47 protein-coding genes, 1 tRNA gene and 2 pseudogenes (1 of these 50 running past the window's edge) are annotated in these 57,671 nt (G+C 73.4%); 34 read left to right on the forward strand and 16 right to left on the reverse strand.

All coding sequences use genetic code 11. The annotated features are described in order from the left end of the window. Positions 1-246: 246 nt before the first annotated feature. Positions 247-1,158, forward strand: a complete 912-nt coding sequence (locus AB0C76_RS17420) for a tetratricopeptide repeat protein (RefSeq protein ID WP_359965678.1) — start codon at positions 247-249, stop codon at positions 1,156-1,158. A gap of 84 nt (positions 1,159-1,242) precedes the next feature. Here AB0C76_RS17420 and AB0C76_RS17425 read toward each other — a convergent pair whose 3' ends face one another. Then, positions 1,243-2,613, reverse strand: a complete 1,371-nt coding sequence (locus tag AB0C76_RS17425; RefSeq protein WP_359965423.1) for a DUF1015 domain-containing protein — start codon at positions 2,611-2,613, stop codon at positions 1,243-1,245. A 103-nt stretch (positions 2,614-2,716) separates the two neighbouring features. On the opposite strand from AB0C76_RS17425, the gene AB0C76_RS17430 reads away from it, so the two are divergent. Both AB0C76_RS17430 and AB0C76_RS17435 read left to right on the forward strand, forming a co-directional pair. Next, the gene (locus AB0C76_RS17430; RefSeq protein ID WP_359965426.1) at positions 2,717-3,328 is read left to right on the forward strand and encodes a tetratricopeptide repeat protein; all 612 of its coding nucleotides are present in this window, start codon (positions 2,717-2,719) and stop codon (positions 3,326-3,328) included. A 93-nt stretch (positions 3,329-3,421) separates the two neighbouring features. Then, positions 3,422-4,462, forward strand: a complete 1,041-nt coding sequence (locus tag AB0C76_RS17435; protein WP_359965429.1) for an HAD-IIA family hydrolase — start codon at positions 3,422-3,424, stop codon at positions 4,460-4,462. A 39-nt stretch (positions 4,463-4,501) separates the two neighbouring features. Here the strand turns inward: AB0C76_RS17435 and AB0C76_RS17440 are convergent, their stop codons facing one another. Then, on the reverse strand, positions 4,502-4,849 hold the full coding sequence (locus AB0C76_RS17440; RefSeq protein ID WP_359965432.1) for an SCP2 sterol-binding domain-containing protein: 348 nt from the start codon (positions 4,847-4,849) through the stop codon (positions 4,502-4,504). Positions 4,850-5,024: 175 nt separating this feature from the next. On the opposite strand from AB0C76_RS17440, the gene AB0C76_RS17445 reads away from it, so the two are divergent. From AB0C76_RS17445 to AB0C76_RS17460, 4 genes are all read left to right on the forward strand, one after another. After that, positions 5,025-5,894, forward strand: a complete 870-nt coding sequence (locus AB0C76_RS17445) for a hypothetical protein (protein ID WP_359965435.1) — start codon at positions 5,025-5,027, stop codon at positions 5,892-5,894. After that, positions 5,887-6,084 carry a hypothetical protein gene (locus AB0C76_RS17450; RefSeq protein WP_359965438.1) on the forward strand — a complete coding sequence of 66 codons (198 nt, stop codon included), beginning with the start codon at positions 5,887-5,889 and terminating at the stop codon, positions 6,082-6,084. The genes AB0C76_RS17445 and AB0C76_RS17450 overlap by 8 nt, the downstream gene beginning before the upstream one ends. Before the next feature lie 67 nt (positions 6,085-6,151). Further along, positions 6,152-6,958, forward strand: coding sequence for a TlyA family RNA methyltransferase (locus AB0C76_RS17455; protein WP_359965681.1), 807 nt, complete (start codon positions 6,152-6,154; stop codon positions 6,956-6,958). A 103-nt stretch (positions 6,959-7,061) separates the two neighbouring features. Continuing rightward, positions 7,062-7,970 carry an NAD kinase gene (locus tag AB0C76_RS17460; RefSeq protein WP_359965441.1) on the forward strand — a complete coding sequence of 303 codons (909 nt, stop codon included), beginning with the start codon at positions 7,062-7,064 and terminating at the stop codon, positions 7,968-7,970. A gap of 24 nt (positions 7,971-7,994) precedes the next feature. On the opposite strand, the gene AB0C76_RS17465 is transcribed toward AB0C76_RS17460, so the two are convergent. Further along, positions 7,995-9,506 carry a PLP-dependent aminotransferase family protein gene (locus AB0C76_RS17465; RefSeq protein WP_359965444.1) on the reverse strand — a complete coding sequence of 504 codons (1,512 nt, stop codon included), beginning with the start codon at positions 9,504-9,506 and terminating at the stop codon, positions 7,995-7,997. Between the two features lie 193 nt (positions 9,507-9,699). Here AB0C76_RS17465 and AB0C76_RS17470 point away from each other — a divergent pair, with 193 nt between their 5' ends. The 3 genes from AB0C76_RS17470 to AB0C76_RS17480 all read left to right on the forward strand — a co-directional run bounded on the left by AB0C76_RS17470 (position 9,700) and on the right by AB0C76_RS17480 (position 13,497). Continuing rightward, positions 9,700-10,320: a hypothetical protein gene (locus tag AB0C76_RS17470; RefSeq protein ID WP_359965684.1), complete on the forward strand. Its 621-nt coding sequence runs from the start codon at positions 9,700-9,702 to the stop codon at positions 10,318-10,320. 88 nt (positions 10,321-10,408) lie between these two features. Next, complete coding sequence (recN, locus tag AB0C76_RS17475; protein WP_359965687.1) at positions 10,409-12,142, forward strand: DNA repair protein RecN; 1,734 nt, start codon at positions 10,409-10,411, stop codon at positions 12,140-12,142. 188 nt (positions 12,143-12,330) lie between these two features. Next, complete coding sequence (locus tag AB0C76_RS17480; RefSeq protein WP_359965447.1) at positions 12,331-13,497, forward strand: glycosyltransferase family 4 protein; 1,167 nt, start codon at positions 12,331-12,333, stop codon at positions 13,495-13,497. A 10-nt stretch (positions 13,498-13,507) separates the two neighbouring features. On the opposite strand, the gene AB0C76_RS17485 is transcribed toward AB0C76_RS17480, so the two are convergent. Continuing rightward, complete coding sequence (locus AB0C76_RS17485) at positions 13,508-15,505, reverse strand: glycoside hydrolase family 15 protein (protein WP_359965450.1); 1,998 nt, start codon at positions 15,503-15,505, stop codon at positions 13,508-13,510. A gap of 768 nt (positions 15,506-16,273) precedes the next feature. On the opposite strand from AB0C76_RS17485, the gene AB0C76_RS17490 reads away from it, so the two are divergent. The 10 genes from AB0C76_RS17490 to AB0C76_RS17535 all read left to right on the forward strand — a co-directional run bounded on the left by AB0C76_RS17490 (position 16,274) and on the right by AB0C76_RS17535 (position 28,864). Continuing rightward, positions 16,274-17,911 (forward strand): CTP synthase, encoded by a 1,638-nt coding sequence (locus AB0C76_RS17490; RefSeq protein WP_359965689.1) that lies wholly within the window; start codon positions 16,274-16,276, stop codon positions 17,909-17,911. A 106-nt stretch (positions 17,912-18,017) separates the two neighbouring features. After that, entirely contained in the window at positions 18,018-18,665 is a 648-nt protein-coding gene (locus AB0C76_RS17495) for an NUDIX hydrolase (RefSeq protein WP_359965453.1), read from the forward strand. 175 nt (positions 18,666-18,840) lie between these two features. Then, positions 18,841-21,006 (forward strand): tetratricopeptide repeat protein, encoded by a 2,166-nt coding sequence (locus AB0C76_RS17500; RefSeq protein WP_359965455.1) that lies wholly within the window; start codon positions 18,841-18,843, stop codon positions 21,004-21,006. A 262-nt stretch (positions 21,007-21,268) separates the two neighbouring features. Beyond that, a complete protein-coding gene (gene ald / locus AB0C76_RS17505) occupies positions 21,269-22,384 on the forward strand; it encodes an alanine dehydrogenase (RefSeq protein ID WP_329924486.1) in 1,116 nt (371 codons plus the stop codon). 335 nt (positions 22,385-22,719) lie between these two features. Next, the gene (locus AB0C76_RS17510; RefSeq protein ID WP_350883705.1) at positions 22,720-23,886 is read left to right on the forward strand and encodes a ParA family protein; all 1,167 of its coding nucleotides are present in this window, start codon (positions 22,720-22,722) and stop codon (positions 23,884-23,886) included. Continuing rightward, on the forward strand, positions 23,883-24,488 hold the full coding sequence (locus tag AB0C76_RS17515; RefSeq protein WP_359965459.1) for a hypothetical protein: 606 nt from the start codon (positions 23,883-23,885) through the stop codon (positions 24,486-24,488). Before AB0C76_RS17510 ends, AB0C76_RS17515 begins: the two co-directional genes overlap by 4 nt. Positions 24,489-24,600: 112 nt before the next feature. Beyond that, entirely contained in the window at positions 24,601-25,464 is an 864-nt protein-coding gene (locus AB0C76_RS17520) for a segregation/condensation protein A (RefSeq protein WP_359965462.1), read from the forward strand. 215 nt (positions 25,465-25,679) lie between these two features. Then, a complete protein-coding gene (gene scpB, locus AB0C76_RS17525; protein ID WP_359965692.1) occupies positions 25,680-26,414 on the forward strand; it encodes an SMC-Scp complex subunit ScpB in 735 nt (244 codons plus the stop codon). Next, positions 26,414-27,667 carry a pseudouridine synthase gene (locus tag AB0C76_RS17530; RefSeq protein WP_359965465.1) on the forward strand — a complete coding sequence of 418 codons (1,254 nt, stop codon included), beginning with the start codon at positions 26,414-26,416 and terminating at the stop codon, positions 27,665-27,667. The genes scpB and AB0C76_RS17530 overlap by 1 nt, the downstream gene beginning before the upstream one ends. 213 nt (positions 27,668-27,880) lie before the next feature. Beyond that, positions 27,881-28,864, forward strand: coding sequence for a helix-turn-helix domain-containing protein (locus AB0C76_RS17535; RefSeq protein WP_359965468.1), 984 nt, complete (start codon positions 27,881-27,883; stop codon positions 28,862-28,864). Positions 28,865-28,912: 48 nt separating this feature from the next. On the opposite strand, the gene AB0C76_RS17540 is transcribed toward AB0C76_RS17535, so the two are convergent. The 3 genes from AB0C76_RS17540 to AB0C76_RS17550 all read right to left on the reverse strand — a co-directional run bounded on the left by AB0C76_RS17540 (position 28,913) and on the right by AB0C76_RS17550 (position 33,208). Then, complete coding sequence (locus tag AB0C76_RS17540; RefSeq protein ID WP_359965471.1) at positions 28,913-29,275, reverse strand: DUF952 domain-containing protein; 363 nt, start codon at positions 29,273-29,275, stop codon at positions 28,913-28,915. Positions 29,276-29,381: 106 nt separating this feature from the next. Next, complete coding sequence (locus AB0C76_RS17545; RefSeq protein WP_359965474.1) at positions 29,382-30,926, reverse strand: mucoidy inhibitor MuiA family protein; 1,545 nt, start codon at positions 30,924-30,926, stop codon at positions 29,382-29,384. Positions 30,927-30,928: 2 nt separating this feature from the next. Further along, positions 30,929-33,208, reverse strand: coding sequence for a DUF4139 domain-containing protein (locus tag AB0C76_RS17550; protein ID WP_359965477.1), 2,280 nt, complete (start codon positions 33,206-33,208; stop codon positions 30,929-30,931). Positions 33,209-33,486: 278 nt separating this feature from the next. Here AB0C76_RS17550 and AB0C76_RS17555 point away from each other — a divergent pair, with 278 nt between their 5' ends. The 4 genes from AB0C76_RS17555 (at position 33,487) to der (ending at position 38,167) form a co-directional block, all read left to right on the forward strand. After that, a complete protein-coding gene (locus tag AB0C76_RS17555; RefSeq protein WP_359965480.1) occupies positions 33,487-34,572 on the forward strand; it encodes a prephenate dehydrogenase in 1,086 nt (361 codons plus the stop codon). Positions 34,573-34,592: 20 nt separating this feature from the next. Then, the gene (locus tag AB0C76_RS17560; protein ID WP_359965483.1) at positions 34,593-35,651 is read left to right on the forward strand and encodes a DUF4419 domain-containing protein; all 1,059 of its coding nucleotides are present in this window, start codon (positions 34,593-34,595) and stop codon (positions 35,649-35,651) included. A 125-nt stretch (positions 35,652-35,776) separates the two neighbouring features. Next, entirely contained in the window at positions 35,777-36,514 is a 738-nt protein-coding gene (gene cmk / locus AB0C76_RS17565) for a (d)CMP kinase (protein WP_359965486.1), read from the forward strand. Between the two features lie 201 nt (positions 36,515-36,715). Continuing rightward, positions 36,716-38,167, forward strand: a complete 1,452-nt coding sequence (gene der, locus AB0C76_RS17570; protein WP_359965489.1) for a ribosome biogenesis GTPase Der — start codon at positions 36,716-36,718, stop codon at positions 38,165-38,167. A 112-nt stretch (positions 38,168-38,279) separates the two neighbouring features. Here the strand turns inward: der and AB0C76_RS17575 are convergent, their stop codons facing one another. Together AB0C76_RS17575 and AB0C76_RS17580 are read right to left on the reverse strand one after the other, a co-directional pair. Then, positions 38,280-38,999: a hypothetical protein gene (locus tag AB0C76_RS17575; protein ID WP_359965706.1), complete on the reverse strand. Its 720-nt coding sequence runs from the start codon at positions 38,997-38,999 to the stop codon at positions 38,280-38,282. Between the two features lie 242 nt (positions 39,000-39,241). Next, positions 39,242-40,126, reverse strand: coding sequence for a hypothetical protein (locus AB0C76_RS17580; protein WP_359965492.1), 885 nt, complete (start codon positions 40,124-40,126; stop codon positions 39,242-39,244). Positions 40,127-40,707: 581 nt separating this feature from the next. Between AB0C76_RS17580 and AB0C76_RS17585 the strand changes: the two genes are divergently transcribed. From AB0C76_RS17585 to AB0C76_RS17615, 7 genes and pseudogenes are all read left to right on the forward strand, one after another. Continuing rightward, positions 40,708-41,481 carry a transglycosylase family protein gene (locus AB0C76_RS17585; protein WP_359965493.1) on the forward strand — a complete coding sequence of 258 codons (774 nt, stop codon included), beginning with the start codon at positions 40,708-40,710 and terminating at the stop codon, positions 41,479-41,481. A gap of 315 nt (positions 41,482-41,796) precedes the next feature. Further along, a pseudogene (locus AB0C76_RS17590) lies at positions 41,797-42,018 on the forward strand (transglycosylase family protein); the annotation flags it as partial. Positions 42,019-42,258: 240 nt separating this feature from the next. Further along, positions 42,259-42,948, forward strand: a complete 690-nt coding sequence (locus tag AB0C76_RS17595) for an alpha-ketoglutarate-dependent dioxygenase AlkB (protein WP_359965695.1) — start codon at positions 42,259-42,261, stop codon at positions 42,946-42,948. A gap of 264 nt (positions 42,949-43,212) precedes the next feature. Beyond that, on the forward strand, positions 43,213-44,073 hold the full coding sequence (locus tag AB0C76_RS17600; protein WP_359965495.1) for an acyl-CoA thioesterase II: 861 nt from the start codon (positions 43,213-43,215) through the stop codon (positions 44,071-44,073). A 203-nt stretch (positions 44,074-44,276) separates the two neighbouring features. After that, entirely contained in the window at positions 44,277-45,068 is a 792-nt protein-coding gene (locus AB0C76_RS17605) for a DUF1684 domain-containing protein (RefSeq protein WP_359965498.1), read from the forward strand. A gap of 266 nt (positions 45,069-45,334) precedes the next feature. Further along, positions 45,335-46,531, forward strand: coding sequence for an MFS transporter (locus AB0C76_RS17610; RefSeq protein ID WP_359965697.1), 1,197 nt, complete (start codon positions 45,335-45,337; stop codon positions 46,529-46,531). A gap of 150 nt (positions 46,532-46,681) precedes the next feature. Then, positions 46,682-46,755: transfer RNA gene (locus AB0C76_RS17615), tRNA-Pro, on the forward strand. A gap of 208 nt (positions 46,756-46,963) precedes the next feature. On the opposite strand, the gene AB0C76_RS17620 is transcribed toward AB0C76_RS17615, so the two are convergent. Further along, entirely contained in the window at positions 46,964-47,494 is a 531-nt protein-coding gene (locus AB0C76_RS17620; RefSeq protein ID WP_359965700.1) for a tyrosine-type recombinase/integrase, read from the reverse strand. 267 nt (positions 47,495-47,761) lie between these two features. On the opposite strand from AB0C76_RS17620, the gene AB0C76_RS17625 reads away from it, so the two are divergent. The 3 genes from AB0C76_RS17625 (at position 47,762) to AB0C76_RS17635 (ending at position 51,215) form a co-directional block, all read left to right on the forward strand. Next, positions 47,762-48,778, forward strand: coding sequence for a DNA cytosine methyltransferase (locus AB0C76_RS17625; protein WP_359965501.1), 1,017 nt, complete (start codon positions 47,762-47,764; stop codon positions 48,776-48,778). Positions 48,779-49,541: 763 nt separating this feature from the next. Next, positions 49,542-50,819, forward strand: a complete 1,278-nt coding sequence (locus AB0C76_RS17630; protein WP_359965504.1) for a DNA cytosine methyltransferase — start codon at positions 49,542-49,544, stop codon at positions 50,817-50,819. Positions 50,820-51,026: 207 nt separating this feature from the next. Further along, positions 51,027-51,215 carry an AbrB/MazE/SpoVT family DNA-binding domain-containing protein gene (locus tag AB0C76_RS17635; protein WP_359965507.1) on the forward strand — a complete coding sequence of 63 codons (189 nt, stop codon included), beginning with the start codon at positions 51,027-51,029 and terminating at the stop codon, positions 51,213-51,215. A gap of 64 nt (positions 51,216-51,279) precedes the next feature. Here the strand turns inward: AB0C76_RS17635 and AB0C76_RS17640 are convergent. The 6 genes and pseudogenes from AB0C76_RS17640 to AB0C76_RS17665 all read right to left on the reverse strand — a co-directional run. Then, a pseudogene (locus AB0C76_RS17640) lies at positions 51,280-51,717 on the reverse strand (very short patch repair endonuclease); the annotation flags it as partial. 26 nt (positions 51,718-51,743) lie between these two features. After that, positions 51,744-52,703, reverse strand: a complete 960-nt coding sequence (locus AB0C76_RS17645) for a NaeI family type II restriction endonuclease (RefSeq protein ID WP_359965510.1) — start codon at positions 52,701-52,703, stop codon at positions 51,744-51,746. A gap of 67 nt (positions 52,704-52,770) precedes the next feature. Beyond that, on the reverse strand, positions 52,771-53,628 hold the full coding sequence (locus AB0C76_RS17650) for an HNH endonuclease signature motif containing protein (protein ID WP_359965513.1): 858 nt from the start codon (positions 53,626-53,628) through the stop codon (positions 52,771-52,773). Between the two features lie 102 nt (positions 53,629-53,730). Then, positions 53,731-55,539 (reverse strand): DEAD/DEAH box helicase, encoded by a 1,809-nt coding sequence (locus AB0C76_RS17655; RefSeq protein WP_359965516.1) that lies wholly within the window; start codon positions 55,537-55,539, stop codon positions 53,731-53,733. Positions 55,540-55,580: 41 nt separating this feature from the next. Continuing rightward, positions 55,581-56,996 (reverse strand): transcriptional regulator, encoded by a 1,416-nt coding sequence (locus AB0C76_RS17660; protein WP_359965519.1) that lies wholly within the window; start codon positions 56,994-56,996, stop codon positions 55,581-55,583. Positions 56,997-57,091: 95 nt separating this feature from the next. Beyond that, positions 57,092-57,671 carry the 3' portion of a hypothetical protein gene (locus tag AB0C76_RS17665; RefSeq protein ID WP_359965522.1) on the reverse strand. It continues 104 nt past the right edge of the window, so 580 of the gene's 684 nt are visible here — the last part of the coding sequence; the start codon falls outside the window, past its right edge; its stop codon occupies positions 57,092-57,094.

The raw sequence follows: 57,671 nt of genomic DNA on the forward strand, positions 1-57,671 counted from the left end.
TACCGCCGCGACGACCGCCCGTCGGGTGGTTTCAACCGTGACCGTGACGACCGTCAGGGCGGCGGTTTCCGCCGCGACGACCGTCCCTCCGGTGGCGGCTACCGCCGCGACGACCGCCCGGGTGGCGGCGGCTACCGCCGCGATGACCGCGGTGGCCGCTTCGAGGGCCGTCGTGACGACCGCCGCGACGACCGTGGCGGCCGCGACTACGACGACCGCCGTGGCAACTACGAGCCCGTCAAGCGCCTGCCGATCCCGGAGGACGTCACCGGCTTCGAGCTGGACGCGGACGTGCGCCAGGAGCTGAAGAGCCTGCCCAAGACGCTCGCCGACGACGTCGCCCGCAACCTGGTGATGGTCGCCCGCCTGCTCGACGGCGAGCCGGAGGAGGCGTACCAGTACTCGCGCGTCGCGCTCCGTCTGGCCTCGCGCGTCGCGGCCGTCCGCGAGGCGGCCGGCTTCGCCTCGTACATGACCCAGCGTTACTCCGAGGCGCTGACCGAGTTCCGCGCCGCCCGCCGGATGACCGGTCGTGCGGACCTGTGGCCGGTCATGGCCGACTGCGAGCGCGGTCTTGGCCGTCCGGAGCGGGCGCTGGCGATGGCCGGCGAGCCCGAGGTGAAGCAGCTGGACAAGGCCGGCCAGGTCGAGATGCGCCTGGTCGCGGCCGGTGCGCGCACCGACATGGAGCAGTTCGACGCCGCCGTGGTGACCCTGCAGAGCCCGGAGCTGGCCTCCAGCGCCGTGCACCCGTGGACCGCGCGCCTGCGGTACGCCTACGCCGAGGCCCTGATCGCGGCCGGCCGGGCGGACGAGGCCCGCGAGTGGTTCGTGAAGGCGGTCGAGGCCGACACCGACGGTTCGACCAACGCCTCCGAGCGGCTGGCCGAGATTGACGGCGTGGAGTTCGTGGACGCGCTCGACCCCGAGCTGGAGGACGAGGCCGAGGAGGCCGAGGCCCCGGCGAAGAAGCGCGGCGGCGACGTGTCCGACGACCGCGTGATCTTCGAGGACGAGGAGGACGTCGAGGAGTACTACGACGAGGACGACCTCGAGATCGACGAGGACTTCGACGGCGTGGTGCCCGAGCGTTCGAACGACGCCGAGGCCGAGGAGAAGACCGAGGCCGACGCGGCCGAGGCCGACGCCAAGAGCTGACGCGCGACCGACGAGTGAGGCCCTGCCGCACCCCGGGAGATTCCGGGGCGCGGCAGGGCCTCACTGCGTCAGGGTCCGGGCGCGTCAGCCCAGTTCGAGGTTGCGCAGCACCAGTCCGGTGGCCGGCTTCGGCCCGAAGGACGTGGACTTGCGCGGCATCGTGACGCCCTGTTCGGCGAGCCTGCGCACGACGCTCTCGCGCACCGGGTGCAGCAGGACGGCGGTGCCACCGGTGCGGGCCGCCTCCCGTTCGGCGGCGACGGCGGTGTGCAGGTAGCCGATGTCGTCGGGGCCGTCGGGGACGTGCCAGGTGTGGTCGAGCAGGGTGGCGTGCAGGACGGTCGCGTCGAGGTGGCGCCACTCCTCGGGGCGGTCGCGCGGCACGGTGGCGTCGAGGAGGGCCTCCTCGGGCTCGCCGACGAGCCAGAAGGCGCCGTCGCCGCCGGTCAGGACGAAGCCGTTGCCGCCGTGTCGTTTCTGCTCGGCGAGCGCTTGGAGGGCGGAGGCGAGCGGGCCGGGGATCTCCTTGACCTGCCACTGGTCGCCGAGTCGCTCCAGGGCCTCGGCGACCGGCAGTCGGTAGAGCACCCGGTGGATGGCCCGGACGCGCAGCGGGTAGCGGGCGGTGTCCACGAGGAGGACCATGCCGCGGTCCCACGGGCTGCGCGGCAGGTGGCGGTGCTCGCGCTGGAGGCGCAGGTACATCTCCCAGCGGTGGTGGCCGTCGGCGATCAGGGCCCGGCAGCGGGCGAGGTCGCGGCCGATCTCGGCGATGTCGTCGGGTGCGGTGACGGCCCAGAGCCGGTGGTGGGTGCCGTCGCTGGTGGCGGTGGTGAGCAGCGGTTCGTCGCGGACGGTGCGCTCGATGACGTCGGCCGCGCCGCCGTTGCCCCGGTAGGTGAGCAGGAGCGGTTCGAGGTTGGCACGGGTGGTGCGCATGAGGCCGACCCGGTCGGCGACGGGCCGCGGCATCACGTCCTCGTGCGGGAGGACCACGCCGCCCTCGCGGCCGCTGACCGCGAGGGCGCCGATCAGGCCGCGCTGCAGCAGCTCGGGGGAGTCGGCGGTGGCGGGCACGCGCTGCTCGTAGACGTAGAGCGCGGGCTCGGGGTCGGCGGCGAGGACGCCCTCGCGCTGCCAGTCGCGCAGCAGCCGGGCGGCGTGCCGGTAGCGGGTGTCGCGGTCGGGGCGGTCGCCGCTGTCGTCGGGCTCGGGACGCGGCAGGATCAGCCGGACCACGTTGTGCGGGTCGGCGGTCTCCAGGTCGAGCCGGCGGCCGGGGTCGACGACGTCGTACGGGGGTGAGGTGACCGCGGCCAGCGTGCCGACCCGGTCGGGGACGTAGCGCAGGCCCCTGAACGGGGACAGGGACAGACCTGCTGTGGCGACGTGCCCGGGATCGCCGGGGCCGCCCTGCGGAGTCTCGGCTCCGTCTTCTGCACTGGAGGTGCTCATTCTGGGCATCGTAACCGGGTACGCGTTGTTGAGAGATCGGAACACCTGTGCTGATCAGTGGGACGGGTGGGCGACCGAGGGGCGAACGAGGGCGAGGTACGGCATGAACGACGGGTGGAACCAGGTGGACGACGGCGTTCCGGTCGAGCCGGGCGCAGGGGACGGTGCCACCGGTGGCGGCGTCACCGGGTCGGGCGGCGTCCCGGCGCAGCGGCCGGGCGAGCCCGCCGGGGACGTGTACGAGTGGTTCCGCCGGGGCGGGAAGCTGCTGGCCCAGGGGCACCCGGCGGCGGCCGAGCAACTGCTGGCCCGGGCGGCGGCGGCCGAGCCGCACTCGCGGAGCATCCGGGAGACGCTGGCGCGGGCGCAGTTCGACGCGGGTTCGTACGCGGCGGCGCTGGAGAACTTCCAGGCCGTGGCGCTGGCGGATCCCTCCGACGACTACGCTCAGTTCGGGTGGGGCGTCGCGGCGGCCCGGCTGGGCGACTTCGAGACGTCCGCCGAGCACCTGGCACTGGCCGTGGCGATGCGGCCGGAGGCCGAGCACTACCGGGCGGCGCTGCGGCAGACCCGGGCCACCCTGGCGGCCCGTGCCGGGGCGTTCGGCCCGCTGCTGCCCGGGGCGCCCGGGTACCTGGAGCCCCCGGCGGGCGGCACCGGCGGCACCGGCGGCGCCGGCGACGGGAGCGCGGGCGGCGTCGACGACGACGCGTGACCGGCGGCCCCGTCCACCGAGGAGAACGACCACCGCGGTGAACGACGCACCAGACGCAGTGAACGACGACGCAGTGAATGAGGTAGAGCAGGCATGACCGAGACGGCCACCCCCGTGCGACGGACCGCCCCCGGGAGCAGCGAGCGCCCGCTCACCGAGGCGTACGACACGGCCTTGCTGGACCTCGACGGCGTGGTGTACGCCGGACCGCACGCGATCGAGCACGCCGTGGACGCGTTGGCCGCCGCGCGCGCGACCGGGATGCGCCTCGCGTACGTGACGAACAACGCCTCCCGGCCGCCCCGGGTGGTGGCCGGGCACCTGACCGAGCTGGGCGTGCCGGCCGAGGCCGCCGACGTGATCAACTCGGCGCAGGCCGCTGCCCGGCTGGTCGCCGAGAAGGTGCCGGCCGGATCGAAGGTGCTGGTCGTGGGCGGTCTCGGGCTGGAGGAGGCGCTGGCCGAGCGCGGTCTGGTGGCGGTCCGGACGCTCGACGAGGAGCCGCTCGCGGTGGTCCAGGGTTACGACCCGTCGGTCGGCTGGGCGCAGCTGGCGGAGGCGTCGTACGCGGTGCAGCGCGGGCTTCCGTGGGTGGCGTCCAACACCGATCTGACGGTGCCGACGGCCCGGGGCATCGCGCCCGGCAACGGGACGCTGGTGGCGGCGGTGCGCGCGGCGACCGGGGTGGAGCCCGAGGTCGCGGGCAAGCCGCTGCCGCCGATGCACCGGGAGACGGTGCTGCGGACGGGGGCCGAGCGGCCGCTGGTCGTGGGCGACCGGCTGGACACCGACATCGAGGGCGCGTTCAACGGAGGGGTGGACAGCCTGCTGGTCTTCACCGGGGTGACGACGGCGGCGCAGCTGCTCACGGCCCCGGTCGAGCACCGTCCGACGTACCTCGCGGCGGACCTGCGGGGCCTGCTGGAGCCGCACCCGGCGGTGGAGGCGGCCGAGGGCGGCTTCGCCTGCCGGGGCTGGGTCGCGCGCGCCGAGGAGGGCGTGCTGCGGCTGGACGGCGCCGGGGCGGACCGCTGGGACGGCCTGCGGGCGCTGTGCGCGGCCTCCTGGGCGGCGCTGGACGCGGACGGGGAGCCGGCCGACGGGCGGAAGGCGCTCGCCGAGCTGGGCTTCTGACCTCTTCGGCGTCCTCGACGTCTTCGGGCGGCGGCCAGGTCAGAGCAGGGTGCGCAGCCGCAGGAGGTCGCGGAAGCCCGCCTCCAGCCTGACCCGGCCGCCCGCCCACGCGGAGGCGAAGCTGAGCCCGCCGCCGACGAGGGCGACCAGGTCGTCGCTGGCCATGGTGAGCCGGATCTCCGCCTTCTCGGCGGGGGCGCCGGGCGCCGAGACGACGTCCTGGATCCGGCCGTCGCGCAGGCGGCCGGTGAAGGTCAGGTCGAGGTCGGTGATCCGGCAGGAGAGGGAGCGGTCGAGGGCGGCGGCCTTGCGGACGTCGCCGGTGGACTTCGCCATGTTCCGGCTGAGCTGTTCCAGTGCCTCGCGGCACTCCTCGGCGTTGGCCATGGCAGTGGGTCCCCTCCCTGGGCGTCCCGGGTTCCGGTGGCCGACGGCGGCGGCCGGCGCGGGGCCACGGTACCGCAGGCGGGTTTTGGCGGTAGCGTCGTCAGTGGGGCGCCCGGTACCGGCCGGGGGCCTACGGCGACGGAGCGATGCGCGCAGGCGCTAAGGAGGCACCCGGATGCTGCCGAGGACGGTGCGGGGAGTGGTGGAGGCCGCGGCCGTGGTGGTGGAGGAGGTAGGCAAGCGGGTCGTCGGGACGGCGGCCACCATCCTGGAACGGACCGGGGTCGACGTCGGCGAGGTCGAACGCCGGCTGGGCGGGCAGTTCCCGCCGTCGGCCAAGCAGCTGCAGACCCTCGCGGAGGAGGCGGTCACCGCCGGGCGGGCCGGGGTGGACCTGGCCGTCGGGGTGGCGCGCGGCGAGGTGGAGAAGGCCTTCGAGAGGGTCGGCGACCAGGTGACCAAGGTCGGCGTGGTGCTGGCGTACCTGGAGAGCAAACTGCGCGAGGTCGAGGAGGACGCCGTCCCGGTGGCGCGGCCCGCGGCGCCGGCGCAGGACGAGGAGCCCGTGCCGGCGCCGCGTGCGGACGGCCTGTTCGGCCGCGGCTGGGAGCAGCGGCACGAGCCGCCGGCCCGTGCCGTGGGCGAGCCGATGGCGGCGGAGCGGGTGGAGGTGGACGAGCCGGTCGAGGTCGATCCGCCGGTGGCGCCGGCGCACTCGCCGGCCCGTAAGGCGCCGGTGGGGAAGGCTCCCGCCGAGCAGTCCGCGTCCGAGTCCGCGTCCGAGCCCGGGTCCGAGCCCGGGTCCGAGCCCGCCAAGAAGCCCGCTGCCAAGAAACCCGCTGCCAAGAAGACGGCCGCGAAGAAGACGGCCGCGAAGGCCACGGCGGTGAAGAAGACGGCCGTGAAGAAGACGGCCGTCAAGAAGACCGCCACAGCGAAGAGCACCGCCAAGAAGACGGCCGCCGCCGACGCGCCCGCCAAGCGCACCGCGACGAAGAGGACCACCGTCCGCAAGGCCACCAGCACGAAGAAGCCCGATGCCTGACGTCCCCGCCCCGGGCGCCGCCCCCGAGCCGCTCGGCGTCGACCTGACCCCGACCGGCCACCCCGCCGTGGACGCCGGGCTGGCCCGGCTGGAGGCGCTGGACGGGGTGCCCGCCGAGGCGCACGTCGCGGTGTACGAAGATGTTCACCGGCGGTTCGCCGACGCGCTGGCCGCGCTCGACGGGGACTGACCCGCACCACCCGTACGACCCGCACCACCGACCCGCACGACCCGTAGGAGCTGAAACACCAGTGGCAGTGGCACGACGCCGTCTCGACGCGGAGCTGGTCCGCCGCAAGCTGGCCCGGTCGCGCGAGCACGCGTCCGAGCTGATCGCGGCGGGCCGGGTGACCGTCGGCGGCACCACCGCGACCAAGCCGGCCACCCAGGTGGAGACCTCGGCGGCGGTCGTCGTGGCCAAGGACGACAACGACCCCGACTACGTGTCGCGTGGCGGCCACAAGCTGGCCGGGGCGTTCGCGGCGTTCGTGCCGCAGGGCCTGGTGGTCGAGGGCCGCCGGGCGCTGGACGCGGGCGCGTCCACCGGAGGGTTCACCGACGTGCTGCTGAGGGCCGGCGCGGCCGGCGTGCTCGCGGTGGACGTCGGCTACGGGCAGCTCGCGTGGTCGCTGCAGAGCGACGAGCGGGTGACGGTGATGGACCGCACGAACGTCCGTGAGCTGACCCTGGAGATGATCGGCGGCACCCCGGTCGACCTGGTGGTAGGTGACCTGTCGTTCATCTCGCTGGGCCTGGTGTTGCCGGCCCTGGCCGGGTGTGCGGCCGCGGACGCGGACCTCGTGCTGATGGTCAAGCCGCAGTTCGAGATCGGCAAGGAGCGCCTGGGCAGCGGCGGCGTGGTGCGCAGCCCGCAGCTGCGCGCAGAGATGGTGCGTCAGGTCGCGGCGCAGGCGTGGGAGCTGGGGCTGGGCGTGCGAGCGGTCACCGCGAGCCCGCTGCCGGGGCCGTCCGGGAACGTCGAGTACTTCCTGTGGATGCGCCGGGACGCCCCGCAACTGGACCCGGCGGAGGCGGACCGGGCCGTCGCGGAGGGCCCCCGATAGGGTGCTCGGGGGACGTCGGGTCCGTCATGCTGTGTGATTGCTGTGTGACGCGACCGCACCGGGCCGAGGGCGACCCGGCAGGCGTGAGGGAGAGGGCAGCGGCATGAGCGATGAAGAGCGTACGGTCTTCCTGATCGCGCACACCGGCCGGGAGGCGGCGCTGCGCAGCGTCGAGGGCCTGGTGCACGGGCTGCTGAAGGCGGGCGTCCGGATCAGGCTGCTGGCCGCCGAGGCGGTCGGCCTGGACCTGCCGGACGGGGTCGAGAAGGTCGCCGGCGGGCCGGGCGCGGCGGACGGCTGCGAGCTGATCCTGGTCGCGGGCGGTGACGGCACGCTGCTGCGCGGGGCGGAGCTGGCGCGCGAGCACGGGCTGCCGATGCTCGGGATCAACCTGGGCCGGGTGGGCTTCCTCGCGGAGGCCGAGCGGGACGACCTCGCGGTCGTGGTCGAGCGCGTGGTGAAGGCCGACTACGAGGTCGAGGAGCGGATGACGATCGACGTCATCGTCCGCACCAACGGCGACGTGGTGCACCAGGACTGGGCGTTGAACGAGGCCTCGATCGAGAAGGCGTCCCGGGAGCGGATGCTGGAGGTGGTGACCGAGGTGGACGGCCGTCCGGTCTCCAACTTCGGCTGCGACGGGGTGGTCTGCGCGACGCCGACGGGTTCGACGGCGTACGCGTTCTCGGGCGGTGGGCCGGTGGTGTGGCCGGAGGTGGAGGCGCTGCTGATGGTGCCGATCTCCGCGCACGCGCTGTTCGCGCGTCCGTTGGTGACCTCGCCGGACTCGGTGCTGGCGGTCGAGGTGCAGCCGAAGACCCCGCACGGCGTGCTGTGGTGCGACGGGCGGCGCTCGGTCGAACTGCCCGCCGGCGCGCGGGTGGAGGTGCGTCGGGGGCAGACGCCGGTGCGGCTGGCGCGGCTGCACCGGGCGCCGTTCACCGACCGGCTGGTGGCCAAGTTCGCGCTGCCGGTGACGGGTTGGCGCGGGCGCTCGAACACGCCCTGCTGATCCGGGGGGGGATCCGAGGCGGCGTCACACGGCCAGCGGCTGGCTGTCGTCCGCCGTGCCGAACCGGCCGCCGCTGCCCGCCTGCGCGGCGACGACGGCGAGCCGTTCGACGGCGGCGGGCACGCCGGGCGCGGGTACGGTGAGCGGGATCCGGATGTGGTGCTCGAACGCGCCGTCCGCGCCGAACCGGTTGCCGGAGGCGATCCGCACCCCGCCGCGCTCGCCGGCGAGCGCGAGCGCGGCGCCGGACAGGCCGTCGGTGGAGACCCAGAGCGAGAGGCCGCCGGGCGGCGGCGCGTAGCTCCAGCCGGGCAGCCGGCGGGGCAGCTCCGCGCCGAACGCGTCGGCGGTGGCCCGCAGCCGGTCGAGCTGGTGCGCGCGGATGGCGGGGAGCGGCTCGCCCATCAGGTCGGCGGCGATCAGCTGGTCCAGCACCGGGGTGCCGACGTCGCTGTAGACCCGCTCGGAGGCCAGTCGGCGCACCAGCGCGGGCGCGGCCCGGACCCAGCCGATCCGCAGGCCGCCCCAGAGCAGCTTGCCCGCCGAGCCGACGGTGACCACCTGGGCGGTCCGGTCCAGCGCGGCCGTCGGGCGCGGCAGCGGCGCGTCGGGGGGCACGCCCCAGCCGAGTTCGGCGGTGGTCTCGTCGACCAGGACGACCGTGCCGGCCGTGCGGGCGGCGGCGAGCAGCTCGCGGCGCTGCTCCTCGGGGATCAGCGCGCCGGTCGGGTTGTGGAAGTCCGGCAGGACGTAGGCGAGCCGGGGCGCGGCGCCGTGCAGCACGCGGCGCCACTCGGCGAGGTCCCAGCGCGGCCCGCGCAGCGGCCCGTCCGGCCACGCGTAAGGGACGGGCACCAGCCGCGCCTCGGCGAGCCGCAAGGCCTGGAGGGTGTGGGCGTAGGTGGGCGCCTCGACGGCGACGCGGTCGCCGCGGCCGATCAGCACCCGCTGGAGCAGGTGGAGGCCGCCCATCGCGCCGGTGGTGATCAGGATCTGGTCGGGAGTGGTCGGCAGGCCGCGCTCGGTGAAGCGGCGGGCGACGGCCTCGCGGAGCACCGGGACGCCGGTGGGGTAGTGGCCGTGCCCGGCGGTGTAGCGGGGCAGCTGCTCGACGGCGCGGGCGGCGGCCTCGCCGAGGAAGGGCTGCGGGGCGGGCAGGGCGGCGACGCCGAGGTCCAGGGTGCGGTTCTGCTCGTCCGGCGGGACGGGGTGCAGGGCGTCGCTGGGCGGCGGGGCGCCCTCGGGCAGGGTGGTCCAGCTGCCGGAGCCGCGGCGGCTGCGCAGGTAGCCGTCGGTGCGCAGCGCCTCGTACGCGGTGGCGACGGTGGTGCGGCTGAGCGACAGGGCGGCGGCGAGTTCGCGTTCGGCGGGCAGGCGGGCGCCGACCGGCAGGCGGCCTTCGGTGACCAGCAGCCGGATCTGGTCGGCCAGGGTGCGGTAGGCGGGCCGGCGGGCGGGGGCCGGGGTGGGCAGCCGCGCGGTGGAGAGCAGCCGGGCGAGCGCCGGGGGAGTGACGGTGGTGTGCCAGTCGGCCATGGGTGATCAGTCCACTTGCTCGGAATTGGCCCTGGAGCGGGCCTGTTTGGCCCGCTCATCATGACAGGGCGGCCGTCGAGGCCGCCACCGCCGGGGCCGTCCCCCGGGGTGCGGCACCACCGCAGGAGCACCATTGGCCACCACCGCGACCCCGACCGCCGTCCCGTCCGGGCGGACCCCGCTCGCCGTCCGCGTGCTCGGCGACACCCACGCGCTCGGCCGCCGCCTCCCGCAGCTCTTCGGCGGCCTCGCGCTGTACGGCGCGAGCATGGCGCTGATGCTCCGCTCCGGCCTCGGCCTCGATCCCTGGGACGTCCTGCACCAGGGACTCCAGCGCGTCCTCGGCCTGACCGTCGGCGCCTGGGTGACGATCTGCGGCGCGCTCGTCCTCCTGCTGTGGATCCCGCTGCGCCAGCGGCCGGGCCTCGGTACCGTCGCCAACGTGCTGGTGATCGGCGCCGCCATGGACCTCACCCTCACCGTCGTCGGCGGCGTCGGCGCGCTGCCCGCCCGGATCGCCCTGATGACCGCCGCGGTCCTGCTCAACGGACTGGCCAGCGGCCTCTACATCGGCGCCCGCCTCGGCCCGGGCCCGCGCGACGGCCTGATGACCGGCCTGCACCGGCGCACCGGCCGCTCGCTGCGGCTCATCCGCACCGGCATCGAACTGACGGTGCTCGCCGCCGGGATCCTCCTCGGCGGCACCGCCGGGGTCGGCACCGTCGTGTACGCGCTGGCCATCGGCCCGCTGGTGCAGCTCTTCCTGCCCTGGTGCACCGTGCCGGGCCCGGGGCGAACCTCCCGGAAGGGATGAACTTCCGGGCACGGAGTTGCCGCGCGCCGTTGCCGCTCGTCGCGCGCCGGGGGTGGAACCTCGTAAGGTCGTCTCCGTGTTGGACGAGATGCGGATACGGGATCTTGGGGTCATCGACGACGCGGTGGTCGAACTGGCCCCCGGCTTCACCGCCGTGACCGGTGAGACCGGCGCAGGCAAGACCATGGTGGTGACCAGCCTCGGCCTGCTGCTCGGCGGCCGGGCCGACCCGGGGCTGGTGCGCAACGGCACCGGACGCGCCGTCGTCGAGGGCCGGCTCGAACTGCCCGCCGGCTCCCCGGTGGCAGCCCGCGCGATCGAGGCCGGGGCCGAACTGGACGACGGCGCCCTGTTGATCAGCCGCACCGTCTCCGCCGAGGGGCGCTCGCGGGCGCACGTCGGCGGCCGGTCCGTGCCGGTCGGGCTGCTCGCCGAACTCGGCGAGGACCTGATCGCGGTGCACGGACAGACCGACCAGCAGCGGCTGCTGCGCCCGGCCCGCCAGCGCGGCGCGCTCGACCGGTACGCGGGCGAGACGGTCGCCGAGCCGCTGGCGCGCTACCGGGAGACCTACCGGGCGCTGCGCGAGGTCTCGGCGACCCTGGAGGAGCTGACCACCAGGGCCCGCGAGCGCGCCCAGGAGGCCGACCTGCTGCGCTTCGGGCTGGACGAGATCGCCGCCGCCGAGCCGGTGGCCGGCGAGGACGTCGAGCTGTCCGCCGAGGCCGAGCGCCTCGGCCACGCCGACGCGCTGTCCTCCGCCGCGGCCCTCGCCCACGCCGCCCTGGCCGGCGACCCTGCCGACCCGGAGGCGCTGGACGCCGGCACCCTGCTCGCGCAGTCCCGCCGCGCCCTGGACGCCGTCCGCCACCACGACGAGCGGCTGGCCGCCCTGGCCGACCGCCTCAACGAGGTCGGCTACCTGCTCGCCGACGTGGCCGGCGACCTGGCCGGCTACGCGGACGACCTGGACGCCGACCCGGTGCGCCTGGCCGCCGTCGAGGACCGCCGGGCCGCGCTGGCCCAGCTGCTGCGCAAGTACGGCGGCGCGGAGAACACCCTCGCCGAGGTGCTCGCGTGGGCCGAGGCCGGGTCCGCCCGGCTCGCCGAACTCGACGGCGACGACGACCGGATCGACGAGCTCGGTGCCCGGGAGACCGAGCTGCGCGCCGAGCTGGCCGAACTCGCGGCCGAGGTGTCGGCCGCCCGGCACGCCGCCGCCGGGCGTTTCGCCGAGGCCGTCTCCGCCGAACTCGCCGAACTGGCCATGCCGCACGCCCGGGTGACCTTCGCGATCTCCCTGGTCGACGACCTCGCCGGGATCGAAATCGACGGCCGCACCGTCGCCTACGGCCCGCACGGCGTGGACGAGGTCGAGGTGCTGCTCGCCCCGCACCCCGGCGCCCAGCCCCGCCCGATCGCCAAGGGCGCCTCCGGCGGTGAGCTGTCGCGGGTGATGCTCGCCGTCGAGGTGGTCTTCGCCGGCGCCGACCCCGTCCCCACCTACCTGTTCGACGAGGTGGACGCGGGCGTCGGCGGCAAGGCCGCCGTCGAGATCGGCCGCCGGCTCGCCAAGCTGGCCGAGTCCGCCCAGGTCGTGGTCGTCACCCACCTCCCGCAGGTCGCCGCCTTCGCGGACCGGCACCTCGTCGTGGAGAAGACCAACGACGGCACCGTGACGCGCAGCGGCGTCAAGGTGCTCAACGACGAGGAGCGGGTGCGGGAGCTCTCCCGGATGCTGGCCGGCCTGGAGGACTCGGAGCTGGGCCGCGCCCACGCCGAGGAACTGCTGGCCGCCGCCCGGGCCCCGCGCCGGCGCTAGCCGCCCCCTTCGCCCGGGTCCGGCGGTCCTCGCGGCACGACGACGCGCCCCGGTGGCGCCGACTGTCCAAGAGGGCCGCCGACCTGGCATGGTGGCGGCTGGACACTGGCTTTCCAGTCCCGAGCGCCGCCGGCGGGCAACCCCCGCAGCGGGGCGCGCGAACCTGATCGAGTCGGATGCGAGACGACGTGGACCATTCCGCCGCCCGGGTCACCCCGGCCGTCCCCGAGCCGGGCCAGCTGCACGTGGTGCTCGTCCTGGCCGCCAGCACCGGCGGGATCGGTGCCCATGTCCGCTCCCTCGCCCAGGGCCTGGTCGCGCACGGGGTCGGCGTCACGGTCTGCGCCCCGGCCGGCACGGACGCGCTGTTCGGCTTCTCCCGCACCGGCGCCCGGTTCCACACCGTCGACATCACCCCCACCGCGGGCGCCCGCAGCGACGCCACCGCCATCGGCGAACTGCGCCGCGCCTTCACCGGCGCCGACGTGGTGCACGCCCACGGCCTGCGCGCCGGGCTGCTCTCCGACCTCGCGCTGCGCACCGCCGGCCGCTTCCCCGGCCTGCGCCCGGAGACGCCGCTGGTGGTCACCTCGCACCACGCGCTGCTGGCCACCGGCATGGAGCGCCGCCTCCAGCGGCTCATGGAGCGCCGGGTGGCGCGCGCCGCCGACCTCGTCCTCGGGGCCTCCTCCGACCTCGTCGCCCGGGCCCGCGAGCTGGGTGCCACCGACGCCCGGCTCGGCCCGGTGGCCGCCCCGCCGATGCCCGAGGGACGGCTCGACCGGGCCTCGGCTCGGGCCGCGCTGCTCGGCGGGGGCCCGGACCGGCCGCTGGTGCTGGCGGTCGGCCGGCTCGTCCCGCAGAAGGCCTTCGGGCTGTTGCTCGACGCCACCCGCGAACTGTCCGCGCTGGATCCGGAGCCGCTGCTGCTGCTCGCCGGGGACGGCCCGGAGGCGGGCGCGCTGCGCGAGCGGGTCGCCGCGGAGAAGCTGCCGGTGCGGCTGCTCGGCTACCGCACCGACGTGCCCGACCTGCTGTCGGCCGCCGACGTCGTGGTCGTCTCCAGCCGCTGGGAGGCCCGCTCGCTGGTCGTCCAGGAGGCGATGCGGGCCGGCGTGCCGGTGGTCGCCACCGCCGTCGGCGGGATCCCCGAACTGGTCGGCGACGCGGCCGTGCTGGTGCCCGCCGGTGACCCGGCCGCGGTCGGCCGGGCCGTGCGCGAGCTGCTGGCCGATCCGCGGCGCCGGGAGCGGCTGGTGGCGGCCGGCCGCCAGCAGGCCGAGACCTGGCCGGACGAGGCCGCCACCGTCGCCCAGGTGCTGAGCACCTACGACGAGCTGGTCCAGCGGGCTTGACCGGGGCCGGTCAGACGGTCGCCTGCTCCACCCGCTCGCCGGCGAGGCCGTCGGGCTGGGCCGACAGGTAGGCGCCGCCGCAGGCGGTCAGGCGCAGCGCGGTGTCGATCAGCGGGACGTGGCTGAAGGCCTGCGGGAAGTTGCCGACCTGGCGCTTCTCGCGCGGGTCCCACTCCTCGGCGAGCAGGCCGAGGTCGTTGCGCAGCCCGAGCAGCTTGTCGAACAGCTCGCGGGCCTCCTGGACCCGGCCGATCATGGCGAGGTCGTCGGCCAGCCAGAACGAGCAGGCGAGGAAGGCCCCCTCGTGGCCGGAGAGGCCGTCGACGTTGTTGCCGCTCTCGTCGTGGGTGGGGTAGCGCAGCACGAAGCCGTCCTCGGTGGACAGTTCGCGCTGGATGGCCTCGATGGTGCCGATGACGCGCTTGTCGTCCGGCGGGAGGAAGCCGACCTGGGGGATGAGCAGCAGCGAGGCGTCCAGTTCCCTGCCGCCGTAGTACTGGGTGAAGGTGTTGCGCTCGGGGTCGTAGCCCTTCTCGCAGACGTCCCGGTGGATGGTGTCGCGCAGCTCGCGCCAGCGCTCCAGCTGGTCGTCGTCGGGGGCGTCCTCGGGGGTCTGCTCCAGCAGCTTGATGGTGCGGTCGACGGCGACCCAGGCCATCACCTTGGAGTGGACGAAGTGCCGGCGCGGGCCGCGGACCTCCCAGATGCCCTCGTCCGGGTTCTGCCAGTGGTCCTCCAGGTACCCGATCAGGCGCAGCTGGAGGTGGTGGGCGTGGTCGTTGCGCACCAGGCCGGTCATGTGGGCCAGGTGCAGGGCCTCGACGACCTCGCCGTAGACGTCGAGCTGGAGCTGGCCCGCGGCGCCGTTGCCGATCCGCACGGGCTGGGAGTTCTCGTAGCCGGGCAGCCAGTCCAGCGAGGACTCGGTGAGCTCGCGCTCGCCCGCGATGCCGTACATGATCTGCAGGTTCTCCGGGTCGCCGGCGACCGCGCGCAGCAGCCACTCGCGCCAGGCCTTGGCCTCGTCGCGGTAGCCGGTGCGCAGGAGCGAGGAGAGGGTGATCGCGGCGTCGCGCAGCCACGTGTAGCGGTAGTCCCAGTTGCGCTCGCCGCCGATGTCCTCGGGCAGGGAGGTGGTGGGGGCGGCGACGATGCCGCCGGTGGGGGCGTAGGTGAGGCCCTTGAGGGTGATCAGCGAGCGGATGACGGCCTCGCGGTAGGGGCCCTGGTAGGTGCACTGCTCGGCCCACTCGTGCCAGAAGTCGGCGGTGGCGTCGAGCAGCCCCTCGGCGTCGGGGACGTTCGGCGCGTCCAGGTGGGAGGCCTGCCAGGTGAGGGCGAAGGCGATCCGCTCGCCGGCGGCGACGGTGAAGTCGGCGTAGGTCGTGAGGTTGCGGCCGTAGGTGTCGGCCTCGCCGTCCAGCCAGACCGAGTCGGGCCCGGCGACGGCGACGGTGCGGTGCCCGCCGTCGGCCTGCTCGACCCGGTGCACCCAGGGCACGATGCGGCCGTAGGAGAAGCGCATCCGCACCGCCGAGCGCATCCGGACGGTGCCGGCCACGCCCTCGACGATCCGGATCACCTGGGGGACGGCGTCCTTGCCGGCCAGCGGGCGCGGCGGCATGAAGTCGATCACCCGGACGGTGCCGCCCTGGGCGTCCCACTCCTGCTCCAGGATCAGCGAGTCGCCCCGGTAGCGGCGGCGGTCGGCGGGCACGGCGGGGGCGGCGGCGGTGGGCGGGGGGATCCGCAGGTCGGCCGTGTCGGCGAAGCGGACCCGGCCGGTGAGCGGTGCCGGGACGGCCGTGGCGCCGGGGACCTCGGTCGCGACGGCTTCGGCCGGGCCGATCCGCCAGAAGCCGTGTTCATCGGTGCCCAGCAGGCCGGCGAACACGGCCGGCGAGTCGAAGCGGGGCAGGCACAGCCAGTCGACCGCCCCGTCCCTGCTGACCAGGGCGGCGGTCTGCATGTCCCCGATGAGTGCGTAGTCCTCGATACGGCCGGCCACGTGGATCTCCAGTTCGCAATGTGGTCACGACGCATCGGCGATCCGAGGGGAGCGAGCGGTCTGCGGGGCCGGAGGCCCACCCCGGACCGTCCGGCTCGCCGGTGGGTGGTGGCGGGCCTTGCCGGAGTGTCCGCGCGGGGCTCGGTGGAGCCCCGGGGTGGGTGGGGGAGGAGCTGGATTACGGAGAGGTCCGGTCGCGCATCGGGGACCGGGAGCGTCCTGACCCTCCCACGCCCTCCGCGTGCTCGTGCTGTCGGCGATGCGTCCGTGCAGCTTACGACGGACGAAAGGGGCGAAGCACGCGGACGCAGCCCCGTGTGGCGCCACAATTCGGGGGAAATGCCGTGCATCGCGGAGGAGGCGTGCAGGATGGTCCGGACGGATCACTTCCGGGTGGTCCGCCAGGAGGGGGCGTCATGGCCCAGTCGGGGAGTGCCGGCGTGGCCCGGTCCGGCAGGTGTGCGACCGGTGTGACGGATGCGCCGTACGGTGCGCCGGTGGTGCGCCCCGCGTGCGCCGTGACGCCGGTGCGAGCGGCCGGGAAGGCGTCCGGGTCGGGTCACTGATACCCTGGTATCCCGTGGACCGGTGGGATCAAACGCCCCGGACCAGCCGAACCGACGACTCTTCGGGTGCCGTGCCTCACACCGCACCCCCTCGTCGCCCGGCGAGCCGGTGAGCCCCCACCCACGTCACTTTCGACTCGCGACCCACGGGAGCCCCCTCTTGGCACAGCCCCATTCCGGCAAGGCAGCGAACGGCCGCGCCGTGACGACCAAGCACCTCTTCGTCACCGGGGGTGTCGCCTCTTCGCTCGGCAAGGGGCTCACCGCCTCCAGCCTCGGCGCCCTGCTCAAGGCCCGCGGACTGCGCGTCACGATGCAGAAGCTCGACCCGTACCTCAACGTGGACCCGGGCACCATGAACCCGTTCCAGCACGGTGAGGTCTTCGTCACCGACGACGGCGCCGAGACCGACCTGGACATCGGCCACTACGAGCGGTTCCTGGACACCAACCTGCACGGCTCGGCCAACGTGACCACCGGCCAGGTCTACTCCACCGTGATCGCCAAGGAGCGGCGCGGCGAGTACCTGGGCGACACGGTCCAGGTCATCCCGCACATCACCAACGAGATCAAGTCCCGGATCCGCCGCATGGCGACCGAGGACGTCGACGTCGTGATCACCGAGGTCGGCGGCACCGTCGGCGACATCGAGTCGCTGCCGTTCCTGGAGGCCGTCCGCCAGGTCCGCCACGAGGTCGGCCGGGACAACGTGTTCTTCGTGCACGTCTCCCTGCTGCCCTACATCGGCCCCTCGGGCGAGCTCAAGACCAAGCCGACCCAGCACTCCGTCGCCGCGCTGCGCAACATCGGCATCCAGCCCGACGCGATCGTGCTGCGCGCCGACCGCGAGGTCCCGCAGGCCATCAAGCGCAAGATCTCGCTGATGTGCGACGTGGACGAGGAGGCCGTGGTCGCGGCCATCGACGCGAAGTCGATCTACGACATCCCCAAGGTCCTGCACGGCGAGGGCCTGGACGCCTACGTGGTGCGCCGGCTCGACCTGCCGTTCCGCGACGTGGACTGGACCACCTGGGACGACCTGCTGCGCCGCGTCCACGAGCCGCAGCACATCGTCAAGGTCGCCCTGGTCGGCAAGTACATCGACCTGCCGGACGCCTACCTGTCGGTGACCGAGGCGCTGCGCGCCGGCGGCTTCGCCAACAACGCCCGGGTCGAGATCAAGTGGGTCACGTCCGACGACTGCGAGACGCCCGAGGGCGCCCGCGACCAGCTCGGCGACGTGGACGCGATCTGCATCCCCGGCGGCTTCGGCGACCGCGGCGTCAACGGCAAGGTCGGCGCCATCACCTTCGCCCGCGAGAACAAGGTCCCGCTGCTGGGCCTGTGCCTGGGCCTGCAGTGCGTGGTCATCGAGGCGGCCCGCAACCTGGCCGGCCTGCCGGAGGCCAACTCCACCGAGTTCGACGCCGCCGCCAAGCACCCGGTGATCTCCACCATGGCCGAGCAGCTGGCGATCGTCGACGGCAAGGGCGACCTGGGCGGCACCATGCGCCTCGGCCTCTACCCGGCCAAGCTCGCCGAGGGCTCGATCGTCCGTGAGGTCTACGGCGGCGAGCAGTACGTCGAGGAGCGCCACCGCCACCGCTACGAGGTCAACAACGCCTACCGCGCGGACCTGGAGAAGACCGGCCTGCAGTTCTCCGGCCTCTCGCCCAAGGGCGACCTGGTCGAGTACGTCGAGTACCCGCGCGAGGTGCACCCGTACCTGGTGGCCACCCAGGCCCACCCGGAGCTGAAGTCCCGTCCGACCCGCCCGCACCCGCTGTTCGCGGGCCTGGTCAAGGCGGCCATCGCGATCAAGACCGCGGCGCCCGAGTAGTCACACCCTCCTCGGTCCCGGTCGTTCACCCGACGGCGGCCCCGCGATTCCCGCGGGGCCGCCGTCCGGCGTTAGATTGTGTCGTACTGACGAAAAGGGGAGAGCGATGGACGACAGCAGCGACCGGGTGATCGCCGACGCGGCCGAGGAGTGGGAGGTCCGGGAGGGCCGGACGCCGTTCCAGGGCCGGGTCACCGGCGTGCGCAGCGAGGAGGTCCGGATGCCCGACGGCAGCTGGGCCCGCCGCGACTACCAGACCCACCCCGGCTCGGTGTCGGTGCTCGCCCTGGACGACAAGGAGCGGGTGCTGATCCTGCGCCAGTACCGCCACCCCGTCCGCCAGCGGCTCTGGGAGCTGCCGGCCGGCCTGCTCGACGTTCCCGGCGAGAACCCGTGGCACGCGGCCAAGCGGGAGCTGTACGAGGAGGCCCACGTCGAGGCCGGCACCTGGCGGGTGCTCGCCGACTACTACACCTCCCCGGGCGGCACCGACGAGGCGCTGCGGATGTTCCTCGCGACCGACCTGTCCGACGCCGAGGGCGAGCGCTACTCGGCCGAGGGCGAGGAGCAGGAGATCGAGACGGCCCGGGTGCCGGTGCCCGAGCTGATCCGGCTGATCCAGGCCGGGCGGCTGCACAACCCGACGCTGATCACCGGCACGCTCGCCGTGCACGCGGCGCTGACGACTCCCGGCGGGCTGGACGCGCTGCGCCCGCCGGAGGCGCCCTGGCCGGCCCGGCCCTTCGAGGCCTGAGCCGGCCCTCCCGGGGCGCTCCCGGCGCTCCCGTTGATCCGGCGGGGTGATTTGCCGGTTCGTACGACCGGATGTCACCTCGGCCGGGCCGGACGGCCGAACTACGCTTCGCAGACAGGCGGTCCGTCCCGGGCCGCGTGCGCTGAGCACCGGACGATGTCGGGAGTGGGCACGGGTGGCGAGGAAGACGGTGACGATGGACGCCGGCCCCGGAGTGCCCGCCGGGTCCGTGCCCGGTGTGGAGCGGCTGCCGGCGGGCCCGACGGTGTTCGCCGGGCGGCGCGCCGAACTGGCCGCGCTGCGGGCCGCCGCGGCCCGCCCGGCCGCCGGCCGCAGCCCGGTGCTCGTGCTCGCCGGGCGCCCCGGCTCGGGCCGCACCGCGCTCGCCGTGCGCTTCGCCCGCACCGTCGCCGCGGACTACCCCGACGGCGTGCTCTTCACCCGCCTGTCCGCGCCCGACGGCGCGCGGGTGCCGCCCGCCCGCGCCGCCCGCCTCCTGCTGGAGCAGCTCGACCCGGACGCGGACGTGCCGCTGCCCGGCGCGACCGAGGACGGGCGCGACGAGCCGGCCTGCGTCGCGCTGCGCGAGGCCCTGACCGGCCGCAGGGTCCTGCTGCTGCTCGACGACGTCCGGGACGCCGGGCAGTTGTGGCCGCTGCTCGCCGACGAGCCCGGCTGCCTGGTGCTCGCCACCACCGCCGGGCCGCTCACCGGCATCGAGGACATCGACCCCGTCATCCTCGGCGGGCTCGACCGGCAGGCCTCCGGCGAGCTGCTCGCCGACCTGGTCGGCGGCACCCGGCTCTCCTGCGACCCGGTCGGCGGCGCCGACCTCGCCGAGGCCTGTGCCGCCCGCCCGGCCGCGCTGCGGCTGATGGCCGGGTGGCTGCGCGGCAACCCGAAGACGGCCGTCACGGACGCGGCGCGCGAGCTCGCGGGCGTCCTGAGCGAGGAGGGGGCCCGGCCGCCGGCGGACCGGAACAAGGCCGCGAGGGACGGCGGCAAGGACGCTCCGAACGACGGGGCGAAGGGGACCGCGAAGAGTGTCGTGAAGAGTGTCGTGGACGACGGGAAGAAGGAGGAGAAGGCGGCGGCCCCGAAGGGCGCGAAGACCGACAGGGGAGTCAGGGCGGGCAAGGGGACCAACAGCCCCGATGACGCGAAGGGTGCCGGGGCCGACGGCGCCGCCGTGGCGCCGGAACCTCCCGCCGAACCGGCCACGGACCCGGCGGCCTGGGTCAAGCCCGCCCCCGAGCCCGCCGAGCCGGTGCCCGTCCCCGACAACGACCCGCTGGTCGGCGCGTTCACCCTGGTGTACCGCACGCTGCCGGCCGCCCAGGCGCGGATGCTGCGCGCCCTCACGCTGGCCCCCGCCCAGACGGCCGACCCCCGCACCGCCTCCGCCCTGGTCGGCTGCCCGGTACCGGACGCCGCCGCGACGCTGGCCGCGCTCGCCGGGCGGGAACTGCTCGCCGAGGAGCCGCCGGCCCCCGACGGCACGCCGCGCTACCGGGTGCCGGCGCGGCTCTACCCGCGGCTCGTCCGGCTGCGCGAGCACGAGGACCGGCCCGCCGAGACCGAGCTCGCCCGGGCCAGGCTGCTGGAACGGATGGTCCGGCTCACCGAGTCGGCCCGGGCGCTGCTCGACCCGGCCGGCGGCCCCGCACCGGACCCGCTGCCCGCCGCGCTGCGGCTGCGCTCGGCCGCGCACGCCCGGGAGTGGCTGCTCGGCGAGCGGGACCTCCTGCTCGGCGCCGTCGGCGACGCGATCGGCCAGGGCGACCTCGACGGCTCGGCCGGGCGGCTGGTCACCGCGCTGCTGCGGGCGCTGCCGCTCACCGGCGGCGCCGCGCCCGCCGACCTCCACCGGCTGCACGAGCTGGTGCTGACCGTCGCCGAGCGCAACGGCCGGCCCCGGCGCGCCTCGGCCGCGCTGCTCAACCTGGGCGACCTGCAGGCCGCCGCCGGGCGCTGGGAGCTCGCCGGGACGCACTACCGGGCCGCCCTGGAGCACGCCCGCAGCGTCGGCGACCAGCCGCTCTGCGCGCGGGCGCTGGAGGGCGCGGCCGGGTGCCACCGGGCGCTCGGGGACGCCGTGCGCGCCGCCGACTGGTACGGGCGGGCACTCGGGTTGCGGCAGTCGATGGGGGAGCACGCGGCGGAGGCCCGGCTGCTCGCCCGGGTGGCCGAGGCGCACACCGCCCAGCGCCGTTTCGAGGAGGCCGAGCGGGAGTACCGCGCCGCCCTGGCGGTGCTGCGCAGGCTCGGCGACGAACGGGGCCAGGAGGCCGTCGGGGCCAGTCTGGCGGACCTGCGCGAACGCCTCCACACCGGGTGGTGAGCGGCGGTTCAGGGGTATTGTCTTAGATGTCCGGTTCGGACTTCTTTGACGGGAAGATCGAGGCGGAAGCCTACGAACCTGCCAATGTGTCCGGCAAAATTAGTCACTTTGGAAGGCTGACACGCCGACTGGGCTTCATTACACTCGAACTCAGTCGCGCAGCGATCCATGCCCCGGGCTGCCCCCGGAGGCTTCCCCCCGTGCGCGGCGCCCGCCGGTCTTCTCCGGTAGGGACCCCCATGGCAAGAGGACGTGTTTAGCCGTGAAGGTCGGCATCCCCCGCGAGGTCAAGAACCACGAGTACCGCGTGGCCATCACGCCCGCCGGCGTGCATGAGCTGGTCCGCAACGGACACGAGGTCTACATCGAGGACAACGCCGGTGTCGGCTCCTCGATCCCCAACGAGGAGTACGTGGCCGCCGGTGCCACCATCCTCCCCACCGCCGACGAGGTGTGGGCCACCGCCGACCTGCTGCTGAAGGTCAAGGAGCCCATCGCCTCGGAGTACCACCGCCTCCGCAAGGGCCAGACCCTCTTCACGTACCTGCACCTGGCGGCCGACCGCGCCGGCACCGACGCGCTCGTCGCGTCCGGCACCACCGCGATCGCCTACGAGACCGTGCAGCTCGGCAACGGCGCCCTGCCGCTGCTCGCCCCGATGTCCGAGGTCGCGGGCCGCCTGGCCCCGCAGGTCGGCTCCTACCACCTGATGCGTCCGGCCGGCGGCCGCGGCGTGCTGCCCGGTGGCGTGCCCGGCACCCACCCGGCCAAGGCCGTCGTCATCGGCGGTGGCGTCTCCGGCTGGCACGCGGCCACCATCGCCATCGGCATGGGCTACGACGTGACCCTGCTCGACCGCGACATCAACAAGCTGCGCGAGGCCGACCGCATCTTCGGCACGAAGATCAAGGCCATCGTCTCCAACACCTTCGAGCTGGAGAAGGCCGTCATCGAGGCCGACCTGGTCATCGGCGCCGTGCTGATCCCGGGTGCCAAGGCCCCGAAGCTCGTCACCAACGAGCTGGTCTCCCGCATGAAGCCGGGCTCCGTGCTCGTCGACATCGCCATCGACCAGGGCGGCTGCTTCGAGGACTCGCGTCCCACCACGCACGCCGAGCCGACCTTCCAGGTCCACGACTCGGTCTTCTACTGCGTGGCCAACATGCCGGGCGCCGTCCCGAACACCTCCACCTACGCGCTGACCAACGCGACGCTGCCGTACGTCGTCGAGCTGGCCAACCGCGGGTGGAAGGAGGCGCTGCGCCGTGACCCGGCGCTCGCCAAGGGCCTGAACGTGCACGAGGGCCAGATCACCTTCCCGGCCGTCGCCGAGGCCTTCGGCCTGGAGTCGGTGTCCCTGGAGAGCGTGCTCGCCTGAACACCCTGACCGCGCGGCGGTCGTTCGCCCCCGACCCTCTCCCCTCGGGTCGGGGGCTTCGCCGTGCGCGTGAACGGCCGGTGGCGTGGGCGGGTCGCTCTGTCGTCAATTTCCGTCGGTCGTGTCACCCCACCGCACCCCGGCGCAGAAACGTTAGGGTCAACAGGCCACTCATCCCTTGACAGCGGCCCGCCCGATAGTCGACACATGAGGCCCACTACCGTGGATTGTGTTGCTGCGAACGCCTTGAACGGCCTAGAGTCGCAAACCGTCGGCTGCTGCCACGCTGACGAATCGACATAGAGTCCTGGATGCCCAAGGAGGTAAGACGACTTGTGAATGAGTCGACATTTGCTCCCGGGGGTGGTCAGCCAGGACTGGCGGAACGCACCGCCGGCCAGCCGAGTGAGGAGCCCGGGGCCCGGCAGCCCTCCGTGGGCTCGGCCGAGGTCGGCTCGGTCGCACTCCGTACCTTCGAAGCACGTCAGAACACAGCGCAGGTGACCACGGTGACCGATCACGACGCCGACTTGGCGGCCTACGGCCTGGCCTACGGCGAGTTCGCCTACGGCGCCTACGACGACCCGGACGCCGAGTACGAGCCGGACCCGGAGTACGCCGCCACGCTGGCCCCCGACGCCGCGCGCCAGCGCCGCGAGCGGGTCGGCCCCACCGGCCGCCCGCTGCCCTACTTCCCGATCCCCGCGCCGGTGGCCGAGCACGGCCCCGCGCAGATCATCGCGATGTGCAACCAGAAGGGCGGCGTCGGCAAGACCACGTCGACCATCAACCTGGGCGCCGCGCTGGCCGAGTACGGCCGCCGGGTGCTGCTCGTCGACTTCGACCCGCAGGGCGCGCTCTCGGTCGGACTCGGCGTCAATCCGATGGAACTCGACGTCACGGTCTACAACCTGCTCATGGAGCGCGGCCTGACGGCCGATGAGGTCCTGCTCAAGACGGCCGTGCCGGGCATGGACCTGCTGCCGTCCAACATCGACCTCTCCGCCGCCGAGGTTCAGCTGGTCAGCGAGGTCGCCCGGGAGTCCGCGCTGGCGCGCGCCCTGAAGCCCCTGCTGCCGGACTACGACTACGTCATCATCGACTGCCAGCCCTCGCTGGGTCTGCTGACGGTCAATGCGCTGACGGCCGCTCACAGCGTCATCGTCCCGCTGGAGTGCGAGTTCTTCGCCCTGCGCGGCGTCGCGCTGCTCACCGAGACCATCGAGAAGGTCTGCGAGCGGCTCAACCCCGAGCTGCGCCTGGACGGCATCCTCGCCACCATGTACGACTCGCGCACCGTGCACAGCCGCGAGGTGCTCGCGCGCGTCGTCGAGGCGTTCGGCGAGCACGTCTTCCACACCGTCATCGGGCGGACCGTGCGCTTCCCGGAGACCACCGTCGCCGGCGAGCCGATCACCACCTACGCGACCAACTCGGTCGGTGCCGCCGCCTACCGCCAGCTCGCCAGGGAGGTGCTCGACCGGTGCCGCCCCGCCGAGTGAGTCTCCCGGGTGCCGACGAACTGTTCCGGACCACCGGCGGGATGGCGCTGTCGCCGTCCCTCGCGCCGCGTCCGGCCGCCGAGGCATCCAGACCGGAGACCGCGCGGACCGGCAACGGCACGGACGGCGCCGAGGGCGCCGAGGGCACGCAGGACGCCCAGGGAACCGGCGAGACGGGACGCCGGCCGTCCCCGCAGGACCAGCCGGCCGCCACCGTCCCGGCGCCCGCGCAGCCGCCCGTGCAGCGCTCCGCAGGGGCCCCGGGCGGCCGCGGCGCCGCCGCCGCCCCGGCCGGCGCCCCGGCGGCCGCCCGGCACGCCGGCACCGCCGAGGAGCAGGTGGGCACCGCCGGACGGGCCCGCCCGCGCGGCCGCGCGCCGCGGCGGCCCAGCGGGCGCGAGCGGCACGACGAGAAGATCACCGTGTACGTGTCCGCCGAGGAGCTCATGGACCTGGAGCACACCCGGCTGGTGCTGCGCGGCGAGCACGGCCTGGCCGTGGACCGCGGGCGGATCGTCCGGGAGGCCATCGCGGTCGTCCTGGCGGACCTGGAGCAGCGCGGCGAGGCCTCCATCCTGGTGCGGCGCCTGCGCGGCCGCTAGGGGCCCCAGGGCCCTCAGGGCCTCGGCGGGCGTCTCCGGGGCGCCCGGGCTCACGGCGTGTCGACGGCCCCGGGGCGGGGCGGGCGCCGGGGCCGGGTGAAGATGGAACGTCATGCCTGGCACCACCCAACCGCCCGCCACCCCCGCGAGCCCCGGGACCGACGACGGGTCGCGGGGCGGGTTCCGGGTGCGGCTGGACAACTTCGAGGGCCCCTTCGACCTCCTGCTGGGCCTGATCGCCAAGCACCGGATGGACGTCACCGAGGTGGCACTGGCCACCGTGACGGACGAGTTCCTCGCACACATCCGGGCCATGGGACCGGACTGGGACCTCGACGCGGCGACCGAGTTCCTCGTCGTCGCCGCCACCCTGCTCGACCTCAAGGCCGCGCGGCTGCTGCCCGCCGCCGAGGTCGAGGACGAGGAGGACCTCGCCCTCCTGGAAGCACGTGACATGCTCTTCGCGCGGCTGCTGCAGTACCGGGCGTACAAGCGGGCGGCCGAGGTCTTCGGGGAGCGTTGGGCCGCCGAGCTGCGCCTGCGCCCGCGCACCGCCGGGCTGGAGCCGCACCACGCAGAGCTGCTGCCCGAGGTGGTCATCACCATCGGCGCGGAGCGGCTCGCGCAGCTCGCGGCGAAGGCGATGGAGCCCAAGCCGGTGCCCGTCGTGTACGTCGACCACATCCACACCCCGCCGGTCAGCGTGCGCGAGCAGGCCGGGCTGGTGGTGGCCCTGCTCACGGAGCTGGGCGAGGCGTCGTTCCGGCGGCTGGTCGCGGACGCGCCGGACACCCTGGTCGTCGTGGCCCGCTTCCTCGCGCTGCTGGAGCTCTACCGCGAGCAGGCGCTCGCATTCGAGCAGCCGGAGGCGCTCGGGAAGCTGACCGTGCGGTGGGTGGCCGAGCCGGGACGCGGCGCGGTGGAGGTCACGGACGAGTTCGACCGGCCGGCGGGGGAGAAGGAGGAGGACGGGTGACGGAGACGTCTGCGGACGGTGGCGGGCGGCCGCAGCGCCGCCGGCTGGGGCTGCCCGGGCGGCCGCGGGCCGAGGAGTGGCTGGAGCCGGCCTTCGAGCTCGTGCTGGACGAGCCGGAGCGGGCGGCGGAACCGGTGGCCGGGGCGCACGGTGCCGGCGTGCCCGTGGCCGAGGCGCGCGTGGTGCACCAGAAGTCGGGTCCGCCGACTTCCGACGTGCCGCCGGTCCCGGCAGCGACCGAGGACGCCGGCGAGCCCGGCGTCGGGCTGCGGGCCGAGCTGGAGGCGATCCTGATGGTCGTCGAGGAACCGGTGGCCGAGGACCGGCTGGCCGTCGTGCTCGAGCGGCCCCGGGCCGAGATCGCCGACGCCCTGCGCGGGCTGTCCGCCGAGTACACCGCCCAGGGGCGCGGCTTCGACCTGCGGCACGTCGCCGGCGGCTGGCGCTTCTACAGCCGGGCCGCCTGCTCCGCGGCCGTCGACCGCTTCGTCCTGGACGGCCAGCAGGCCCGGCTCACCCAGGCCGCGCTGGAGACCCTGGCGGTCGTCGCCTACCGTCAGCCGGTGTCCAGATCGCGGGTCTCGGCCGTCCGCGGTGTGAACTGTGACGGTGTGATGCGTACCCTGGTACAGCGAGGACTGGTGGAAGAGGCCGGATCCGAGCCCGAAACAGGTGCGATCCTGTATCGGACGACGAACTACTTCCTGGAACGGATGGGGCTCCGCGGCCTGGACGAGCTGCCGGAGCTCGCTCCCTTCCTGCCCGAGGTCGACGACGTGGAAGCGGAGTCCCTGGAGGGCACGATGATCGCGGAGGCGGTCGCCGCCGCTGCCGCGCAGGCCGCGGACGGCAGTGGCGAGGCCGGTCGGGCTGAGCACGATCGGCAGGGGGCGGTGAGGTCGGCCGAAACGACCGCACATCCCAGACGGAACGACGTACGGACACTTTGATGCGTAGCAGTGGCAACGGCAGGAACAGCAGCGGCGGCGGAAGCGGTCGCGGCGGACAGGGCGGGGGCCGGGGCGGCGGCTCCTACGGGGGCGGCGGCCGCGGCGGCGCGGGCTCGCGCGGCGGGTCGTCCGGCGGCGGTTCGTACGGCGGTGGCTCGCGCGGCGGCTCCTACGGCGGCGGCGCGGGCTCGCGCGGCGGCTCCGGCTCGTCCGGGCGGGACTCCCGCCGCGACGACCGCAGGGACGACCGGCGCGACGACCGCCGCTACCCGGACCGCCCGCTGCGGCCCGAGGAGCGGCGCTACGACCGCCCCGAGTTCGGCGGCGGCCCCAACGCCACCCCCGCCCGCGGCGGCTTCGCCGGCCGGCGCCCCGGCCCGGCGCCGCGCCCGCGCCGCGAGGGCCAGGGCGCCCCTGGCGACCCGCGCCGCCAGCCGCAGCGCTCGCGCGAGCTCCAGGCCAGGATCGAGGACGCCGTCCTCGCCCGGCACGACAAGCCCGCCGTCAAGCTGCCGAAGACCTTCGGCGAGCCCGAGGGCGAGCGTCTGCAGAAGGTCCTGGCCCGGGCCGGCATCGGCAGCCGCCGCGCCTGCGAGGAGCTGATCGAGCAGGGCCGCGTCGAGGTCAACGGCAGGACCGTGACCGAGCAGGGCAAGCGCGTCGACCCGGAGAAGGACGAGATCAAGGTCGACGGCCTGACCGTCGCCACCCAGTCCTACCTGTTCTTCGCGCTCAACAAGCCGGCCGGCGTCGTCTCCACCATGGAGGACCCGGAGGGGCGCCAGTGCCTCGGCGACTACGTGACCAACCGGGAGACCCGGCTGTTCCACGTCGGCCGCCTGGACACCGAGACCGAGGGCATCATCCTGCTCACCAACCACGGCGAGCTGGCCCACCGACTCACCCACCCCAAGTACGGCGTGACCAAGACCTACCTGGCCGCCATCCAGGGCCCGATCCCGCGCGACCTGGGCAAGCAGCTCGCCAAGGGCGTCGAGCTGGAGGACGGCTACGCCCGCGCCGACAGTTTCAAGGTCATCTCGAACGTCGGCAAGAACTACCTGGTCGAGGTGACCCTGCACGAGGGCCGCAAGCACATCGTGCGCCGGATGCTGGCCGAGGTCGGCTTCCCGGTCGAGAAGCTCGTGCGCACCCACTTCGGCCCGATCGCGCTGGGCGACCAGAAGTCGGGCTGGCTGCGCCGCCTCACCAACCCCGAGGTCGGCCAGCTGATGCACGAGGTCGGCCTGTAGGGGCCCGGTTCACCGACAGTTCTCCGGAGGGTCTCCCGCCCGTGGTGGCGGGGGGCCCTCCGGCGTGTGTGTGAGCCGGGACGCACCGGCTGGTCACGGCCTTGTCAGCGCCGTGATCCGTGGCAGAGGATGGCCACCTGACCACCGCCGCGCCACGTGGCGGGAGTGCGCCAGGGTGGGCGCCGGTGGGGGCGAACAGGGGGAGACGGCGTCGTGTCCGATGCACCACTCAGCGCACTGGGACTGGCCGAGCCGGACGGGCAGGTCTACGCCGCGCTGGTGGCCAACCCGCAGTCCACCGCGGAGGACCTGGCCGAGAGCTGCGGGCTGACCCTCCAGCAGAGCGTGCGCGCGCTCGACCGGCTCGCCCAGCAGGGCATGGCCACCCGCGCGCCGGTGGACCGCCAGCGCTACCTGCCGGTCGCCCCCGACGTCGCGATCGGGACCCTGATAGGCCACCGGGAGTCCGAACTGCGCCACGCGCGGGCCGAGATGCACCGGCTGATGGACGCCTTCCGGGAGGCGTCGCGCTACACCGACCCGGCGCACTCGGTCGAGGTGCTGACCGGCGGCGAGGCGATCGCCCAGCGGCTGGAGCACATCACCGAGACCAGCCAGTACCAGGTGCGCGGCTTCGACTGCCCGCCGTACATCCAGGACCCGGTGGGGCTCATGCCGACGCAGCGGGACCGGCTGCGCGAGGGTCTGCGCTTCCGGACCATCTACGACCGGGAGGCGGTGGCCTGGCCGGGCCGGCTGGAGCGGAACATCCTGGTCGGCGTCGCGGACGGCGAGGAGGCGCGGGTCCGGCCCACGCTGCCGATGAAGATGATCATCTCGGACGACCGGATGGCGATCATCCCGATCAGCGTCGGCGACAGCGTCCTCGACGCCGCCTACGTCATCCACCCCTCGGCGCTGCTCCAGGCGCTGGACACCCTGTTCGAGGCCGAGTGGGAGCGGGCCGTCCAGCTCCAGGCCGCGATCGGCGCGACGGACACGGCGCTGGAGCCGGCGGCCGACCACCGCAAGCTGCTGGGCCTGCTGGCGGCCGGCCTGACCGACGAGTCGATCGCCCGCTCGCTCGGCTGGAGCGCCCGGACCACCCAGCGCCGGCTGCAGAGCCTGATGCGGGCGCTGGGCGCCACCACCCGCTTCCAGGCGGGCATGGCGGCGCGGGAGCGCGGGTGGCTGTGAGCCCTCCGCCGGGCGTCGTCCGGCGCCGGGCTCTCGGCTCCGGGGGCCTCAGCTCCAGGGCGTGAGGGAGGCCCAGCGGCCGTCCGGGCCGCGCAGGACCTTCTCCAGGCCCACCACGGCGGACCGGTTCAGCCGGCCGTAGATGTGCGGGAACTGCACGCCGGGCGTGGCCCCGGGCGGCGGTGCGCCGTGCGGAGCCTCCCACTTGACCATCGGTTCCACCAGCGACTCCTCGATCAGCAGCACCATCAGCGGATCGGGGGCGTCGGCGTAGAAGTGGTTGGCCACCGCGAGCGCCGTCCGCTCGTCCGCCGAGCAGTGGATGAACCCGTCGGTGAGCAGCGAGGCGGCGGCGTACGGGCGGCCGGGGTCGGCCAGCCAGTCGTCCAGGGGTGCGAGATGGAGGATCATGTTCCTTTTGTACCCGGTTCGGTCCCTTTGGTGCTGAGCGGTTGTCACCTGGGCGCGGAAGTCCGGTGCGTTTTCGGGGACGGCTCCCGGTGCGTCCCCGGCGGGGTCAGAGTCCGGCCACCTTCGAGGAGGCCGAGATCTCGTACACCAGCGTGACCGTCCGGCGGGCGCCCGGGCCGAGCGGCACGTCCCAGCGCACGATGCCCTCGGCGTCGAACGCGTCCGGGGCCGGGGTGCACTCCTCCTTGCGCAGCCGCACCTCCACCGCCGACACCTCCGAGACCGGCACCCGCTCGCGGACCGTGACGACCTGCTCGTCCCGCTCCTCCGGGCCGGAGAACCGGGACAGGTGCAGCCGGACCTTCCGGGTGGTCGTCTGGCGGCCGGTGAGCCCGGCGGTGGCCTGCCGCTCCTCGGTCTCGCGGACCACCCGGTAGCCGTCCGAGCTGCCGAACGCCAGCTCGGCCTCGGCGCCGGCCGCGGTGAAGCGCAGCTCGCCACGGCCGGTGAAGCCGCTGCCGCGGACCAGCTCGACCGGGCCGGCCAGCAGCGGGTGCCCGGCCGCGTTGCGGAACCGGACCACCTGGGTGACCAGCGGGGACAGCTCCGGCGCGCACGCGTACTCGCTGCTCGCCGGTGCCTCGAAGCCGCCCAGCGGCACCCGGTGCGCCCGGCCGTCGGACGGCACGGTGGCCGGGGCGGGCGCGGGCAGCACCCGGACCTCGCCGCCGTCGTCCACGCCCGGCACGGCGGCGTCCGGCGCGAGCGTGCTGACCGTCTCCTCACGCAGCTCGACCTCGACCGTGCGGCGCTCCTCGGCGGTGCGCTCGCGCAGCATCAGGACGTCCGGGGTGATCGCGGGCGGATCGGTGGCGAGGGCGGAGCGGGCGGTGGAGAAGGTGAGCCGTGCGCCGGTCCAGTCCTCGCCGGTGCGCTGCCAGACGACGGCCTCCGACTCCAGGCTCAGGCTCCCGCCGGCGAGGGTGGCGCGGTAGGACGGGCGCCAGAGCGCGCACGGCACCAGGTGGCTGACGGTCAGCGTGCCGGGGCCGGCCGAGGCGGCCTCGACGGTGAGGTCCAGGTGGGCGACCAGCTCGGCCGGCTCCTCCTCGGCCTCGTCGAGCGCGGTCAGCACCCGCGAGCGCTCCTCCTCCAGGCGGCGCAGCCGGGAGCGGGTGGCGCGCAGTTCCTCGCCGTGGCGCTCGCGCTCGGCGTCCACCCGGTCCAGCTCGCGCGTCCAGCGGCCGCGTTCGACCTCGCCGACGCCGGCGCCCTCGCCGACCTCGCGCAGGAGGTCGGCGGAGAGCTGGGCGAGCAGCGCCAGCCGGGCCTCCAGGCGGGTGCGGGCCTGGTCGGTCAGCCGGGTCTCGGCGTCCAGTTCGTGGAGCCGGTGGCGCAGTTCGGAGTCCTCCGGGCCCGGCGGCTGCGGGGAGCGCGGGGTCCAGCTGCGCACCAGGCGGGCGTCCAGGACGCGGCTGCCGGGCGCGCTCGTCTCGGCGCGCAGGGTGCGGTCCACGGCGAGCGCGGTGAGCGGGCCCAGGCGCAGGCGCTGGACGCCCGCGACGAGGTCGACCGTCGCCGTGCGCTCGACCTGGCTGCGGTCCTCCAGACAGGTGACGGCGGTGACGGGGAGGGGGATGGTTCCGGTCATTCTCAGTTCCTCCGGTTTCCGCCGACGATGGCCTTTCCGGCCGGGATCTTGATCTGGTAGCCGCCGTCGAGCTCGGCGCGCCCGCCCGGGGGCAGTTCGACCCGCCACAGCCGGCTGCTGGGCGGGCACTCCGGGGTCGGGACCGTCGGGGCGTGCCAGTCGGCGTGCTCCTCGATCCGGACCTCGGCGTCGGAGGAGACCGGCACGCGCTCGCGGACCTCGACGGTGACGGCCCGGCCGAGCCGGTTCGCCAGTTCGACGTGCACCCGGTGGTCGAGCACGGTGCTGTTGTTCAGCACGTTCAGCTTGCCCGCGGCGGCCTCGTGCAGCTCGGTGCGGCGCGCCACCTCGATGCTCTCGGTGACACCGATGCCCACGCGCCGCACTCCGCCGGGGGCGAGCGTGGGCAGGGCGGCGGTGAGCAGGAACTCGTCGTCCACGGTGACCTCGACCGGGCCGGCCAGGACGGCGCGGTCGGTGCGGTTGGCGAGGACGAGCGTCGCGTACACCTTCTCCTCGACGGCCGGGACGGTGACGTACTCGGGGCGGACGGACAGCGGGATCTCGTCCACCGTGACGGTGTGCCAGGTGCCGTCCGACGGGATGTCGGCGGGGGCGGCGGCGTCGAAGCGGTGGTCGAAGGAGCCGGCCGAGACGCGCGGCGCCACGGCGTGCCGGGGCAGGCGCAGGCCGCGCACGCGGCCGAGGCCGCCGCTGCCCGCGTCCGGGGCGCCGGTGGGCGGGTGGAGGGTGCCGCGGCGGGCGGCGGGCTCGTCGGGGCCGGCCAGGACGAGCCCGGGGTAGTCGAGCAGGGCCGCGGCCGGGGTGAGGCCGCCGTGGGCTCCCGGGGAACCGGCGTCCGCGGTGTACGGGTGCTCGGCGGCGGAACTCTGGCGGCGGCCCATGCGCTTCCTGGCCTCGGGCGGTGCGGACCGGGCGGCCGGGGCGGCTCCGGGGACGGGCGCCGGGGCCCCGCCGAAGGCGGCGGGGGCGGGGCCGCCGGGTGCGACCGGTGCCGGGGGCTCCGACCGGGGGACCGGTGCGCCCCCGTAGCCGGCGAAGCCGGGGCCGGGCGGGGGCGGCGGTGCGGCCGGCGGGTAGTCGCCGTCGGCGGAGTCCCGGGTGCCGCCGCCGCGCCCGCTCACACCGTACGGATTGCCGCCCGGGCCGCCCGGTGCCGCGGGGCGGGGAGCGGCCGGGAGCGGCCGCTGCTGCCAGGCCAGGTGGCTGGGCGTCGGCGCCGAGGCGGCGAGCGGGCCGGTGCGGGGCCTGCCGGGCAGCTCGTCGGCCGCGTCGTAGCCGGTGAACAGGTCGGACAGGCCGCTCGGGGGCTCGCGCCAGCCGGACGGCGGCGGCGCCGGCTGGCTGCGGCCGATCCGCAGCGAGCGCAGCCTGGGCAGGTCGGTGCGGCGGTCGAGGTCGGCGGTGGACAGCGCGAGGCGGACGCCCGTCCAGTCCTCGCCGGTCTGCTGGGCGACGGAGGCGCGCAGGACCAGGCGGCCGGTGTCGGCGCCGTGCCGGTAGGACAGCCGGTAGGCGGGGATCCAGCGGGCGGCGGCGACGCCGTACTCCAGCTCGATCTCCAGGTGGGCGGGGGCGGTGGGGGTGGCGGCGGTGTCCGGTCCGTCGACGGGGGCCGGGGCGGTCGTCAGGGTGAGCAGGACGGTGGTGGCCGTCTCCACCGGGTGGGACGGTCCTGCGGTGGACGCGCGCTCCAGCCGTTCGTTGATCAACTCGCACGCGTGGTCCGCGAGTTCGATCTCCCGGGTGAGCCGCTCGGCGCGCGTCTGGAGCCCGGCCAGCCGCTCGTCGACGAACTCGGCCAGCTCCAGCCACGCGTCGGCGGGGGTGCGGCGCAGGACTTCGTCGGGTCGCCGCCGCTGCGGCGGCACCGCGCGAAGGGCGCTCGTCTCGGCGATCGACGCGAGGACCAGGCGGTGGCGTTCGACGAGGGCGCTCAGACGCTCCCTGGCCTCGTCCAGTTCCCGCTGAAGGGAAGGGAGTTCGGACTCGTCGCGGATCTCGGCGAGCTGCTCCACGCGCGCCTCGGTCACGGCCGTGCCGGCCGGGCCGGCGAGCACCTGGGCGCGCAGCGAGCGGCCGTCCAGCGCGCGGGGCAGGCCCGTCAGCCGCAGGCGGCCGCCGGCCGGGACGGGCACCGTGGCCCGGCGGCGGCAGACCGCGCCCTCGGCGTACACCACGACCGAGTCGAGGGCCGACGGGTGCGCCGGTACGGCCGCCGGTTTCCGCCGCTCCGCCTCGCCGCTGTGTTGATCGTCCATGCGCAACCCCTTCGTTCGCGTCCTGCCGCCTGCGCCGACGGTCTCTGCTCGGGCGGCCAGTCTGCCCCGCCTCCGTGCGGGCGTCTCCGGAATTCGCCCGCGCGGTGGCGTGTGCACTCTGTGGGACGGGGGCCGGGCGTCGGCGGTTCTCCCTGGTGGTGGGGTGGGTCTGTGCGGTGGCGGGGTGGGCGGTGGGCGCGAGGGCGGGGGCCATGCGAGAGGATGGGGCGAGCACACCCCGGCCCGCCGGCCAGGCCCGTGAAGGAGAACGACCCGCCATGCGCACTGCCGTCGTCGTCGGCACCGGACTCATCGGCACCTCCGCCGCCCTCGCCCTGACCGGCCGCGGGCTGACCGTCCACCTGGAGGACGCCGACCCGGACGCCGCCCGCACGGCCGCCTCGCTCGGCGCGGGCACCACCGAACCCGCCGACGGCCCGGTCGACCTCGCGGTCATCGCCGTCCCGCCCGCGCTGGTCGGCAAGGTGCTCGCCGACTGCCAGCGCCGCAACCTGGCCCGCTGGTACACCGACGTCGCGAGCGTCAAGGCCGGCCCGCGGGCCGAGGCCGCAGCGCTCGGCTGCGACACCGTCCACTACATCGGCAGCCACCCGATGGCGGGCCGTGAGCGCTCCGGCCCGCTGGCCGCCCGCGCCGACCTGTTCGAGGGCCGGCCCTGGGTGCTCACCCCCACCCCCGACACCGACACCGAGACGCTCAACGCCGTCCTGGAGCTCGTCGCGCTGTGCGGTGCGATGCCGATCGTCATGGACGCCGCCGCGCACGACCGGGCGGTCGCGCTCGTGTCCCACGCCCCGCAGCTGGTGTCCTCGCTGGTCGCCGCCCGGCTGGAGCACGCCGACGAGACGGCGATAAGGCTCTCCGGGCAGGGCGTCCGGGACGTCACCCGGATCGCCGCCTCCAACCCCGGCATGTGGGTCGACATCCTCTCCGCCAACGCGGGCGCCGTCGCCGACATCCTGGAGGAGGTCGCCGCGGACCTCGGCGAGACCGTCACCGCGCTGCGCGCCCTGGACGCCGCCGAGGAGGACGAGCGCCGCTCGGGCGCGGCCGGCATCGAGGCCGTCATGCGGCGCGGCAACACCGGGCAGGCCCGCATCCCGGGCAAGCACGGCGCGCCGCCCACCCGGTACGAGACGGTGTCGGTCGTCCTCGGCGACCAGCCCGGCGAGCTCGGCCGGCTCTTCGGCGAGGTCGGCGCGGCCGGGGTCAACATCGAGGACGTCGTCATCGAGCACTCCGACGGGCAGCAGGTCGGCTTCGTCCAGCTGTCCGTCGCCCCGACGGCCGTGAAGCCGCTGACGGCGGCGCTACGGGCGAGCGGGTGGAGCGTGCGGGACTGAGGGGCCCGGGGGGAGCTGTCGTGATCGTCGACGTACCGCTCGGTGAAGGCCAGGAGCCGGGTGACGCGGGGGAGCTGGACGTCGTCGGGAACGACGCGTTCCTGGCGGCCGTGGTGGGTGGGGAGTTCCGCCTCCACCACCGCAGTGCGGTTTCGGTGCTGGCCACGCCGGCGGAACGGCAGCGGCCGGCCGGGGACGAGCCGACGTGGAGCCTGCTGCTGCGGGCGGCGCACGTCGCGTTCTGCGGGCACCTGCCGCTGAGGCTGTCGCCGGACGTGCTCTGGTACGCGGTGGTGCACGAGGCGGCCGTCCACGTGCGCCTGAACGCGGACCTGTACGCGGGGGTGTTCGGGGCGGACCCGTCGGGGGAGAAGCGTCCGATCGTCGTCCGGGACAACTCCCTGCTGGGCGCGGAGCCGGACTGGGCCGCCTCGATCCGCCTGGTGCGCGAGCCGCTGGCGGAGGCGGTGGGGGCGGAACTCGTCGAACTGTTCCGGCCCGCCTTCTCGACGACCACGCCGGACGACGTCTCGTCGGTGCTGGTCGCGCTGATGGACGTCGTCAGCCCCTACTACGAGTTCCGGTGGGAGACGCTGTGCGGCATCCCCCGGGTCCGCCTGGAGGGGACGGTGAACGACTGGGCGCTGCTGGCGGAGCGGGTCGGCGAGCTGGCACCGTGGTTCGAGCCGCTCGCGCCCTGGTTCGCCGAGCTGCGCCCGGTGCTGAAGGTCCTGGCGCGGACGGCCGCCGGCTGGCCGGTGGACCAGGAGTTCTGGCGCTCGCTGTACAAGTGGCGGTCGGACTCCGGCGGGGACTTCGTCTCCGGGTGGATCACGGCCTTCTTCGCCCACACCCGGAAGCCCTCCGGGCCGGAGCCGCGGACGGCCTTCGGGTGGCGGGGGCAGTGCTTCGAGGAGAACGCCTTTCCGTCGCACGTCTCGACGGTGCCTTTCGCGTGGGGCAGGCCGGACGGGCAGCTCACGATGGCCTTCCTGGGCGGGGTGCTCGGCATCGAGCGGGACGGCGAGTACGTCCGGCCCCGGCTGGGGAACGCGGTGGTGGAACTGCTGGGGCGGTAGGGCCGTCGGGGCGGTCGGACCGGGCGGGGCGGGGGCCTGCGGCGGTCCATTAACCTTGAGGGAGACAATCCCCGCCCGCGTGCCTGTACAACGCCTGCCCACTGGCCGTCCAGGCGCCGGGCCCCATGCTCAGAGAGAGGTTCGACCCCGTGGACACTGCCGACCGAGCGCACGCCCCGGTCGTCGTCGCCATCGACGGACCCTCCGGCTCCGGCAAGTCGACCGTGTCGCGCGCCGTGGCCGCCCGGCTGGGCCTGAGCTTCCTGGACACCGGTGCCATGTACCGGGCGATGACCTGGTGGATGCTGGCCAACGACGTCGACACGGACGACGCGGAGGCGGTGGCCGTCGCGTGCGGCAAGCCGGTGATCGTGTCGGGGACGGACGCCGACGGGCCCACCATCACCGTGGACGGGCAGGACGTGTCCGGCCCGATCCGCGGCCCCGAGGTGACGGCGCGGGTCAGCGCCGTGTCCGCGGTGCCGGCGGTGCGCACCCGGCTGGTCGAGCTGCAGCGCGGCTGCGCCGGGGTCGCCGAGCGCGGTATCGTCGCGGAGGGCCGGGACATGGGGACCGTGGTGTTCCCGGACGCCACCGTCAAGATCTTCCTGACCGCCTCCGAGACCGCCCGCGCCGAGCGCCGGGCGGCCGAGCTGCGCGCCAAGGGTGTCGACGAGGCGACCATCACCGCGATGGCCGCCGACCTCGCCCGCCGGGACGCCGCCGACTCCTCCCGGAAGACGGCCCCGCTGACCCAGGCCGCCGACGCGGTCCTGGTGGACACCAGCGACCTCACCCTGGAGCAGGTGATCGGGCGGATCGTCGCCCTGGTGGAGGAGCGGGCCGGCCTGTCGTCGGTGTGATCCTCAGGGTGCGATCCTGCGTGGAATCGTGCACGTGATCCTTCATGGGGGTGGCCCGCCGGGCTCCGGCCCCGGGTGATCCCGAACGAACTGCGGCACCGCCGAGGTGCCGCAGGAGTAGTACTCGCGCTGCCCCGAGCGGGGCAGGTACGCACGGCGCGCCCCTGGGAAGGGCCGGGCCGGGAAACGGAACAGACGAACATGACCGCAGAGCACGCCACCGGCCACGGTGAGCTGGACGACGCCGAGTACGCCGAGTTCATGGCCCTCGCCGCCGAAGAGGGTTTCGACCTCGACGACGTGGACGGCCTCGACGCCGCCGAGCACGTCCGGCTGCCGGTGCTGGCCATCGTCGGCCGCCCGAACGTCGGCAAGTCGACCCTCGTGAACCGCATCATCGGCCGCCGCGAGGCCGTCGTCGAGGACAAGCCGGGTGTCACCCGCGACCGGGTCAGCTACGAGGCCAGCTGGAACGGCCGCCGCTTCAAGGTCGTCGACACCGGCGGCTGGGAGATCGACGTCCTCGGCATCGACGCGATGGTGGCCGCCCAGGCCGAGCTCGGCATCGAGCAGGCCGACGCGGTGCTGTTCGTCGTCGACGCCACCGTCGGCGCCACCGACACCGACGAGGCCCTGATCAAGATCATCCGCCGGGCCGGCAAGCCGACCGTCCTGTGCGCCAACAAGGTCGACGGCCAGTCCACCGAGGCCGAGGCCGCCTACCTGTGGTCCCTCGGCCTGGGCGAGCCGTACCCCGTCTCGGCCCTCCACGGCCGCGGCTCCGGCGACCTGCTCGACGCCGTCATGGCCGCTCTGCCCGAGGCCCCGCCGCAGACCTTCGGCGGCGCCGCCCCCGGCGGCCCGCGCCGCGTCGCGCTGATCGGGCGCCCGAACGTCGGCAAGTCCAGCCTGCTCAACAAGGTCGCCGGCGAGGAGCGCGTCGTCGTCAACGAGCTGGCCGGCACCACCCGCGACCCGGTCGACGAGATGATCGAACTCGGCGGCAAGACCTGGAAGTTCGTCGACACGGCCGGCATCCGCCGCCGCGTCCACCTCACCGCCGGCGCCGACTTCTACGCCTCGCTGCGCACCGCCTCCGCGCTGGAGAAGGCCGAGGTCGCGGTCGTCCTGATCGACGCCAGCGAGACCCTGGCCGAGCAGGACACCCGCATCATCTCGATGGCCGTCGAGGCCGGGCGCGCCGTCGTCATCGCCTACAACAAGTGGGACCAGCTCGACGAGGAGCGCCGCTACTACCTGGAGCGCGAGATCGAGCGCGACCTCGTCCAGGTCCAGTGGGCCCCGCGCGTCAACGTCTCGGCGAAGACCGGCCGGCACATGGAGAAGCTCGTCCCGGCGATCGAGACCGCGCTGGACGGCTGGGAGACCCGCATCCCGACCGCCCGCCTGAACGCCTTCCTCGGCGAGCTCGTCGCCGCCCACCCGCACCCGATCCGCGGCGGCAAGCAGCCGCGCATCCTGTTCGGCACCCAGGCGGGCACCCGTCCGCCGCGCTTCGTGCTGTTCGCCTCGGGCTTCCTGGAGGCGGGCTACCGCCGCTTCATCGAGCGCCGGCTGCGCGAGGAGTTCGGCTTCGTCGGGACGCCGATCTCGATCTCGGTGCGCGTGCGGGAGAAGCGCAAGAAGAAGTAGTGGCACCGTTTGGTGCGTGGGGCCGTAGGGGCCCGCGCACCTTCGCGAGTGAGGGCCTCGTCGCTTCGGCGGCGGGGCCCTCGGTCGTTCGGTGGTGCCTGGTCCGGACGGCTCAGTGGTGGTCGCCCGTGCGGCCCGGGGGGAGGGACAGCATCTGCCGGTGCCGTCCGCCGGCGGCGGACGGGGCCGTGCCCATCATCGGGGACGGGACGGGGGGCGGTGCGGGAATCGGGTGGGGGACCTGGCCGGGCGAGCCGAGGAAGCCGGCGGCCACCCAGCCCTGGCCGTTGGTGAACTGCGGTGCGGGCGGGGCCTGGTGGCCGTTCGGCTGGTGGTGCCCGTGGGGGTGGTGGTTGGCGATGTGGTGATGGCCGGTGGTGTGTGCGCCGGTGGTGTGGGGGCCGGCCGGCTGGTGCCCGGTGGTGTGGTGTCCCGTCGGGTGGTGGCCGGTGGCGTGATGCGTGGCGTGTCCGTAGCCGTCACTCGTGGGGTTGGCGGGGTGCGGATTCGCCTGCTGGGCGGGCATGAACTGCGGCAGGCCCGCAGATTGGCCCCCGTACGTCTGGAACGCCTGCTGCTGCGGGTACGACCGCGGGTCCACCGGCAGCGGGTACCCCTCCCGGATCGCGAAGCCGGTGAACTTCAGGTCCTCCTCGCCCGACCGGTCGCCCGGCAGCGCGCGGAACAGCCGCCGGTACTCGGAGTACAGCTCGTCGTAGATCGGCGTCGTCGAGTGGGGGTGCTCGGCGTCGTACGACGGGCGCATGCCCGGGATCGAGCGGGGGACGGTGGCGGTCCTGCCGGGGGTCGCGGATACGTCGTAGCTGTACACACAGGGGCCAACGAGCGAAGTCGTCCGGGGATGCGGGGTCCTGGGACCCGGCCGGAAGGTGGCCTATGCCGATCGGAGGGCCGCCTTCCGGCCGTGGGGGCGTCGGGCTGGAGCGCTGGGGGCGTTGCGGGCTGTCGTGGGGGGAGTGAGGTCTTGCGGGGTTGCGGGGTTGCGGGGTTGCGGGGCTTGCGGCGTGGGGTGATCGATGCGCTGGGGCGGGCCGGGCGCGGCGGGGGTACGGCTCAGGTGCCGGCGAGCGGGAGGGAGGCGGCGACGACCCGGCCCATCGACACCGCGCGCTCCAGAGCCTGGCGGAGCAGGTCCTCGCGCGGCTGCCGGCCGACCGTCCCGGCCGGCACCGCGTACATCGTCACCTCGGACAGCTGACTCGCGGCCAGCCGCCACGCGTCCGTCACCTGGAGCGGCTGGTGCGCCTGCCACCAGCCGGTGCTGCCGCCGGCCGCCGCGGGCTGCAGGATCGCGTGCAGCTTGCCCATGGCCACCAGGACCGACCAGCCCGGGAGTTGGTCGGGCGTCTCGTCGAGGTCGGCGACGGGCTGGAAGCCGGCGTCCTGGAGCAGGTCGAGGAACTCGTCCTCGCCGGTGGTGTTGCCCGGCCGGCCGACCGGCCCGGTCGGCTCGACCACGAGCGACGCGTGACCGACCTTGCCGTGCAGCACCAGGCCGCAGGTGATGCCGAGGATGGCGGCCTGGCCGGGGGCGCTGGGCCGGCCGTCGGCGACCGGGGTGCCGAGCGCCGGGGTGGTCGCCGCGGGAACCGGGGCGGTGGGCGTCACCACGGCGGACGGCGCGGGCGCGTTGACGGCGGGGAGGCCCGGGGCGTCGGTCTGGGCCTGGTTGATGCTGCGGACGGCTCCGGCCAGCTGCTCCTCCGCCACCGGCACCACCTGGGACGGGATGCAGCGGGCGTGGGCGAAGGCGAGCACGGCGGTCTCGTCTCCCACGAACAGCACCGTGCTGGTGGGGTCCGAGTAGGTGTCACCGGGAGTGCGGCAGGAGGTGCACTCGTAGTTGTCGGGGGCGCGGTCGCCGCCGAGGAGGCGGTCGGCCTCGTCGTCGCCGATCTCGGACCGGACCTCGTCGCTGACGTCGAGCATGCGCGGCACAGGGTCTCCTGGAGTGGGTCTTGATTGCGGTTACGGGGAGGTCGCCATAACCAACGGACCCCTGTGTCAGGCGTCACGGGTGGTCGTCGAGGCTGACGGGAATTGCCCCGGATCCGACCGCAGCACGTGTTCATGTGGTCGCAATGTGTCGATGTCGTGGGCGGGCCTGTCGGAATGAAACCGTGAGGTGGGTCACCCGGCCCGAATGTTTGATCTTGGAATTAGCGGCTAAAACGGACAATTCAGTCAGGATTGTGGCGTTATTACCGCTGGTAACCCATGCGTGAGCTGGGCAGACCGTTCGGGTTTTGGTTTCCCCGCCGACCGACTCGTAGCTTCTTGGACGGCGCAACGAGCGCCACCCGGGTTCACCCCCGACACACAGCCCGCCGGTCCCGCACCGGCAGCGGCACGTGCCCGCCGACGCGACCGCTCGAACGGGTTGCCGGCGAGCGGTGGGTGGCCGGGGCGGCAGCGGCACGTCCGACACGTGCACGGCCGTCCGACGGACGCGGCAACGAACGCGGCCCCTTCCGGGGCCTGGTTCCGCCTGCCCGCCCGGGGCTGTCGAGAGGAACCCCATGACCTTCCGTCACGAGACCGCCGCTGCCACCACCTCCACCGCCACCAAGCGCAACCGCGTGCGCATGGCGGTCGTCGCGGGCGCCGCCGTCGCGGCCCTGCCGGTGGCCGGCCTCGTCACGGCCACCTCGGCCTCCGCCGCCCCCGTCTCCACCTGGGACGCCGTCGCCCAGTGCGAGAGCGGCGGCAACTGGGCCATCAACACGGGCAACGGCTTCTACGGCGGCCTGCAGTTCACCTCCAGCACCTGGGCCGCCTTCGGCGGCACCGCCTACGCCTCGCAGGCCAACCAGGCCACCAAGGCGCAGCAGATCGCCGTCGCGGAGAAGGTCCTCGCCTCGCAGGGCCCGGGCGCCTGGCCCGTGTGCTCCGTCAAGGCCGGCCTGACCAAGGGCGGCGCCCCGGCCGCCGTCGACACCTCGGCCGGCGCGAACACCGCCAAGCCGGCCGCTCCGGCCGCGAAGCCGGCTGCCCCGGTTGCCAAGCCGGCCGCTCCGGCTGCTCCGGCTGCGAAGCCCACCCAGGCCCCGAAGGCCGACGCCGCTCCGAAGGCCGACAAGGGCGCGCCGTCCTGGAACCGTTCGAACGACGCCAAGCCCGTCGCTCCGGCCGCTCCGGCCAAGGGTGGCAGCTACACCGTCAAGTCCGGTGACACGCTGAGCACCATCGCCGCCGCGCAGGGCCTCGACTGGCACGACCTGTACAAGAACAACGCCAAGGTCGTCGGCGGCAACCCGGACCTGATCTTCCCGGGCCAGGTCCTGAGCATCTGACGTCGATCGACGGCGGGTGACGCCGGGGGCCTTTGAGTGCGCCTGCTGCTTCGCCTGCGTGCGCGTCGACGTCTGCGCCGACGACTGGGTCAGCGTCACGGCCGCTTCTCCGCTGCGCGGGGGAGCGGCCGTCGGCGTGTCCGGCGTGTCGGGGCGGGTGTCGTGGCGGCGCGCCTAGGGTCGGCTGCTGTGCCGCATTCGTGTGACGAGCCTTTCGGGTGGGGCGCGGCGGCGTCGCCGGTCGCGGTCCTGCTGGTCGTGACGGCGCTCTGCGCGGCGGCGCTGGTGCCGGCCGGGGGACGGGCCTGGTCGGCCGTGCGGGTCGCGGACCTCATCTGGGACGAGCTCGCCGACTGCGAGAGCGGCGGCGACTGGCGGGCCGACACCGGCAACGGCTACTACGGCGGCCTCCAGATCCGGGCGCCCACCTGGACGGAAGCGGGCGGCCTCCGCTTCGCCGACCGGCCGGACCACGCGACCCGCCGCGAGCAGACCGCCGTGGGGGAGGAGATCCTCCGGCGGCAGGGCTGGGAGGCGTGGCCGGACTGCGCGCGGGAACTGGGGCTGGTGGGGGGAGGGCGTCCGGTTCGGTCTCCGGCGGGGGCTTCCGGGCGTGGGGTGTCCGGGCGGGGGCCTCGGTCAGGTGGGGGGCTTCCGGCCGGGTGGGGGCCTCTGGTCGGGTGGGGGGGCTTCCGGCCGGGTGGGGGCCTCTGGTCGGGTGGGGGGGGCTTCCGGCCGGGTGGGGGCTTCCGGCCCGTGGTGCGCGAGGATGGTGGCGTGATCCAGGGCGAGCTGTTCGGTGACCCTTCGGAGCCCGCCGCCCCGCGCGGGCGCTCCGAACCGGCGCCCGGTGCCGTCCTCCTCCCCGACTGGCTGGACGCCGACGCCCAGCTGCGCCTCGTCGCCGCCTGCCGGGAATGGGCCTGCGGCCCGGCCGGCCTGCACGCCGTCCGGATGCCCACCGGCGGACTGATGTCCGTCCGGATGGTGAGCCTCGGTTGGCACTGGTACCCCTACGGCTACCGGCGGACCGCCGACGACGGCGCGCCGGTCAAGCCGTTCCCGCCGCTCCTCGGGAACCTCGCCCGGCGGGCGGTGGCGGACGCGTACGGGGAGCGGGCCGCCCAGATCGCCGGCGCCTCCTCCTACGAGCCGGACACCGCGATCGTCAACCACTACGCGCACGGCGCCAGGATGGGCCTCCACCAGGACCGCGACGAGCGGACGGACGCCCCCGTCGTGTCGCTCTCGCTCGGCGACACCTGTGTCTTCCGGCTCGGGAACACCGAGACCCGGACCCGGCCCTGGACCGACCTGGAGCTGCGCAGCGGCGACCTGCTCGTCTTCGGCGGGCCGGCCCGGTTCGCCTACCACGGGGTGGTGCGGACGCTCGCGGGGACGGCGGATCCGGCGCTGGGGCTGGTGGGGCGGCTCAACATCACCGTGCGGGAGTCCGGGCTGGCGTAGGGCTGGCAGGCCGTCCGGTCGGTCCGGGGACACCGGACCGGTCCGGAGCCGGCGATCGGTCCGGGGCCGCCGGGGCGGTCCGGGGTCGGCGATCGGGCGCTCGTTCGAGTGAATCGGGGGGCTGGGTCCGGGGGAGCGGGAATTCCAGCGGTCGCCGGAGGATTCGAGTGAGCTGGAGAATTCGAGAGGAACGGGCTCCGGCGGGCGGGCGGAAGACCTCCGTCCGGGCCGCGGTCCCGGAGAGCCCGGAGAGGAAGCGCAGCCATGGGTACCCCCGTCGACGGCCTCGTCGATCTGCTCGACCTGGAGCAGATCGAGCTGAACATCTTCCGCGGCCGCAGTCCCGAGGAGGCACTGCAGCGCACGTTCGGCGGCCAGGTCGCCGGACAGGCGCTGGTCGCGGCGGGGCGGACGGTCGACGACGACCGGCCGGTGCACTCGCTGCACGCCTACTTCCTGCGCCCCGGGGTGCCCGGCGTGCCGATCGTCTACCAGGTCGACCGGATCCGCGACGGCCGCTCCTTTACCACCCGTCGGGTGCTCGCCATCCAGGGCGGGCGCTCGATCTTCGCCCTCACGGCCGACTTCCACCACCCCGAGGAAGGCGGCATCGAGCACCAGTTCCCCATGCCGGTCGTCCCCGCCCCGGAGGAGCTGCCCAGCGCGCTGGAGGAGGTCGGCGCCCGGCTCGGCGAACTGCCCCCGTTCATCAGCCGCCGCCAGCCCTTCGACATCCGCTACGTCGACCGCCTGCGCTGGACGAAGGAGGAGCTGACGGGCGTCGAGGCGCGCAGCGGCGTCTGGCTGCGGACGAACGGCGCCCTGCCCGACAACCCGCTGATACACGTCTGCGCCCTGACGTACGCGAGCGACATGACGCTCCTCGACGCCGTGCGCGCCCCTGTCGAGCCGCTCTGGGGCACCAGACACTTCGACATGGCCTCGCTGGACCACGCGATGTGGTTCCACCGTCCGTTCCGGGCCGACGACTGGCTGCTCTACCAGCAGGAATCCCCGATCGCCCACGGCGCGCGCGGGCTCGCCCGCGGGGAGATCTTCGACCGGAACGGGCAACTGGTCGTTTCCGTGGTGCAGGAGGGACTGTTCCGGCGGCTGAAGGGGTGACGGGGCTGGAAGGGGGCGGTCCGCTTGCGTCCCGTTGCCGCCGTGTTTCCGTTTCCGGTCGGGCGGCGGCGACGGGAATGGACCGGCCGCGTGGCCGGTGTTGTGCTGGGTGATCGAGAAGGGGCGGCCTGCGGTACGGCTGGTCGCCGACACAGGCGGTCCGCCGGGCGGCGGGCCGCAGACCGGATTGGGAGGGTCTGCCGATGACGGAGACGGCCGCGGAGGACTGGAAGCACTGGAGCGACCACCGGGCGGCGTCGGTGAGCGCGCCGCACGGGCAGCTCGCACTCATCGGCACGCACTGGCTGGAGCCCGGGCCCGGCGAGGTCCCCGGCCTGCCCGGGCTCTGGTGGGCCGATGCGGAGGGCGTCCGGCTGCGTGCGGCGGCGGCCGACGGCATCACGGTCGGCGGCGCCGCCTCCCCCGTCGACGGTGAGGTCCTGCTCCGCCCCGACACCGATCCGGCCGCCGACACCGCCGCCCTCGGCGACGTCCTGCTCGTCCCGATCGAGCGCGAGGGTGAGTTGGCCCTGCGGGTCTTCGACCCCGCCGCGCCCCGCCGGGCGTCCTTCGCCGGCATCTCCGCCTACCCCTACTCGCCGGAGTGGGCCGTCCCCGCCGTCTTCACCCCGTTCGAGGCCGCCGACGAGCAGTCGGTCGTCGTCCCGAACGCGGACGGCAAGGAGCGCCCGCTGGCCGTCACCGGGCAGGTCGCGTTCACGGTCGCCGGCGAGCACCGCACCCTGACCGTCAGCAGCGCGGGCAACCGCCTCAGCGGCGTCATCGCCGACGCGACGAGCGGCATCGACACCTACCGCTTCCGCTTCATCACCCTCCCCGCACCGGACGCCGACGGCCGTACCGTGCTCGACCTCAACCGGGCCTACCTGCCGCCGTGCGCCTTCGCGGACCACTTCATCTGCCCGTTCCCGCCGCCGGGCAACCGGCTGGACTTCGCGGTGGAGGCGGGGGAGAAACAGGTCCTGACCAGGTAGCCACGGGGCGGCCGGGCAGCCTGATCCATCGGCTGCCCGGCCGGCCGGGCCGGGCCATGGTGGCAGCTCTCCCGGGGCTCGGTGGCTTTCCGTCCGGGCCCCGGTGGGGAGTATGCGGACGGCGGGGCGGACCATGGACGGTTGTGCCGAACGACCATCATTCATCAACGCGCCCTTCAGAGGCGTCGGCGCCCGCCGACCCCGTCCCGTCGTCCCCGGAGGCCGCCGCCCCCTGGTACCGGCGGGCGTTCGCCGACCTCAGCCCGCTGCGCGACCACGCCGACTACCGGCGGGTCTGGGTGGGGCAGGCCGTCTCCTCCATAGGCCAGCAGATGACGGCCGTCGCCGTCTCCGTCCAGGTCTACGACCTGACCCACTCGGCCTTCGCCACCGGCGTGGTCGGCCTCTTCTCGTTCGTCCCGCTCATCGTCTTCGGCCTCTACGGCGGCGTGATCGCCGACCGTGTGGACCGGCGCAAGCTCGGCCTGATCGGCGCCGCCGGCCTGGCCGTCGTCTCCGCCGTCCTCGCCGTCCAGGCCATCGCCGGCCTCGGCCAGGTCGCCGTCCTCTACGCCGCCGTCGCCGCCCAGGCCTGCTTCTTCGCCCTCAGCTCGCCCGCGCGCTCCGCGATGATCCCGCGCCTCGTCCCGTCCCACCAGCTCCCCGCGGCCAACGCCCTGAACACCGTCAGCATGAACCTCGGCATGACCGTCGGCCCGATGCTCGGCGGACTCCTCATCGGCGCTTACGGAGCCCAGTCGGCCTTCCTCGTCGACACCGTCGCCTTCACCGGCACCCTCTACGCGATGTGGCGCCTGCCCGCCATGCGCCCGCTCGGCGAGGGCAAGGCCCGCGCCTCCGTCCTCGACGGCCTCCGCTTCCTGCGCGAGCAGCCCAACCTGCGCACCAGCTTCCTCGCCGACCTCGCCGCGATGATCTTCGGCCTGCCGCGCTCCCTCTTCCCCGCCATCGCCGTCACCTTCTACGGAGGCGACGCCCGCACGGTCGGCCTCCTCGTCTCGGCTCCCGCTGTCGGCGCCCTGATCGGCGCCCTCTTCTCCGGCTGGGTCGCCCGCATCCACCGCCAGGGCGTCGCGGTCCTCGCGGCCGTCACCGTGTGGGGCCTCGCCATCGCCACCTTCGGCCTGCTCCACAACCTCTGGCTCGGCCTCCTCCTGCTCGCCCTGGCCGGCTGCGCCGACACCGTCAGCATGATCTTCCGCAGCACGATGATGCAGGTCGCGGCCCCGGACGAGATGCGCGGGCGCCTTCAGGGCATCTTCATGGTCGTCGTCGCGGGCGGCCCCCGCCTCGGCGACTTCGAGTCCGGCGCCGTGGCCGCCCTCACCAGCCCCGCGACCTCCGTGATCACCGGCGGCCTCGCCTGCGTCGCGGCCGTCCTCCTCCTCGCCGCCCGGCGCCCCGCCTTCCTCGCCTACGACGCCCGCCACCCGACCCCCTGATCAACCCCCTGACCCACCCCACCTCGAAACCTGGCAGCGAGCACCCCTCCACGTGCTGTATTGTTTTCCACGTCGCCGGGACAACCGGGGACAAGGTCGAGAAGCCGACCGGCAGAGCCCCCCAGGCCCCGCCGCCCGGCACCGAGACCACGGGACGTGGCGCAGCTTGGTAGCGCACTTGACTGGGGGTCAAGGGGTCGCAGGTTCAAATCCTGTCGTCCCGACAGAATGTCGGAAGGCCGCTGGCCGGGAGAGATCCCCGGCCAGCGGCCTTTTTGCTGATGAGCCGACAGGTGATCGTCGGCCGGAATGGCGCCTGCTTGCGATCTTGTCAGGGACCAGCCGGGGACCGGAGACACCGACCGACGGGACCACCGCCACTTGCGGGCACTCCTGGAACCGTGCAGGCGGGCAACCCGAACGATCGAGTGCTCACTGGACGAGACGCAGGTGACGCACTCCGGTCTCCGCCGGCGCCGAGCTGGGCGATGCCGCCTGCGGAGCGCGCCGGTCCGCCGACAGGTGCCTGCTGAGGGTCCGGCCAGCCTTCTCGATGGAGCTCTTGTCCGGGTGCAGGTAGCGCTGGGTCATGGTGATGTGGCCGTGGCCAGCGATCTTCTGGAGGACGTGGATGGGGACGCCGGCGTCGGCGAACCAGGTGAGGCCGGGGTGCCGGAGGTCGTGCCGACGCAGGTACTCGTAGCCGAGACTGACAACGACTTCGTCCCAGCGGGTTGCGTCGCGGAGGATGGCTGTGGTGACCCGGCCGCCGCGCGGCCCGGTGAAGAGGCGGGCCATGGGGTCGTTGCCGACCACGTTCATGCGCCAGTTCACGAGGTCGCGGATCTCTTCGATGACGGGGACGGTGCGCCGCCGCTTGCCCTTGGTGCCTTTGTCGATGAGGCCACCGGGGGCGGTGGTGGTCTGGCGGCACAGGTCCCAGGTCCAGTCGAAGCGGTTGATGTCCGATTGGGGGCATCTGCCGCCGCGGACGACCTGGTGATATCACATCGCCGTGCGTCGGGCTCGGTTCAACCGCGGCAGCTGGGATTCCGCCGGGGCCGCCGCGACAGGGCCCTCGCGGAGCCGTGCCCCTCAGCAGCCGGTTCGTCGGTCGGCGCCTGTATGGTCGTGTGGGCTGGTCGGCTGCTGTCTGCGCCAGTTGGGCAGGACGCAGCTTGCCGTACCTGACCGTGCCACGTCCGCAGTCCTACCTGCCCCGGAGACCTGATGCCTGCCCCCGCCGCTCCTGACACCCTGGACCTGTTCGCTGGGCCCGGTGGCTGGTCGGAGGGCCTGCGCGCCCACCACGGGATCACTGACATCGGGATCGAGTGGGATGCTGCAGCCTGCCGGACGCGGGCCGCCGCCGGGCATCCGACTGTTCGTGCGGACGTCGCCCAGATCGCCACGGCGCCAATGGCCGGTCGCATCCGCCGCTTCATCGCATCTCCGCCGTGCCAGGCCTGGTCCCGGGCGGGTAAGCAACTGGGGCTCCGGGACCAGCCCCTGGTCCATCAGGCGATCGATGACCTCGCCAGAGACCGGGACACCCGGCCGCAGCTCCTTGCTGCGTGCCAGGACCCCCGCTCCCTGCTCGCCGCCGAGCCGATGCGTTACCTCCATGCCTTGCGGCCGGAGGACGCTGTCATGGAGGAGGTCCCCGATGCCCTCCCGCTGTTCCGCCACTATGCCGAGGTGCTCCGTGGATGGGGCTACAGCACCTGGTGCGGCAACTTGAACGCCGCCGACTTTGGCGTTCCGCAGAGCCGACGTCGCGCAATCCTCATCGCCTCGCGCATGCGTACCGCCCAGCCTCCCGAGCCCACGCACACCGAGCACGGCGAGGATGGCAACCTTTTCGGCGAGTCCCGGGCTTGTTGGGTCTCCATGGCGGAAGGCATCGGCTGGGGCGCCACCGACCGGCCTGCGCCCACTGTCACCGCCGGCGGCGGCAAGACCGGCGGTGCCGAGCCCTTTCCAACCCAGGCCCGCCGCGCTCTTGCCGATTCCCGCAGCCGAGGATGCTGGAAGAGCCGCGATGCGGCCTCGGACACAGCGCGCATCACCGTTCACGAGGCGGGCCTGCTGCAGTCCTTCCCCGGGGACTACCCGTGGCAGGGAACTCAGACGAAGCAGTATGAGCAGGCCGGCAACGCTGTGCCACCCCTGCTGGCCGCACACGTGGCTGCGGCGGCATTCGGCCTGCCCCAGCCGCGGACTGTGCCAGCGGTGACGGCAGCCTGATACGGCGGTCTGCGGAGCCGGAATGCTTGAGTCGGCGGAAAGCCGGGTCGGGGCATTGTGCTTGTCGTCGCGGCAACGGTCGTGAGCGGTGGGCCCAAGCCTTGCAAGTAGCGGAGCCGACACCATGGGAGGGGCGCCCCTCCGTACCGCCAGTTCATCGTCGGTGTCAGCGATAACACCCGCGTTAGGCATCGCAGCATCGCCCAAAGCGTGTCCCTGCCCTGCTGGGACTCGCTCTCATGTGTTACGGGTTACCCTGAGTGATGTCTCCAGGTGGACCGAGCAGCTGCGGGAGACCCGCAAACCCTCCTCATTTGTCGTGGCGGACGCAGATACGGCCTGCGAGTTCAGGTCGGTCCGCGGCCGTGCTGCCGCAGGATAGGCCCAGGTCCCCCACAGGGAGCAGCTGCAGGACGCCGCGCATCAGGTTGATGTCCCGGCCCTTCCCGCCGCCGGTCTCCAGCTCGCCGGGTCAGTGCGAGGAGAACGGCACGCGTGTCCTCGTTCACATCGGCGCGTTGTGCAGGGGCGGGCCAGGATTCGGGCAACGTCGGCCGGTATGTCAGCGCCCCCAACTACACTGGCCGATCCACTGGGTCGCTTGTCCCCGGCGTGCCCCGCAGGTGAGGCTTGGGCTGGGGGATGGAGCGGCAAGATCACACCCGAAGGGAGGTAGCTAGTTTGTTCGATATTATGGCTGTTCTCAGCTCGACGCCTGGCGCCTCCCGTCCCGCAGGCTCGGCGCGCGTCGTACGGAGGAAGAATGTCTGCCCTTGAGGTTGTCGAGATCTGCGCAGGAGCAGGAGGGCAGGCCCTCGGCCTCGAACAGGCAGGATTCCAGCACAGGCTCGCTGTTGAGCTCGACCCCAACGCGTGCAAGACCCTCAAGCTCAACCGTCCGGAGTGGAAGGTTGCGGAGGGTGATGTCGCGGACGAGTCGGTCTGGGATCCCGAGGAGTACGGCGGGGTCTCGCTACTGGCTGGCGGTGTGCCCTGCCCCCCATTCACTATCGCGGGAAAGCAGCTTGGTGCCACGGACGAGCGAGATCTATTCGCATGGGCAGTCCAGCTCGCGGGCCGTATCAAGCCCAAGGCGCTGATGCTGGAGAACGTGCGAGGTCTCAGTGCCAACCGCTTCTCCGCTTACCGGCAGCACGTTCTGGACACGCTTCGCGACTTCGGTTACGTGGGCGAGTGGCGGCTCCTCCAGGCATCCCAGTTCGGGGTGCCGCAGCTCCGGCCCAGGTTTGTCCTGGTGGCACTTCAGGATGAGTACGCCGACTACTTCCACTGGCCGGAACCTCAGGACGGACCTGCGCCCACCGTCGGCGAGACCTTGAAGGACCTCATGGCGGCCAATGGCTGGGGCGGTGCCGAGGCATGGGCTGCCAGGGCCGACGGCATTGCGCCCACCATCGTCGGCGGTTCCAAGAAGCACGGAGGGGCAGACCTTGGTCCCTCCCGAGCCAAGGCTGCCTGGGAGGCGATGGGGGTCGACGCCTGGGGCATTGCCAACGAGGCGCCGCGGCCGGACTTCAAGCCGGCAGTGAGCAAGAAGGGCGAAGTCAGGGGTGGTCCGAAGCTGACCAGCCAGATGGCGGCACGGATCCAGGGCTTTACCGACGACTGGCAGTTCGCTGGAGCGAAGACCACCGGATACCGCCAGATCGGCAACGCCTTCCCGCCGCCGGTCGCCAAGGCGGTCGGGCTCTCCATCGCAAAGGCTCTCCGGAAGGAGGGCACTCCCCGCGAGCGAGTAGAGACCACCCATGACCCGGTGTACCGGCTCCTCCGCGGCAAGAGCGAATCGATGACCGCAGAGCAGATCGTCGCCGCACTGGACAAGACTGGTGTCGTCATGGGCATGCACGACATCGAGCGGCGCCTCTCACACCTCGGCCGCGACTTCCACATTGAAGAGACCGAGGCCGGCCAAGACGGCGCCATGGCCTACCTGCTCCGCGACTTCAAGGCCTTCGTCGGACAAGAGGGCCATCAGCGGCACGAGCTCTTCAAAGCCAACAAGGCCAAGATCAGCTGAGCACGAGTGGGTGACACCGCCCGCGGGCCTCAGCCCGCGGGCGGTTCTCTGGCAGGGGCCACGGTTTCCTGACTGCAATCTTCCTCTTCCTCGGAGCTTCCTGCCGCCGCGCCGCAACGGCCGATACCGCTGCGGCCGCACATACCAGGCACTCGGACCCCCGCAGGGGACCGCGCCGCCGAGAGCCAGAGTGGCAGACTCAGCCGTGTGATCAGAGAACCCGCCGAAGTGACCATCGACAGTGACGGCCGAGTAGTACTGCCCCTTGGCCTGCTTGCGGAAGCCGGCCTTGATCCGGGCACGCCGCTGCTCGCCTACTGTGACGGCGACGGCCGGATCATTCTGCGCCGCGAATCCGACGCGATCCAGCACCTTCTGGACCACGGGGAATTCTGAACTGGCTATCGGCCGACACATGCCCCACGGCCAACCTGCGGCGCGGGCCATGGTCGGTAGACACTCACGTCCTCCGTGTGGCCTCCGCGCGGCGCTGGCGGACAGCGTCGACGACCAGAGCCGCGCATTCGGCTGGCGGCTGGTGCTCCCAGAACCGGAGCACCAGCCAGCCGGCCTCGGCCAGCTTCATGTCGGTGTCCCGGTCCCGGTGGACATTCCGGTCGATCTTCTCGTTCCAGTAGTCCGGGTTGGTTTTCGGCGCCACGAAGTGGTCAGGGCACCCATGCCAGAAGCAACCGTCGACAAAGACCGCCACCCGTGTGGGACGGAACAGGAGATCAGCAGTCCGCCGCATGCCGGGCAACGGCTTTGCAGCCACCCGGTACCGAAGCCCCTCGGCGTGAACAAGGGAACGCAGCGCGAGCTCGGGGGACGTGTCCCGGCTCCGGATCGCCTGCATGTTGCGGCGCCTGCCAGCTGAGGAGGCCCATGATCCTTCCGGGGCAACCCATGCGGCCGCATCCGTACTTACCGCTCCCGCGGCTCCGGCAGTAGCGGCGCCTCGACGACCGGATCGCTTTCCTGCGCTACCACCCACTTGATGCCCTCCAGTTCCACCGACCGTGCGTTCGCATGTTTTGTAGTCCAGGGTGCCAGGCGGACGCTCACAGACTCACCGGCACCTGGCACTGGCAGGCCGAGGCCCTGAGCTACCGCCTGGTGATTGCCGTACTGCCCGAGAATCACGATTCCCTCCGGCCGGAGAGCCGAGCGGGAGCCACCGTTGTACCGGACGCGCTTCATGAAGTCGTCCTGCTGCGCGACCGTGGCAACCACACCGCGGGAGACAATACGTCCCTGCGTGCGCCGGAACAGCTCATGCACACGCTGGGTGCCATACCGTGACGCGAAGATCGCGGCGATGTCCTTCTCAGACAAGCGCAGCAGGATGTTCTCGGGGAGCGGCGCATCCTCGAAGAGCCAGTGAACGGCGTTCTTGCGGGCAGCGGCGGTGAGAGACCGCTTGCCGTCCCGGTTCCCTTCCTTCTTGGTAAGCACTTCCTCAGTGACCCGGAACAGCCCCGCCGACCAGAGCCCAGCGTCATCACTGGCCCACACCCCAAGACACAGATGCCCCATCGCCTCAGGAGGGATCATCCAGCGGCCCAGGTCCTGGGAGTACTTGCAGTCCACGTCGATGCCGTCGATCGAGTAGTCCATCTTGTTGCCGTCAGCGAAGTTGAAGGCGCGCTGGAGGTTGATCTCCACGAGGGTGCCGGCATGCGTCTTCTCGGTCTTATGGAGCTCCTCCCAGCGGAACCGGCCCGTGTGCTGTCCGTCGAGCAGCATGTCGAACGTACGGCGCAGAGCGGCAGCGAAGATCTCGTCGCACGGGTCCGCCGCCAGGATTTTGGCGCGGACACGGGCCAGTTCCGCATCAGGGGGCAGGACAGAGGAAACGGGAAATAAGGTTTCGGCTGATGTCATATCAACTCAATTCTTCTGAATGGAAGATGTAGGAATGCCCGGATGTTGTCTCCGGTGCGTGGCCCGGTCAGTCGGCCTCGGTAGCGGAACGCTCGGCGGTCTTGCGCTCCTTACGCCTGCGCTCGTAGTCGGCAACCGCGGTGGCCGCACCCTCGGCAGGCCACGGCTGGGCGCTGATCAGCTCGTAGGTCACCTCAGTGACGCCGTCCGTCTTCCTGCGGTGCGCGACGATGTCCCAGCCGAGGACGAAACGGAGTTCTCGCAGTCGCTTCTTCGGGTCGCCCTTATGGGTGTCCTGTGCGACCAGTTCGATGAGCTCGACCGGCGTCGGTTTCCCCATCTCCTGGAAGGCGATGAGCAGTTCGCCGATGCGCTCCCACGGATTCGGGCGGGGGAGCGCTCGCCCGATAGCCGGGCCGAATGCGTCGAGCGAGGCGAAGAACGCCTGCTTCCCGTGGTTGTGCTCCTCGCACAGCGGCTCCAGGTTCGAGTACACCGTCTTGCCGCCCCACGACTCGGGCACGATGTGGTCGATCTGCAACCGGATACCGTCCCGGGGGCCGCGCCCGCACATCTGGCAGAAGCGGCCCTTCTTGCTGAAGACCTCCGCCTGCAGCCGGGGCGAGATCTTCACGGCCGCGGAAGCCGCCTTCTTCCAGCCGAGCAGCTGGTAGATCCACTCTCCGTCACTGGTACGGCGCCGGCTCTGCACCACGAAGTGGCTCCGGACCTCGCGCAGCCGGCGCTGACTGTGCACGTTGGACTTGCCGAAAACCTGCTGCGACCGTGCCAGCCACTCCGCCATCGTCGGGGGACTGTCCTGCCGCATGAGGAGGAACCGACAGGCTTCTGCGGTTTCCTGGCTGCTGAAGAGATCGTCGATGGACGGATCAGTAGGGTCGGGCAGCGGGCGCTCGCTGTCCACTTCTGCGTGTGTCATATCTTCCTCCCGCTGAACACGGTGGATTCGAGGAGCCCTTTCGATCCGTACGGCACCCTAGCCCGTCACGGCTGCGGGTCCTGGGCCTCACTCCGTGGTTTGCTCGTCGAGCAAGGCCGGGGGCTCGAGGTGGCGCAGGAGTTCCCGGATGTCCGCCAGGTCCAGGCCGGCGCTGCCGACGGGCTCTTCGAGGAGGTCTGCGAGCTGGCGCACCTCCGGGTCGTCCAGGATGCTGCCCATGAACTCCAGCTTTGCCTCGAGACGCAGCTGGACAACCTCGTCGATGGTGCCTTCCGCGACAAGGACGGTGACCCTCGTCTCCGTTCCGGGGGCCAGGCCCAAGCGGTGGATGCGGTCGAGGCTCTGCAGGTACCGGCCAGCCATGAAGTCGCGGTCGACGTAGACCGCGTCGTGGCAGACCTGGTGCAGGCTGATGCCCTCGCCCAAGGTGGCCGGGTTGGAGAGCAGCACCATGCAGTCAGGGTCCTCGCGGAACCGTCGGATCTCCTCGTCCCGGTCTGCCGTGCCGCCGTGGACGACGGCTGGAGAGTAGGGGGAGAGGAGCTCGGCCAGGGTGGTGATGTTGCGTACGAACGTCGTCCACACGATCGTCTTGCGGCCCGCTGCCGCGTTGGCAGCGACGATCCGGACGGCCTCCTGGAACTTGGGTGAGAGCTCGTAGCGGGGCAGGTCGCGCAGGAGCGCGTGGAGAGACTCGCCGGGGGCAGCCTCCAGTGCCGGTACCCGGTAGGCGAGCGGCTCGTACGGGCTGCTGCCCTCGACCAGGAGCGCCGGGCTGGTTGCGGCCATGAGCAGGCGCAGTGCTGCCCGCCCGAGGGCTTCAATGTCGGCGCGGGACGCCTCGGCCCGTGGGGAGAAGTTGCCCTTGAGTGCCTCGTACACCTCCCGGTGGATTGGCGGCAGGCTGACGTACCGGACCTTCGGTTCGAACGGGGGCAGGCCAAGCTCGCGCTTGGTGGTGCGGGTGAACAGCGGCCGCAGCACCGTGCTGGCGTAGGCCAGGTCGCCGCCGCGCACAGCGTCGGAGACGACGCGCTTGCCGCGGCCGGGCCAGACGAACGACAGCAGGTTCTCCAGGTCCCGGGCCCCGTTGGGGGCCGGAGTGCCGGTGAGGATGAGCCGCCGGGTGGCGGTGGGCCCGAGCGCGAGGCAGGCGGAGCCGTATGTCCCGTTGGCGCCGAGCTTCATGCGGTGGGCCTCGTCGAGCACCAGCATCGACGGTGCCGCGCCCAGCCAAGACGCGAGCCCGGGTACGGCCCGGGACAGACGCTCGTAGTTGACCAGCAGTACCTCTGCGCCGTAGTCGGGGGTGCGGCCCATGACGGCGATGCGCGGCGGCGTGCGGAAGCAGAGCTGGCTCTCGGTCTGCCATGCCTCGTAGGCGGACTTCGGCCCGACGACCAGGAGCCGCTTGGCCAGGCCCTGTTCACGCATGGCGGCGTAGACGGCCAGGGAAACGCGGGTCTTGCCGGCTCCGGGGACGCTGAAGTTCGCGCCGTGCCCGAGTGACAGCAGCTGTGCAGCATCGCGGAGCTGGAAAGAGGTGAGGCCTCCGGTCCAGCCGTCGCCTAGGAGACCCGGCACGTCGTCCGGCGCGACCGCGCCCTGGCCAACGTCCGCGCCACTGCGGAGAGTCTGCTCGGCCCGCTCGGCGTCGTCGAGGACGCCGGTGACGAGCTGGACCAGCGCGTCCTCCCACTCGACGCTGTCGTGGCGCCAGGAGCCGAGCTCGATGATGCGGTCGAGAAAGTCGTCGAGCTCGAACTCGCCCACCAGTGGCCCACGCTGGCCGCCGGGGGCGATGCGCGCGGCGAGGTCCGCGAAGTCCTGCTCGTACCCGGGCGCGGTGCGCAGGACAACGCGGGTCCGCGACACGTCGAATGCGATCCGCAGCGACGGCTCTGTCCGGGTATCCGTCACTGCTGCTTCCCCACAGCAATGTTGAGCCAGGCCAGACCCTCGCCCGGGAGCGGCACGCTCTTGCCAGCCTCGACGGCCACGCGCTCCATGATGGTGCGCAGCTTCAGCAGGGCGTCGTCGAACGCCCCTTCGTCCAGGCTCCCGTTGCCGCGGGCGAGGACGAGGTCGGTGACGCACTGCTCCAGGTCCTTGCAGGCGTCGGTGACGCGGTCGGGAGCGGCGAGGCGCTTCTTCCGGAGCCGGAAGTCCTTGCCTGCGAACTCCAGCGCCTCGTTGAAGACGTCCCGGGTGCGGTCGAGGACCTCGGCGGCCGCCGTCTGCTCCTCGGGGGTTGCGGCGGCGCCGGCCGCCTTGACAGCCTTGGCCTGCAGGAGGGAGTCGGTGAGCGCCTTGGCCGCGGCGACGCTCGCGCCGGCGGCCTGGACGGTGCGGCCGAGGCCGGGGATGGCCACCGCCGGTGCCGCATCGGCTGGGGCGGGCCTGAGGTCTGCGGGCATCCGCTGGTCCAGGAACCGTTCCTGGAAGTCGGGCTGGATGAACCGGACGTCGGTCTTGGCGAACTCCAGCACGATGGCCGCGAGCCGGCCCTCCTTCAGCAGGTCGGCACGCTCCCGGTTGCGTGCGGACTCGGTGTTGTAGGCGCGGTAGAGCTCGAAGAACCGCTCCTTAGCCTCTTCGAAGTCCATCAGCCGCAGCGAGGCGGTTCCGGTGGCGCTACGGCTGATGAGGTCCCGAAGCTGGGCCAGGATCCACAGATCGCGGTCGCAGGCCGGCGTCGTGGTGTGGAAGTTCCGGGCGATCTCCGACAGCGGCTTGCCGAGCGCCACCTGCTCCTCGAGGGCGAGCAGGTGGTTGATGTACGAGTAGTCCCGCCGGGTGTCCGGGCGCAGCTGGAGAGAGAGCTCGACGGCGTGGATGTCGCTCCACTCGCAGCTCTCCGGCAGAACGCCGACCCGCATGCTGGTCCGCCCGAGCTCCTTGAGGGCAGCGCGGCGGGTGTTGCCATTGACAAGGATTCCCTCGTGGGTGATCAGCCCGGGTTCATTCTGCTGGTATTCGCGCAGGCTCTCCGTCAGGTCCTCGAAGGCCTTGTCGGTCCTGGAGGGGTCGGCCGGCAGCGCCTTCAGCAGGTGGTGGAGGTAGTCCTGGCTCACCGGGCTCCAGGGGTCCTCGGTCAGAGACCGGTCCCGGGCCGGGTCGTAGGCACGCTGGGCACGGATGCGGTGCGTGCCAGGGTTGTAGCGCAGGACCTCGACCGGCATGTCGATGACCTCGATATGGGCGGGCTTCCCGCGCCACTCGACGGTCAGCGTTTCCGGGACCCCGTTCCCGTTACGCAGCTCCTTCAGCCGGTGGGCCACGAGCTCGCGGTTGCCAGCGGCTTCGTGGGGCTGGCCGAAGTCGATCAACACGTGTGTGCTCCTTCGTGTGTGTGAAAGCGATGCAGATACTGCCAGGGCCGGGAAAGGGGCGGCACGGGGGCTTCAGTGCCGCCCCGAAGAGTGGACTACAGGAGCATGTCGCGGACGTCGGCGCGCGCCGCCGCCGGCAGGGTGCGGTAGACGCCCCAGAGCTTCTCGACCTCGTTGAAGCCGCGGGCGTCCTGCTCCATCCAGGCAGACAGCATCTTGCGCTCGTAGGCCGACAGCTGCGCCAGCGCCGACGCGAAGGCGCTCAGGTCGGCGCCGGCGTCGCGCCCGCCGACGCGGCACCGGTTGCACTCGGTGACCAGCTGCACTTCGGTGCCGCCGCCGGGCAGGGTGACCGGGCGCCGCGCGATGTCCAGGTGGGAGGTGGCGCCGTACCCGTCGGCGTACGCCTCGCCGTTGCCGATGCCGCAGGTCCGGCACAGGTAGTTGTCCTTCAGGAGCACGGAGCGGCGCTGTACTGCTCCCACGGACTCGGTTGCCTTGCGGCTTCCCATACCGGGCTCCCATACCGGCACACCCTGCCGCACGAACCGGTGCTCACTGGGGTCGAGGGCCGGGTCCTCGCGGTTAGTGTCGATCTGCCACTCGTGGTCGCGAAGCTCCCTCATACGGCGGTCGACCTGGCTGACCCCCTCGAACGCGGTCCGCAGCTGCTCC

The organism is Kitasatospora sp. NPDC048722 (assembly GCF_040650235.1).
Classification (GTDB): Bacteria; Actinomycetota; Actinomycetes; order Streptomycetales; family Streptomycetaceae; genus Kitasatospora.

Coding starts and splice junctions, on each gene's coding strand:
- AB0C76_RS17425 (WP_359965423.1), bottom strand. CDS start 2,613: ATGAGCACCTCCAGTGCAGAAGACGGAGCCGAGACTCCGCAGGGCGGC.
- AB0C76_RS17585 (WP_359965493.1), top strand. CDS start 40,708: ATGACCTTCCGTCACGAGACCGCCGCTGCCACCACCTCCACCGCCACC.
- recN (WP_359965687.1), top strand. CDS start 10,409: ATGCGGATACGGGATCTTGGGGTCATCGACGACGCGGTGGTCGAACTG.
- AB0C76_RS17645 (WP_359965510.1), bottom strand. CDS start 52,703: ATGACATCAGCCGAAACCTTATTTCCCGTTTCCTCTGTCCTGCCCCCT.
- AB0C76_RS17460 (WP_359965441.1), top strand. CDS start 7,062: ATGAGCGATGAAGAGCGTACGGTCTTCCTGATCGCGCACACCGGCCGG.
- cmk (WP_359965486.1), top strand. CDS start 35,777: ATGCTCAGAGAGAGGTTCGACCCCGTGGACACTGCCGACCGAGCGCAC.
- AB0C76_RS17520 (WP_359965462.1), top strand. CDS start 24,601: ATGCCTGGCACCACCCAACCGCCCGCCACCCCCGCGAGCCCCGGGACC.
- AB0C76_RS17530 (WP_359965465.1), top strand. CDS start 26,414: ATGCGTAGCAGTGGCAACGGCAGGAACAGCAGCGGCGGCGGAAGCGGT.
- der (WP_359965489.1), top strand. CDS start 36,716: ATGACCGCAGAGCACGCCACCGGCCACGGTGAGCTGGACGACGCCGAG.
- AB0C76_RS17465 (WP_359965444.1), bottom strand. CDS start 9,506: ATGGCCGACTGGCACACCACCGTCACTCCCCCGGCGCTCGCCCGGCTG.
- AB0C76_RS17495 (WP_359965453.1), top strand. CDS start 18,018: ATGGACGACAGCAGCGACCGGGTGATCGCCGACGCGGCCGAGGAGTGG.
- AB0C76_RS17540 (WP_359965471.1), bottom strand. CDS start 29,275: ATGATCCTCCATCTCGCACCCCTGGACGACTGGCTGGCCGACCCCGGC.
- AB0C76_RS17545 (WP_359965474.1), bottom strand. CDS start 30,926: ATGACCGGAACCATCCCCCTCCCCGTCACCGCCGTCACCTGTCTGGAG.
- AB0C76_RS17440 (WP_359965432.1), bottom strand. CDS start 4,849: ATGGCCAACGCCGAGGAGTGCCGCGAGGCACTGGAACAGCTCAGCCGG.
- AB0C76_RS17605 (WP_359965498.1), top strand. CDS start 44,277: ATGACGGAGACGGCCGCGGAGGACTGGAAGCACTGGAGCGACCACCGG.
- AB0C76_RS17555 (WP_359965480.1), top strand. CDS start 33,487: ATGCGCACTGCCGTCGTCGTCGGCACCGGACTCATCGGCACCTCCGCC.
- AB0C76_RS17600 (WP_359965495.1), top strand. CDS start 43,213: ATGGGTACCCCCGTCGACGGCCTCGTCGATCTGCTCGACCTGGAGCAG.
- AB0C76_RS17435 (WP_359965429.1), top strand. CDS start 3,422: ATGACCGAGACGGCCACCCCCGTGCGACGGACCGCCCCCGGGAGCAGC.
- AB0C76_RS17450 (WP_359965438.1), top strand. CDS start 5,887: ATGCCTGACGTCCCCGCCCCGGGCGCCGCCCCCGAGCCGCTCGGCGTC.
- AB0C76_RS17625 (WP_359965501.1), top strand. CDS start 47,762: ATGCCTGCCCCCGCCGCTCCTGACACCCTGGACCTGTTCGCTGGGCCC.
- AB0C76_RS17445 (WP_359965435.1), top strand. CDS start 5,025: ATGCTGCCGAGGACGGTGCGGGGAGTGGTGGAGGCCGCGGCCGTGGTG.
- AB0C76_RS17550 (WP_359965477.1), bottom strand. CDS start 33,208: ATGGACGATCAACACAGCGGCGAGGCGGAGCGGCGGAAACCGGCGGCC.
- AB0C76_RS17430 (WP_359965426.1), top strand. CDS start 2,717: ATGAACGACGGGTGGAACCAGGTGGACGACGGCGTTCCGGTCGAGCCG.
- AB0C76_RS17630 (WP_359965504.1), top strand. CDS start 49,542: ATGTCTGCCCTTGAGGTTGTCGAGATCTGCGCAGGAGCAGGAGGGCAG.